The following is a 54199-nucleotide window of genomic DNA, read 5'->3' as shown; positions in this document are numbered from 1 at the left end:
TTAAAGATTTTAAAATACTTTATTTAGAATAATAAACTTTTCAATATCAAGGATTAAATTTTAAAATTAACTTGAGCTGATTATTTAAAATGTAAGGATTGACAATGAAAAAAATCTTACTTAATCTTCCAAAGTCCTTATAATCAAACTTTTGGGCAAATTAAAGTGTTCTATAAGCTCTTTTTCTTTTTCTCTCATTTCTCCATTATCTACCTCATGATCAAATCCAAGCAAATGAAGCATGGCATGGATAAAAAGCAAGCTTACTTCCTCTTCAAAACTATGTCCTAACTCTTTAGCTTTCTGTTTTGCCAAATCTATATTAATCACAACAGAACCCAAAGGCAAGCTCTCATCGATATTTTCGAGCGGAAAAGAAAGCACATCGGTGATTTTATCTTGCTTTCTTTGCTCTAAATTAATCTCTTGCATTTCCTTACTATCCACAAAGACAAGCTCCACATCTTTAGGACTTAAAAAACTTGCTATAGATTCTAAAAAATCACATTTTTCATCACTTAATATCATAAACCTTCCTTAATCAAATGATATAAATTTTCTATTTCTTCATCATCAAAAATCGCACAATTTTTACTTTCATAAAAATTTTTTAATTTCCGCTTTTCAAATACATAACCCAAAGCACAGGTATGATGCGAAGGTAAAAAAGCACGGATTAAAGTGATGGGATTTTCTATGCTTTCATCACAAGCAAAACATCTAAATTCTTGATGGAGTCTTCCCTCAAATTCTAAAATCTTAAGATAAGCATCCACAATCACGCGTTTGGGATTTTGCTTTTCAAAACGCTTTACACACTCATCTAAAAGTTCAAAATAAAAACTTTCAAGCACTTGAGCATCTTTTAAATGATGATACAAAAGACGGATAAATTCCTGCCAAATCAGCATTTTTTCACGATCCATAATCCATACAAAACCCAAATGCAAAACATCCTTAAGTCTTGGCAAAAAGCTGGGATTTTCATCTAAAGCAAAATCAATTTTATAACCATTTAAAATACTAGAATGTCTAAGCCCATAAAAACGATACGCCTTAACAAGCTCTTTAGGACTTAAAATATAAACGATCAAATCCTCATCTTTAACTTTTTGTGTATGAAGTATAAAGCCTTGCATTAAAGTATTTCAATGCCATAAGCCCTAAGTATATCAAAAGCGGATTTTTCTAAATTTTCATCAAAACTTGCACTTAAATTTTGGTGTAAAATTATCCTTGCATTAGGCTTAGCACCAAAACCTAAAATGATATTACAAAACACACAAATATGAGAAACAAGCCCTGCAAAATGAAGTTCTTCATAATCGCTTTTTTGTATGAAATTAGCTAATTCTAAGCTACCAAAAGTATTTTTATAAAAAATTTTATGAGCTTTTTGTAAAAAAGGTTCAAATTCCTTTGGCATTTGCCAACCTAAACTCTCTTTAATGCAATGTTTTACAGGTAAATTTAAACCTTCTTTGCTTTGTAGATAATGTTCATCGTGTGTATCATAGGTTAAAAGCAAATGCGTGTTATTAAAATCGATTTGATTTAAGGCTTTAAGAATATTTTCTTTGATCTTTAAAGCCTTATCAAAACCTAAACTTCCATCAATAAAATCATTTTGATAATCCACTAAAACAAAAGCTTTTTTCATATTTTTGTCCTTTCTAGCCAAAAACTTTCTGTGTGTAAATTTGCAAAAGCAGTTTTTAAGCTTGTAAAAAGCTTAGGATGATCTTTTTCTAAATTTGCTAAAAGCTGTTTAGCTTCTTCTCTAGCGTGTGGAAATTTTACATTTTTTTCACTGAGTTTCATACCAGGACAAAATTCATTTCCTATCACGCTAAGTTCATTTTGCGTAGCATTATCCCTAAGCTGTCTTTCACGCACAAAAATCAAAGGGCGTATCACAGTTATACCGCGTTTGCTTTGATAAATAGGCGCTAAGGTTCTTAAAGCTCCATTATGAATAAAATTCATAAAAAAGCTTTCTGCTGCATCATCTAAATGATGGGCTATAGCAAGCTTGTTAAAACCTTTTTCAAGAGCGTAAGTATATAAAGCTCCACGACGCATTCTCGAAAAATAACTACAAAAACTTGAATTTTCTCTTATAGTATCGCCTGAAACTTCATAAATATTTGAATCAAGCACGCTATGTTTAATGCCGTGTTCTTCACAATGTGCATGAAGATGAGAATAATCCTCGCCCATGCCATAACTCAAAGTTACCGCTTCAAATTCAAATTTAAAAGGAGCGTGAGCTTGCATACGATTTAAAAGATGGGCTAAAGCCAAAGAATCTTTCCCGCCGCTAAGCCCTAAAAGAACCCTATCTCCATCTTTAATAAGTCCAAATTTAGCATTAGCTTGTGCAACTTGGCGTATGAGTTTTTTGCTAAGATTTATCATAATTTCTCACACATTTTAAGCACAAAATTGGCTGAAATTTTAGCTGAATTGATCACAAATTCATCAAAATCAAATTCAGCCTTTTCCCCTGCTTTATCACTCATAGCTCTTAAGATAAAACAAGGCACCTTTAAGGCATCACAAACCAAAGCCACACTTGCGCCTTCCATTTCACAAGCATCAGCATTGAAAATTTCTCTGATTTTTGCTTTTTTTGCTTCATCGCAAATAAACTCATCACCCGTTGCAATAATGCCTGCACGCAGTTTGATATTTAATTCCTTAGCAACTTCTAAAGCAAGATTGTTTAATTTCTCATCGGTTTTGATAAAAATTTCATTACCTGGAACAAAACCCAAAGGATGCCCAAAAGCGGTAATATCAAGATCGTATTGAGCTAATTTTGTTGCATAAAGCAAATCACCAATTTCAAGTTCAGGATTAAAAGCACCTGCAACTCCTGTAAAAAGCAAAGCTTGTGCACCAAATTTTTCTATCATCACACTAGCACTAAGAGTAGAATTTACCTTGCCGATTTTAGAATACGCTAAAACAAGTTCATGATTTTTATACTTTGCAAAATAATAAGTATTATTAGCGTGTTCTATTTTTGTATAATCTTTAAGTGTTTCAAGCAAAGGAGTGATTTCTTCACTCATGGCTCCTAAAATTGCTATTTTCATCATATAACCTTTAAAAATTCATCAATATCATTCATATTTGTTAAAGCATAAGTTTCTTTTGAAGTGATTTTTTTATTCAAACCCTTAAGCACGCTTGCACCAAATTCTATGAAATAATCTACTTCATTTTCACATGCCTTAATGCTTTGTTTATAAAGCACAGGTGAGATAAGTTGTGCTTTTAAAAGCTCAATGGCTTCTTCTTTGCTTGTATAAATTTTGGCATTTGCATTAGAAATTACGGCTTTAAAATTTGGTTTTAACACCTTTTCAAGCTCCACACAAAGCTTAGCTGAAGCATTTTCCAAAAGAGGACAATGACTTGCCACGTTCATATTTAAAAGCATAGCTCTTTTAGCTCCTGCTTCTTTAAATACACTTTCATAACTTGCTAAATCAGGTTTTAAACCTGCCACAACGATTTGTCCATCGCAGTTATAATTAGCTGCAAAAATTTTTTTATCCTCATCTCTAGCTTTTTGACAAAGCTCTTCCACTTTTTTATCATCAAGCCCTAAAATTACCATCATACCCGCTTCAACTTTTGCACAATCTTCTTGCATAAAAAGTCCTCTTTTATGCACAAGCATAGTTGCTTCTAAAAAGCTAAAAGCACCATTGATCGCCAAAGCTGAAAATTCACCTAAAGAATGACCCAAAGCAAATTTAGCCTTAATATCAGGTTTTAATTCACTCAAAGCACTATAAGCCATTAAAGAATTTAAGAGTATAGCAGGTTGTGTAAATTCACTTTTGTTTAAATCATCATTTTCGTTAAACAATAAATTTTTAAAATCAATTTTACAAAAATCGCTGGCATTTTCTAGAAGTTCTTTTGCGGTTTTGGAGTTTTCATAAAAATCTTTACCCATGCCAAGACTTTGAGAGCCTTGACCTGGAAAAATAAATACAGCATTCATCTTAGTGGCAACCACATCCGCCGCCACCGCCACCGCAGCATCCGCCACCGCCATGTCCGTGATGATCATGTCCATGCCCATGTCCGCTTCCACAACCACAACTATGGCTTCCTGCTATAATGCCTGTAAGAAGCTCATCTTCACTTGCTGCTCTGGCATCTACTATATTTAAAGAAAAAAGCAAATCACGACCTGCATAAGGATGATTGTAATCAATAGTTACATCATTATCACTGATTTTTTTAACAGTTACGCGAACGGTTTCTCCGTTTTCACCCTCGCCAAAAAGCTCCATACCTATTTTTAAATCAATGCCTGCAAATTGCTCTTTTGGTAAAACTTGCACCGCATTTTCATCGTATTCGCCTAAACCTTTTTCTTTCTTAACTACGACATCAGCATTACTAGGGCAATCAAGCTTCATCACTTCTTCTTCTAAAGCTTCTAAAATTTGCCCTTTGCCTAAGATAAAAGAAATCGGTTGAGCATATAAATTTGATTCTAAAACTTCATTTGTATTTGCATCTTTTAGTTCATAAAACATTGAAACTACGCTATTTTTTTCTATAGCCATTTTTTCTCCTTGATATTATTTTCTATCGGGGGAAGCTTTTGCTTCCGGTGAATTAGGATAATTTGTCTTTAAAACCTTATAAAACCCATTAGCTGTTTTTGGATCTCCTATCTTATCAAGAGAAATCGCCGTGTGATATAAAAGCTTTGGAAAATAATCCCCTTTGGTGCTCAAAGCAGAGCTTTTTTTATAATAAGCAATAGCATTATTGTATTTCTTTTGCTTATACTCGATTTCTCCTAACCAAAAATTTGCCCTTGCAGGTTTGTATTGTTTTGATATGAGATAGTTTAACTTAATTTTGCTATTCTCATAAGAATTATTATTTAAATCTTTGATAGCCAAGTCTAAAATTTCGTTATTTTTTTTCTTTTTCCAAGAATCATCTATTTGTTTAACTTCTTTTTCTTGCACTGGAGCAACACTGGCATTGTTTTCATCGCTAGAAGTTATGTTTTTATCATCGATCGATAGAGGTACAACAACTGTATTTTTGATACTTAAATTCGTACTATTTAAGTCATCTTTAGACACATAATTTGCGTTAATAGAATCAACCAAAGAACTTAATTCGGTTAAAATTTTCTTAATTTGCTTATTGTTAGCATCTTGAATTTTTCTACTTTCTTCAACATAAGCTTTTAAATTTTGAAGTTCTGTGCTTAAATTATTTTCCATAGCTTCAAAACGGGTTTCAAGTTGCGTTAATCTAGAATTGGATTTGGCATACTGCGAATTTATACCCTCTAAAGTACTTTGCAATCCTTCAACTCTTTGTTCAATCTCATTAATTCTAGAATTTGCTTGAACATTATTATTGCTTAAAGTATCTAATTTTTCCTTGAGTAATTTTTCACTTGATGTTAAACCATAGGGGGAATTACTGGTTAAATCTCCTGCACCAAAAGCAGAGCTTTCTGCATAAAGTAAAGTAGCTCCGATAAGAGCTACTGAAAATATTTTTTTCATCAATTATCTTGATAGTTTAAATTCTGCACGACGATTTTGAGCATCGCAAGCTTTTGTTTTTTCTGTGCATACTGGATTTGTTTCACCATAGCTTTTAACAGCAATTCTGTCAGAATTTACACCTTGAGCAATTAAAGCTTCTTTAACTGCTTTTGCTCTTTTTAAACCTAAAGCTTGATTATACTCATCTGTTCCCCACTCATCGCAATTACCTTCAACAGTAATGCTTACGCCGCTTACTTCATTGTTGAAGATATTAGCATTTGTATTAACAACATTTTGCATATCTGGGCGGATATTAAATTTATCAAAATCAAAATATACTTTTCCTAAAGTATTATTAAGTTGAGAAATTTTTGAATCAATATCCCAACCATCACTACCACCTGTTCCGCGATTAGAATCTACACTTGTATCACCGCTTACGCTAGTGCTTTTTGTGCTACAACCACTGATAACCAATGCAAATGCTGCAATAGAACTAAAAAGAATTTTTTTCATTTATGACCTTTCAAAGTTAATAAATTGTTAGCATTATATCTAAAATTAATTAAATTTAACCAAAAATTACAAATTTTTACCAATCAATAGACTGAATTTTCCCAACTTTTAATGGAAAATAAAAAGTCTTGTTTGCATTAACACGAATAACACCTAAAGCACTCTGTGCTCCGAGATATTTGATAAAAACTATACTACCGCCATCACTTGAAAATCTAGGAAATAAATTCTTTCCATTTGCGGTAAATTGACGAATACCTGTGCTATTGATTGACATTAAATAAATATTAAAAACACCTACTTGATTTGGCTCACGACTAGAATATACTAAAAAATCTTTATAGGTTGAAACTGCAGAATTATTTTTACCATGAAAAACTGCTTGTTCGGCAGATCCATTATTGAGATTTTGTATAAAAATATTAGGATAACCCAAGCGATCGCTAACAAAAACAAATTTACTATCATCTACGCCTATAAAGTTTCCATTTACATCTATGCCTGAATAATTCGTAAGCTGAGTTAAATTTTTAGAATTTAAATCATACAAATAAACATCAGGTTGATCTTTTGGAGCCATAGTCACAAGTAACTTACTACCATCTAAACTTACATCGCTTGCTACAACCATACCTCCACTTGCTAAAATTTTACTTGCTTTATTAGTTCTTAAGTCATAGCGATAAAGCGTTGGTCTATCATGATCGTATGCGGTATAGTAAAAAATACTTTGCTCTTTATTTCCCCATTTAGGAAATAAATTCAATCCTCCATCAATGATTACTTTTTGATATGTTAAAGTATAATCAGCCATGATAATTTGACTTTTTTTAGAGCTTGAATTTCTGGCAATTAAAATTTTATGATCCATCCATTCAACAGGAGCAAGTCCTAATGCATTTACCGAAGCTTTTACGCTTTTGTGGGCCAAAAAAGGATACTGCTCTACACCATTTAAAGCATAGGTTTGACTTGATTTTTCCAAGCCTCCTGCTTTGATCTTAACATGCAAATTTAAAGCATTGCCATTTTTACTCAAATCGTATTCAAAAGTGTAATTTGCAGCTTCTGAACTTGCATCACTTACAACTTCAAAATTTGAACTTACTTTCAAGTCATTTACAATGATATTATAAAAACTACGCTTTAAATTAATATCACTTAAATTCGAATTGTCTTTAACAATGATTTTTGGTAAGACTACACCAGAATTTACGACATCAATCACAGGATCTTCTGCCCAAAGTATTCCTAAAAAAATTAAAAATACTGTTACAATTTTTTTCATTTTTACTCCTCAATTATTTTTGAATTTGCGCCTCATCTTTTAAATTCATAGTAATACTTATGCTTTTATTTTGAGGTGGATAGGCTATAAATTTACCTTTTTGGTTTTCTAAAAATTCGGCTACTTTTGCGTCGTATAAAGAATTTCCGCTTTTTTCGACTGAAGTATAACCAAAATTTCCATTTTCATCAATAAAAATTTTTACCTTAACTGAAATATTTTCACTATTAGGATGATATTGTCTCCATCTTTGGGTGATGGTGCGCACCACCTTTCCCAAAAACTCATCATAAATCCCTGTCTTTTGATTTTTAATACTTTCGCCTTGATTGATACTTTCTTCTTCAAGCAAACTATCGTTTAATTGCTTTACAAGCTCTGAAGCTTGAGTTTTTGAACTGCTTGTTGTTTCTGATTTAGCGCTTGATTGTATTTTAGTAGTTTTTTCTTCTTGTATCTCTTTGATACTACCAAAAAGCTCATTAAAATTGCTGGCTTTTTGATCCACATCTTCAGTTTTTACTGCTTTGTTTGTAGTTTGTGCAAAAAGTTTTTCAATATCAAGCTCTTGGGCAGGTTTTTGAATATCTTTAGGGGCGCTTTGCTCATTTACGACTTTTTTTGAGGGTTCCATAAGCTCTATGTCGATAAAACTATCTTGGATATCCGTATATTGGATTGCAGGTTGTATGTGGGTTACGAGTCTAAAAAAAATAAGAATTATAATAAAAACATAAACCGCAACAGCAAGCAAAAATGAATTTATCTTGCCTAGACCATATTCTTTCATAGCTTATTCTGTTTGCAAGGCGACTTTATTAAAGCCCAAATTTTTAATACTTTTTAAAACAAAAATAACATCATCGTATTTTAAACTCTTATCAGCCCTAATAAATACCGGTTCGTCGGTATTAAATTGTGCTTTTTTTTGCGCAAGATTATCTGCAAAGCTTACAAAACTATATTTTTCTTGATTTAAAAATATCTCTTTTTTAGCATTAATACTAACAATTAAGCTTTTAACACTAGGAGCACTTGTGGATTTTTGACTTCCTTGAGGAAGATTGATTTTTTCTTCATAAGTAATGCTTGGAGCTGTTACCATTAAAATAGCCAATAAAACAAGCATGATATCAACCAAAGGAGTTATATTAAGCTCTGGCTTCTCATCGTCAAATGGCATATCTTAAATCCTATTTGTTAGAACTAATAACTTTAATCTCACTATCAATTATACTTAAGAGCTCAAAAGCCTTTCTTTTAATAATAAGATGAAAAGTATAAGCAGGAATAGCAACCAAAATACCACAACCCGTAGCAACTAAAGCTTCACTGATCTTAGGTGCAATAATGCTTAAAGAATTTTGCGTCCCTAAACCACCAAAAGTCTCAAGTATAGAAATAACAGTCCCAAAAAGTCCTATAAATGGAGAGGTTGAAGCTACTATACTAAGCCAAGTAAGCCCATTGGATGCGCGACGACTTGCTAAATTTTTGTAAATCTCAAGATGTGATAAACTAGTATCTGTGCACTTTCTTAAAATAGAACGCGTTCTACTCAAATCTTTTTCTCCCAAGAGTAGAGCTTCTAAACTTTCTTTTTCTTTATTTTTCCAAGCTGCCAAATAAGTCATTCTTGAAAAAAGTATAAAAAAAGAAAGTATAAAATATAAGGAAAGCCAAGCTAAGACTATATAAGTAATTATGCTTGAACTTCCAAAAAACTGAAATATCGCTTCAAAATTCATCTACCTAACCTTTGCATTGTCAAGCTTTGAAAAGGTAGCAGCTAAAGCTGTATTGTCTGAACTCATAGATTTGATTAATTCTTTAGCGCTTTCAAGATTTTTTTCGATTTCGCTTTCGCTAGAACCTGAAATCCAAACCGCGCCCTTAGCCAAAACACTGATCTTATCTTCATCTACCTTAGCATGACCTGCATCAATTGCGATTAATTCATGATTTAAATCAGCTTTTTCTATATCAATTACACCAGATTTTAAAGATGAAACTAAAGCAGCATGTCCTTTAAGTACTCCAAATTCTCCTTCACTTCCTGGCAAGGTAACTGATTTTACCTCCCCTTGATAAATCACACCCATAGGTGTAACTATTTCAAAACTGATTAAATTGTCCATAAATTAACCTTTCAGTTTATCTGCTTTTGCAATAGCTTCGTCAATATTACCCACCATATAGAAAGCATTTTCTGGCAAGTGATCGTATTTACCTTCTAAAATTCCCTTAAAGCCTGCAATGGTTTCCTCAAGAGAAATATATTTTCCAGGGCTACCCGTAAATACTTCTGCAACGAAGAATGGTTGTGATAAGAATTTTTCAATTTTTCTTGCTCTTTCAACGATCAATTTATCTTCTTCGCTTAATTCATCCATACCCAAAATTGCAATGATATCTTGCAAATCTTTATATTTTTGAAGTACAGATTGAACACCACGCGCAACTTTATAGTGCTCTTCGCCAATAATTTGAGGATCAAGCATTCTTGAAGTTGAGTCAAGTGGATCAACCGCAGGATAAATACCTTTTTCAGCAATAGATCTATTTAAAACAGTTGTAGCATCTAAGTGAGCAAAAACAGTCGCAGGTGCAGGGTCTGTTAAGTCATCTGCTGGAACATAAACTGCTTGAACTGAAGTAATTGATCCCTTTTTAGTTGAAGTGATTCTTTCTTGGAATTTACCCATTTCACTTGCTAGAGTTGGTTGATAACCCACAGCTGAAGGAATTCTTCCTAAAAGCGCAGACATTTCAGAGCCTGATTGTGAAAATCTAAAGATATTATCAATAAACATCAAAACATCAAGACCCATTTCGTCTCTAAAATACTCAGCCATAGTAAGACCTGTTAAAGCAATACGGTTTCTTGCCCCTGGTGGTTCATTCATTTGTCCATAACATAAGGCAACTTTATCCAAAACATTACTTTCTTTCATCTCATTATAAAGGTCATTTCCTTCACGAGTTCTCTCGCCAACACCCGCAAATACTGAATAACCGCTATGCTTAAATGCAACATTGTGAATAAGCTCCATAATAATAACTGTTTTACCAACGCCAGCACCACCAAAAAGCCCTACTTTACCACCTTTTGCATAAGGAGCAAGCAAATCCACAACTTTAATCCCTGTTTCAAAAATTTCACTTTTTGTACTTTGATCTTCAAATGCAGGAGGATCTCTATGAATTGCCCATTTTTTATCAAAAGCAACTTCTTCACCCTCGTCGATCAAATCTCCCGTAACATTAAAAATTCTTCCTAAAACTTTTTCACCCACAGGAACACTAATAGGAGCACCCAAAGCTTCTGCTTTAAGTCCTCTTACCAAGCCATCTGTCATATCCATAGCAATAGTTCTAACTCTATTATCGCCCAAGTGTGCTGCTACTTCTAAAACAAGTTTTTGTTTTTTGCCTTCACTTTCAAAATTTACAACAATGGCTTCATTAATTTGAGGCAAATAGTCGTTAAAATCTACATCAACAACTGGACCTAATACTTGTGAAATAAATCCTTGCATTATTTATACTCTCCTTAAAAATTTTACTATTTCATTGACTCAACACCACTGATAATTTCAATAAGTTCAGTAGTGATAGATTCTTGTCTTGCTTTATTGTAAGCTAAATTAAGCTGTTTAACCCTAGCTTTTGCATTATTGGTGGCATTATCCATAGCCTGCATTCTCGCACTATGTTCTGCAGCCAAAGAATCAATTAATGCATAATACATATTGTATTCAAAATATGTTTTCATCAAATCTCCCAAGAGATCTGTATCTTCAGGTTCAAGTTCTAAAAGCGAATTCGAGTTTCCTTCGATTTGCTTTGGCTCTACTGGGATTAGATGAGAAATTTTTAATTCTTGTGTGATCATATTTTTATATCCATTATGCACTAGAACAACTTCATCTGTTATTCCATTTAAATAATCATCTACAGCAGCTTGAATAACAGAGCAAGCTTTATCATAATCAGGACTTGAGCTCAAGCCAAGATATTTTTCTAAAAGCTCTATTTTTTGAAAATTAAAATACTCAATTCCTGTTTTTCCAATAGCTCTTAAGCGAACATTGATATTTTTTTCTTCATATTCTTTTAAAAGTTCACTTACAGCCTTTAGGGTTTTGATATTAAAACCGCCACAAAGTCCTTTATCTGCTGTTATAAAGATCAGATCTACATTTTTGATTTGATTTTTCTTATGAAATAAAACAAATCTTGAATCCTCTTCATTGTGAACAATCTTATTGACTTGAAAAGAAATTTCACTTAAAATCTCATCGATTTTTTGCGCATAAACTCTAGATCTTTTTGCTGCTTCTTCTGCCTTTTTTAATTTGGCAGTAGAAACAAGCTTCATCGCATTGGTTGTTTTTTGCGTATTATGGACGCTTTTTATTTTTCTTTTAATTTCTTTTAAATTAGACATAAAAGAACCTTATAAATGGTTTGCTTTAAACTCGTTTATTGCTTTAGCTAATTTCTCTTCTAACTCTGCATCTAAAGCTTTTTTCGAACGAATTTGCTCAAAAAGATCTGGATGTTTTGCTTCTATAAATAGATAAATTCCATCTTCAAATTCTCTGATTTTTGAAACAGCTACATCATCCAAATAACCTTTTGTTCCCGCAAAAATTAAAACCACTTGTTTTTCAACACTAAGTGGAGAATAAGGAGGTTGTTTTAACAATTCAACCATTCTTTGTCCGCGCTCTAGTTGTTTTCTACTTGCCTCATCCAAATCACTTGCAAATTGAGCAAAAGCTTGGAGTTCTCTATATTGCGCAAGATCAAGTCTTAGAGTTCCTGAAACTTGTTTAGTTGCTTTAATTTGAGCCGCACCACCCACACGAGAAACCGATAGACCCACATTGATAGCTGGACGAATTCCTGAGTTAAATAAATCAGTTTCTAAGAAAATTTGTCCATCAGTGATCGAAATAACATTGGTTGGAATATAAGCTGAAACATCGCCCGCTTGAGTTTCGATGATTGGTAAAGCTGTTAAAGAACCCGCACCTAACTCATCATTTAATTTACTAGCTCTTTCTAAAAGTCTTGAGTGAAGATAGAAAACATCGCCAGGATAAGCCTCGCGACCTGGAGGACGGCGTAAAATCAAAGACATTTCACGATAAGCCACAGCATGCTTACTCAAATCATCATAAACAATTAAAGCGTGTTTTGCATTATCTCTAAAAAACTCACCCATAGTTACGCCTGTGTAAGGTGCTAGGTATTGAAGTGCTGCTGGATCTGAAGCACCCGCATTTACAACTATAGTATAATCCATAGCTCCATGCTCTTCAAGTCTTTTTACAACTTGAGCCACTGTACTTTGCTTTTGTCCTATAGCTACATAAATACAAACTACTCCTTGTCCTTTTTGAGAAATGATAGTATCTACAGCTACAGTAGTTTTACCTGTTTGTCTATCGCCTATGATGAGCTCTCTTTGGCCACGACCAATTGGCACCAATGCATCTATAGCTTTAATCCCTGTATGTAAAGGTTCATGTACACTTTTTCTAGCCATGATACCTTTAGCTTTTTCTTCTACAAATCTAAATTCATTACTATTGATAACACCTTTAGCGTCAATTGGTTCACCAAGTGCATTCACCACACGACCAATAAGAGCTTCCCCTACTGGAACTTTAAGAAGTTTTTTAAGGCGTTTTACAGAAGTGCCTTCTTTTAAGCCTTCTCCTTTTCCAAGTATAACTATACCCACGCTACTTTCTTCAAGGTTTAATGCCATACCTTTATCGCCATTGTCAAATTCTACCATTTCACCGGCCATAATATTTTTAAGACCATAAACCTTAGCCACACCATCAGCTACTGAAATAATTTTTCCTGTTTCTTCAATCTCTAAATTTAAATCAAAATTTTCGATTCTTTCTTTTATGATAGAACTGATTTCATCAGCTTTAAATTTCATTACACATTCTCCTTAAATAATTTTGAGTATATATTCGCTCATCTTGTTTTGAAGAGCTTTCATTGAAAAAGAAATTTCATAACCTAATTCTTCTAGTGAAATTTTCACACCTTCATTTAAACCTGCTTTATTTTGTAGTTTAATTTTAACACCAAACTTAGCACTAAGTCTATTTTCAAGCTCTTTGATATTATCTTCGCTTAATACTTCTTTAGAGTAAACAGTCCCTAAAAAAATATTTTCTTTAAAAGATTTTTGTCTTTCAAGCTCTTTAGCAATTTGAGGAATGCAAGAAAGTCTTGAATTTTCTGCTAATAGTTTTAAAAAGTTGTTAAAACTAGGACTAGCTTTTTCTATTAAAGAAATAACAAATTCTAATTTTTTTTCTTTTTGAATTTGATTTGATTCTATAATATTTTTAAATTTAGGTAGGGCAAAAGCTGAGCTTAAAATAGACAAATTATCATAAAATTCTGAAATATCTGCTCTTAAAGTTATAGCTTTTGCGTATCTTTTGGCTATTAAATCATTCATTAAGACACCTTCTTCATCATAATATCAATGATTTCATTCTGTTTTAAAGCAATATTTGAATCTTCAAAAATCTCTTTAAGAGTTAAAGACACAACTTCTTTTTCCATTTTTCTAAATTCATAGCTTTTTTGTTCTTCAAAATGTTTTTCAAGTAAAGCGAGCTCATTTTGAGTTTCTTCTTTAATTTTTTGAGCAAGCACCTCTGCTTCTTTTTTTGCTACAACTAAAGCTGCTGCTGCATTTGCTTTAGCTTCTTCAAGCTTTTTCATTGTGTCAAGTTTTTTTGCTTTACTTTCCAAAAGCTTCTTTTGAATTTCATCTAATTTTAAAGAAATTCTTAAAATTCGATTTTTATAAAAAGCTTTAAAAGGATTTGCTATAAAATAATACAATATGGCTATAAAAATTAAGAAATTTATTGTTCTTGGAACAATATCATACTCTCCACTACCATTAGATGCACCAAAGGCACATAAAGGCAGTAAAAAAATAAAGTAAAATAGCTTTTTCATCTTTCTCCTTATTAGTGCTGTTTAATATTATTTTGCAAAGCTTGTTTAAGGTCAGGCAAATGTGCTGACAAATGGTCTTGAAGTTCTTTTTTTTGAGATATTAATTCGGTATAGAAGTTAGCCATTTTACGCTCTAGTTCTTCCTTTTTAGCTTTTATAGCTTGTTGAGCTTCCTCTTTAGCTGCATTGATGGCATTTTGTTTGATTTTATGGATTTCTTCTCTTGTGCTCACATGAATTGCTTCAACCTCATCGTTGGCTCCTAGCATTTCTTGTGAATTTTCTTTGACTTTATTTTCGTCATTTTTTATAGAATCATTTCTTTCATCCATAAATTTCAAAAGGGGCTTATATAGCATAGTGTTTAAAATCACTATCATAGCTAAAAAAATAGCCATAGTAGCAAGCATTATGGAAGGATGCATATCTTCAAACATAGATCTCCTTTGGGATATTATAAGTCTTTTATTGTAACAAATAAAAACTAAGACTTTGTTAAATTTTGTTAAGAATTTCAGTCAGTTTTTTAATTTTATCAATATTATCTAAACGAATAATGAGTTCTTTTTTATTATTTTTACACATAAAACCGATTTTATTTAAAATTTGTTTTAAATTTTGCATCGAGCTTTCAAATTCTTCATCTTCTATATTTTCTTTGTTTTTAACTTTTTGAACAAGTCTTTCTGTATCTCTTACGCTAAGTTTTTGTCCCAAAATGCTATCTACAAGCACTTTTTCATCTTCTTTATCTAAACCTACTAAAACCTTAGCATGACCTTGTGAAATCTTACCACTTGCTATGAGTTCTTGAGTTTTAGAATCCAAATTTAAAAGCCTTAAAGTATTTGTGATTTGCGTTCTGCTTTTATGAATGAGTTCGGCTAAATTTTCTTGAGTAATATTATAAACTTCTATTAAATCCTTATAAGAATTTGCAAGTTCGATAGGATTTAAATTTTCCCTTTGGATATTTTCTATGAGTGCTAATTCTCTAAGCTTGCTCTCATCACTATCCGATACAAAGGCTAGTATATTTTCCTCTCCTAAAATTTGAGTAGCTCTAAGCCTTCTTTCGCCAGCTACCAAAATAAAACTATCGTTTTTTTTAAGTACAATTATGGGTTGTATTAATCCATGCTCTTTTATAGAATTTGCAAGTTCATTTAAAGCCACTTCGTCAAAAGTTTTTCTTGGTTGAAAAGGATTTGGAGTGATTTTTGAAATTTCAATAAGACTTACTTGATTTTTATCAAGACCTAATTCTCTACTATAAACCTCTCCTACATCTCCCATTAAGGTGCTTAAGCCTCTATTTTTATTAAGACCCATTGTTTTATCCTAAAATCGAATATGCTAAATTTTGATAAGCCAAAGAACCAGGAGATTTTATATCATAAAGTATGATAGGCTTTCCAAAGCTTGGGCTTTCAGCTAATTTTACATTGCGAGGTATAACGATAAAATCATCTTCATTGCCATTAATAGTAAAAAGCTGCTTTTTAAAATTCTGCTTTAAATCCTCCACAACATCTTTAGAAAGATTATTTTGTGAGCTATACATAGTCGGCAAAAATCCTCGCACTTTTAATTTAGGATTGATAGTTTTTTTAATAATTTTAATCGTATTTAAAACCATCGCCACACCTTCAAGCGCATAAAACTCACATTGTATAGGTATGATAACACTATCACTAGCAACAAAAGCATTGATAGTGATACTTCCAAGTGCAGGCGGAGAATCGATGATGATAAAATCATACTCATCAAGCACTTCTTGAATTTGGTTTTTAAGTATCATTTTTTTTTCGTTGTTTTCACCCTTGGCAAGTTCTTGTTCGATACCTACAAGACCTATATTTGAAGGAGCTAAATGAAGTTGAGGCAATTCTGTTTTTAAAATAATATCGGAAAGTTTTTTTCTACCTATAAAAACATGGTAAATATTGTATTCATAATTGTTACGATTAAAACCCAAACCTGTTGTAGCATTTGCTTGTGGATCCACATCAATTAAAAGAACTTTTTTTTCGGCCACTGCTAAAGATGCTGCCAAATTCACAGCTGTTGTGGTTTTACCTACTCCACCTTTTTGATTTGCTATAGTAATAATCTCACTCATCTTAAACTATACACCCTTTTATCGCCTAGTAAAATTGATCCATCCTCATATAAAAAAGCATTTTCAAGTGAAAATACCTTACCTTCATAATGGACACTAAATTGTCTTGATTTTTCAAATTCTAACATATACTTGCTAAAAATATGCTTCCATAAAAATTTTTTCTCTAGTCTTTGCAAAAACTTCTCTATCAAATCTTCAAGTGAAATTTCAACATCACACAAAGCAGCATCATGAGGAGCAAATTTTAAATTTAAACCCATACCACCTACTATAAAATCTGAAATTTTTGTGCTTATTATCCCTCCTACTTTTTTATCATCTAAGTATAAATCATTGGGCCATTTAAGCCAAATTCTAGAACCTTTTTCTTGTAAAATTTCCTTTAACAAATAAGCAAAATAAATACTCACAGAAGCCAAAGGCAAATCGCTGGGTAAATCGCTTTCTTTGATGCAAAAAGAAAGATGTAAATTTCCACTAGAGCTTTGCCATAAATTTTCTCTACTACCTACGCCTTTTGTTTGATTTAAGGCATAAAGGGCAAAATTTTCATTGATTTTACCACTTCGAATTTGTTCGCATAAAAAAAGATGGGTAGAATCAATACTTTCAACACAAGCTATCTGCACTTTTAAGCCTTTTTCCATTTAAATAAGTCCTACCATCAAGAGCCTTTTTTCCGCTTTCTTGAAGCTTTTTAATGCGTAAAATTCCTTGTTTGCAAGCAAGCAAAAAGCTTTCTTTTTCGAGTTCTAAAATTTCACCCATTTTAGCATTTTGCTTCAACTCATCCACAAGCTCAAGTTCTATAAATTTCAAACCATTTTCTAAAAAAACCCCGGGCCAAGGTGTAAAAGCTAGATATTTTTGATAAATTTCTCTTGCATTATCTAAACTCACAAGCCCATCTTCTTTTTTGATCTTTTTACAATGTGTAGCTAAGCTTTCATCTTGTTTTTTTGGAAGGAGTTTTTCGTAATTTAAAAGAGTAGAAAGGATAAGCTTTGCTGCTAAATTTGCTAAAATTTCAAAAACTTCATTTACATTTTTATCTCTTATATCGCATTCTACGCTCTCAAGCACAGCTCCTGTATCTAGTCCTTCTTCCATAAGCATCGTGCAAACCCCGCTTTTTTCATCAGCATTTAAAATCGCGCTTTGTATTGGACTAGCGCCTCGGTATTTAGGCAAAAGCGAAGCGTGTAGATTGATACAAGGAGCTATATCTAAAATAGCCTTAGGTAAAATTTTTCCATAAGCAGCAACTACTATAAAATCAGGCTTCAAAGCACAAATTTGCTCTATAACGCTCTCATCCTTTAAAGAATTTGGGATAAAAATAGGAATTTGTGGAGCTTTTTGAAGCAAAAATGCTTTAGTATCACTTGGTGTTAAAATCTGCTTTCTACCCACAGCTTTATCAGGCTGAGTAAAAAGCGCTAAAAGCTCAAAATTTTCATCTTCTAAAAGAGCTTTTAAAATACAAGTTGCATAGCTTGGTGTGCCCATAAAAATAATTTTTTTCATCATTTCGCTTTATATAAAATTCAAGGTTTTGATTATAACAAATTTGGTTTTAAAGCTAACTCAATCCAGTCAAAACGGGGTGCATCTTTATAAAAATTTTGTAAGGTTAAATGCGGAAATTGCCGAATTTTTTAAGGGAATTTAGGCCTTAAGATCTGTTTTAAAGAAATTTTGTGTAAATTCTTTTTGCAAATCTTGTTTTTGATGATCTTGGTAATTGTGTGTGATTCTTTGCTGATTTTTAAGTTTTAAAAGTTTTTCTTTTGTAATATTGGGATTGTTTTGTATCAAAGCTCTAAATTCAGGAAATTCATTAAGCAATTGCTCTTTTTCATTTTCTAAATCATTACTTGGTAAAATTCTTGGTTCTTCAATCACTATATTTAAAAAACCAGAAGCAGAAGTTCCACTCGTCGCTCTAAAAGGATTATCATAGCAAGCCTTAACCTCATTTAATGTTTTGCCTGCATACGAATGCCAAATTTCACTTGTAGGATCGACAACTAAATGAATTTTCTTGGCTTTATCGCTATCATCTAAAATATCATTTAAAGCATCTATAGCCTAATTCGTATAGCCTTGCACATCCGTACCGCCTTTAGCAGAATACTCAAGCCTCGTAATAATCCCATCAAAATTTCTATCACTTTTTATACTTTCATCCATAAGTGCTTCTATACTTAAGCTTTTATCGCTAATTGTATTTTCAACATAGCCTGTTGTACTTTGAGCCATTCTTAAAACAACTGCCCCAAAATTCTTACTTAAATCTTGATTTTTTGCGACATCTTCTACTGAATTTTTTAAAGATAAATGCTCGTTATTTTCTATTCTGCCGTTTTTATCCCTATCAGCATTTAAAAAATTTCTATTTATCATAATATCTTTATACCAGCCTTCTACAAAGGCGGCTGCTTTTCCGCTTAAGCCTATATTTCCATTAGAAAGTTTTAAAAAATCATTTGCGCTAAAATGATTTGTCAAAAGTTCCATGCTTTCATTGCTTAAATTCAAAGAAATTTCTTTATCATCACTAAAAAATACACGGAATTTTTTGTATTATTATCGGTATTAAAATCCGCGACATTTCTTTTTATATTTTCACTTTTAGAAGCTGAAAATACAGCTTCATTTTTAGTAGAATAAAAAGTATCTACAGCATTTACTAAAATAGACATTAATAATACTCCACACAAACAGGTTCACCATTTACTCTAACATTAGGTAAAGCCTGGCAAGCATACTCACCATTAGGCACTAAATTAGGATTGCAGCTATCTGGATTAATTAAATTTTGCAAAGAGCAAGCATAAGGATCGTATGCAAAAGTAGCCAACTGAAAGAAGTATTTTTACTGACTTTTTCATCATTTCTCCTTAATATTATGAATTATGCGCATAATTTATTTTACTCTTCAAAACTTAAGGAAAAATAAAAATTTATAATCACTCAAATAAAGTTCCACCTATTTGTTTATCTTCTAGCAAAAATGCCTTTGCAACACTTAAATCAAAACCACTTGCTAAAAACATTTTTTTATCATTTTCCAATAAAAATTTAGCTGCTTTTAGCTTAGTAACTATACCGCCTGTTCCGTGTTCGCTTCCTGTTTTAACACTTACATTAAGCCATTCTTCTTTGATAAACTTAACCCTTTCCAAACGCTTTGCATCGCTAAATTCACTAGGATTTTTATCATAAAAACCATCAATATCACTCAAAATCACAAGCAAATCAGCTTCAAAAAAATGCGTCGCATAAGCACTTAAGCTATCATTATCACCAAAAACAATCTCCTCAATAGCTGTAGCATCATTTTCATTGATAATAGGCAAAATTCCTAAATCAATCATCGCATCAATAGCATTTTTAGCATGCTTAGTCGCCTTTCTTGAATCAAAATCTTTTCCTGTAAGCAAAATTTGCCCACCCATTTTGCCAAATTTGGCTAAAAATTCATTATAAACACTGATTAAAAAAGGTTGTCCTATCGCAGCTAAAACTTGTTTGTTGATTAAATTTTTTCTATCTATATGAAGCTTGGTACATCCAGCTGAAATAGCAGCTGAAGTAACTAAAATAACTTCATATTTTTGCATTAATTTGGCCAAAAAAGCCACCAAATTCTCAAAGCGCTTTAAATTTAAAAGATTCTCATCGCTGATCACATGAGAGCCTACTTTTACAACTATTCTTTGCATACTTTTCTCTTTAATTTTATATGATATTGAAATTTTAAATTAAAAATTCATTTTATAAACTTAAAAAATTTTATCAAATTTTTTAATAAAAATGATTAATTTTCTAAAAATCGAAATAAAATTTAAAATAAAATGAAATTTTTATTTTGTAAAGAAAAAGACGATTGCACTAATTTAAGGGAGATATAATTTTAAATTGTGGTGCGGATGAAAGGACTTGAACCTTCACGCATTGCTGCACCAGATCCTAAGTCTGGCGTGTCTGCCAATTTCACCACATCCGCTAGTATGGTACGCTCAAGAGGATTCGAACCTCTGACCTACGGCTTAGAAGGCCGTTGCTCTATCCAGCTGAGCTATGAACGCATATAAAAATTTGGTGGTGCGCCCGATAGGAATTGAACCCATAACCTACAGATCCGAAGTCTGTTGCTCTATCCAGTTGAGCTACGAACGCTTAGTGGGGTGAGTGATGGGAATTGAACCCACGACCCTCAGGACCACAATCTGATGCTCTAACCGACTGAGCTACACTCACCATTTTGTATAAATTTATAAAAAATGGTCGGGGTGAAAGGATTCGAACCTTCGGCCCCTTGGTCCCAAACCAAGTGCGCTAACCAGACTGCGCTACACCCCGAATAAATAAAAGGAAATATTTTATCACAAAATAATTTTAAAGTCAAGGATTTTCATCTCTTAGTCTTAAAAAAACTGGAAAACGCGGTAAGGAATTTTTAGTCAACCCATTAAATTTATAAGTAACAATAGAGCCTATTTTAGGTGGATTTTCCCTATCTTTATCTTTTAAACCACTGCCTATTCTAATCACCCTATCATTTGGCATTTGACAGAGTAAAGCGCCGATTTTACCTTGGAATTTACCCTTACCTTCAGTATAACCTATGACTTTACATTCAGCATCTTCATAAGGTTTTAATTTAAAAGCGTTTTTACTTCTGCCTTTTTCATAAGGAGCAAGATTCTTGCGTATAACTACACCTTCGCCTTTATTTAAGACAATATCTTTATAAAATTCTTTTAAATGCTCTTGATCTTTTATAGGAATTTGCTTTATGATTTTTATATAAGGATTGGGATTTTTTTGCAAATACTGCTCTAAAACCTTAAGACGATTGCTTAAAGTGCAAGAAGTAAGTTTAAATTCTTCACAAGCATTGGGCACATCAAAAACATTGTATGTGACACTTCTCCAAAGACTTGAGTCTAAGTTATCGCTACGAATTAAAGCTGACACCTCATCAAATTTAGCCCTAGCTATCCAAAGCTCCCCATCAAGCTTAAAGCTAGGAAAATTATAAGTAAAATAAGAAGGAGTATAAATTGGATTATCTTGGCGGGTTTTAAATTTTCCCGCTTCCCAAATTCCTCTGACTCCATCAAGCTTTTCACTCATTAAATAGCCATTAAAATTCTTATTTTGAATTTCTTGTTCACTTATCTTGCTTAAAAGTAAAATATCGCTAGCAAAAGCAAAACTAACACACCATAAAAAAACAAAAATTCTCATCACAATAGATTGATCATATATCCTGTAGCATCTTTTTGGATATTGTAATTATAATTTCCATCCAAATATATCACAAGTCTATAATACCCCTTATGAGAGCCAAAATCTATACGCTTAAAAAGAGAATTACTAATGCGTATGTTTTTAGTAGGATTTACTAGATCTGATTTAAAATCCACTACAATTTTACTAGGATTACCTATGGAAAAATCACTAATAAGCTCATCACTAGTATTGAGTTTGATTTTATTTTTATACACTGCATAAGATATAAAATCATAAATTTTATCAACTTGTAGCGGTATTTCTATATTTGCTGTACCATTGGATTCTTTTTTAGAATCATTACGTTCAGGTATGGTTACTGAAACATCAAAAACTTTTGAAGGATCTGGGCTCTTAGAACGCACAAGAGTATAAGTATCGTGCCAATCTATGCTTTTATTAATATCAACATTTAATACTTCTTCACTTCCATCAAGATTAATATAATTAAAACTTACGCTTTTTAAAACTCTTGCATTAGAATTAAATTTAATATCCTCTTTTTGAAAATCAGGTGGCATAATCATACTCATGTTTTGCTCTGATTTGAAAGGATTTTCCTCAGCATTTAATAAAGAAATAAAAATTAAAAATATTCCTAAAATTTTAGTTTTCATTGGGGTATAATCCTTGTAATTCAAAATAATCTTTTTGTGCTTTGGCGTTTTGCTCTTTGAGAAAAGATATTTTTTTATTCAATCCTTCTTTGGTTGCTTCAAGTGAAAGCAAGGTATCTAAAGAATACTGCCCAAAAAACATATTGCCAAAATAAATCGCTCCAATTACAACAAGAAAAGCCCAAAAAATCATTTTTATAACATGGGTATAAAAACTTTTTTTTCTTGTGCTTTCGTCGTATTCTTTAAGTAAATCGCTCAGAGTTTTTCTCCTAAATATTCATCACTTTCAAGCTCAATTTCAAGCAAGCGATTGTATTTTGCAGTTCTTTCGCCCCTTGCTAAAGCCCCTGTTTTGATTTGTCCTGTATTTAAAGCCACAGCAAAATCCGCTATAAAAGCATCTTCACTCTCGCCACTTCTATGGCTCATCACACACTTATAATTGTTTCTTTGTGCTAAACGAACAGTTCTCATAGTTTGAGTAATAGTTCCGATTTGATTTGGTTTGATAAGCACAGCATTTGCCATTTTTTTGATAATGCCTTCTCTTAAGATATCTTCATTTGTTACAAATAAATCATCACCCACAAGCTGAATTTTATTGCCTAATTTTTCAGTCAGCTTGATCCAGCCTTCAAAGTCATTTTCAGCTAAGCCATCTTCGATACTGCAAATTGGATATTTTGCACAAAGTTCTACATAGCGTTCGATCAAAGCCTCGCTTGAAAAAGCCTTGCCTTCCATGTGGTATTTACCATCTTTGAAAAATTCTGTACTTGCCACATCAAGAGCAATTTTTACACGATTTTCATAACCTGCTTTTTTGATACAAGTCATTAAAAGATCGATAGGTTCTGTGTTGTTAGCTAAATTTGGAGCAAAACCACCTTCATCACCTAAAGCCGTAGAATGTCCAGAATTTGCGAGTTCTTTTTTTAATATCGCATAAATTTCACAAACTGAACGCAAAGCTTCTTTAAAGCTGGTAAAACCGAAAGGCATGATCATAAATTCTTGAAAATCTACATTGTTGTTTGCATGAGCACCGCCATTTATGATATTACACATTGGCACTGGTAAAATGCTCGCATTTGCACCCCCTAAGTAGCGATACAAAGGCATTCCCAAAGCAGTTGCAGCCGCATGAGCTGTTGCCATAGATACACCTAAAGTTGCATTTGCACCTAAATTTGAGTAATTATTTGTTCCATCAAGCTCACGCAAAGTATCATCAAGTTGAGTTTGATTAAAAGCATCTAGTCCTAAAATTTCATCTGCAATGGTTTCATTAACATTTGCAACAGCTTTTAAAACACCTTTTCCGCCAAATCTTTCATCATTATCACGCAATTCTAAGGCTTCTTTTGAACCTGTACTTGCACCACTTGGAACTATGGCCGCACCTACACTTCCATCGCTTAGCGTAACTTCGGCTTTTACGGTTGGATTTCCTCTACTATCAAGCACTTCATAGGCTCTAACATCTTCAATTACTAACATTATTCTTCTCCTTCTTCATCTTCGCTACCGCTAATCATGCCTTCTATGCCCATAGAATTTTGAATTTCTTTGGTAATTTCATCAGCTATTTCTGGATTTTCTTTTAAGAAAGCTTTTGAATTTTCTCTACCTTGACCCAATTTTTTATCTTTATAAGAAAACCAAGCACCACTTTTATCTACTATATCAAGTTTTACACCATAATCGATCAATTCACCCTCACGGCTTAAACCTTCTCCGAACATTACATCAAATTCAGCTTGTCTAAATGGAGGTGCTACTTTATTTTTTACTACTTTAACTTTAACACGGTTACCAATAGGCTCTTCATTTTGTTTTAAAGTCGCTACTTTTCTAACATCTAAACGCACTGAAGCATAAAATTTGAGCGCATTTCCTCCTGTTGTTGTTTCAGGAGTCCCATAACCCATAGCGCCAATTTTCATACGAATTTGGTTGATAAAAATCACGGTTGTATTCATTTTATGGACAATTCCTGTAAGCTTTCTTAATGCTTGAGACATAAGTCTTGCTTGAAGCCCTACATGTTGATCTCCCATATCGCCTTCAATTTCAGCCTTTGGAGTAAGCGCTGCAACGCTATCTACAACTATTAAATCTATAGCCCCACTTCGCGCTATAGTTTCAACGATCTCTAAAGCCTGCTCACCAAAATCCGGTTGAGAAATATAAAGATTATCTGTATCTACGCCCAAATTTTTAGCATATTTTACATCCAAAGCATGCTCAGCATCGATAAAGGCACAAACCCCACCCGCTTTTTGACACTCTGCTATAATATGCAAAGTTAAAGTTGTTTTACCTGAACTTTCAGGCCCATAAATTTCAATAATTCTTCCTTTTGGAATTCCACCTATACCAAGCGCAAGATCAAGTCCTACAGAACCTGTTCCTATGCTATCAATCTGCTCTACTTCCTTATCTCCAAGCCTTAAAATAGTGCCCTTGCCAAAAGCTTTATCGAGCGATTTTAAGGCGGCATCAAGCGATTTTTTCTTATTATCGTCCATTATTTTCCTTAAAAATTGCAAATTTTTAGCTAGAATTTTAACAAAATAAAATTAAATAATAGTTTATTTTGATAGAATAAAAATTATTTCATTAAAAATTAGGAAAGCTATGAAAAAAACAATTACAATTGCACATTCACCCGATGCGGATGATATTTTTATGTATATGGCAATTAAACTAGGATGGATAGGAAATGATTTTGACTATAAAAATACAGCTTTAGATATACAAACTTTAAATGATTTGGCTTTAAAAAATGAATTTGATGCTACGGCAATCTCGTTTGGACTTTATCCTTTAATCGCTAAAGAATACGCTCTTTTACGCACTGCAGTAAGTTTTGGTGAGGGCTATGGACCAAAACTTATCAAAAAACAAAATACACATCTAAAAAGAAATTTTAAAGTTGCATTAAGTGGTGCAAACACTACTAATGCTCTAATTTTTCGTATGAAATATCCAGAAGCTAGAATCATTTATAAAAATTTCTTAGAGATTGAAAATGCGGTTTTAAGTGGCGAAGTAGATGCGGGGGTTTTAATCCATGAAAGCATTTTAGAATTTGATAGTAGTCTTTGTGTAGAAGCTGAAATTTGGGATATATGGCTAGAACTTGCGCAAGAAAATTTACCCTTACCTTTGGGCGGAATGGCTTTGCGTCGTTCTTTACCGCTTAGTGATGCTATCAAGATAGAAAGAGATCTTACAAATGCTGTAAAAATAGCAAATTCTAATCGCCACATTTTAGCACCCATGCTAATGGAAAGAAATTTAATCCGCGTTAATGAGGAAAAACTTGATACTTATTTGAATTTATATGCCAATAAAAATTCCATTTGCATGAATGAAATGCAATTTAAAGCAGTGGATGTGCTTTTTAAGCTTGGATATGATTATAAATTTTATGATAAAATCATACATGCTAAGGATTATCTTATCCCGAGCGAGTATGAAGAATTTAGAAATTCTTAAAAAGGATTAAAATGGATGAAAGCACCTTGGTTGCTCTTGGAGTGCAAACCTTTAAAATCACACTTTTGCTTTCTTTGCCCATGCTTTTAGCGGGGCTTATCGCGGGGCTTATTATCAGTATCTTTCAGGCTACAACACAGATTAATGAAATGACGCTTTCTTTTGTGCCTAAAATCATCTTAGTAGTAATAGTCATCATCTTTTTAATGCCTTGGATGACTACGACAATGATTGATTTTACCGAAAATATTTTAAATCAAATTCCAACTTTTATCAAATGATTATCGATTTTAAGAAATATTCATCTGTAAAGATTGGAGGCGAATTTGAGGTCGAAGTTTTAGAACAAATTCGCGAATTTGATGGCTTTTTAATAGGCGGTGCGAACAATCTCCTTATAAGCCCTAAGCCTAAAAATATAGGAATTTTAAGCGATAATTTTAATTTTATTGAAATTTTAGAGCAAAATAAAGACTTTTTACATCTTCGCATAGGTTGTAAGACAAAAGCAAGTCAAATGTATCGTTTTTCCAAAGAAAATAATCTTTATGGTTTTGAATATCTTAGCAAAATTCCTGGTACGCTTGGTGGACTTTTAAAAATGAATGCGGGGCTTAAAGATGAGTGCATCAGTCAGAATTTAGTCAAAATTGCCACTTCAAAAGGTGAAATTTTACGCGAAAATATTGATTTTAGTTACCGCTTTTGCCCTTTAAATATGCCTTTTTTTTGGGCTGAATTTAAACTCGGTTTTGGTTTTGATAAGATAAAAGATGAGAATTTAAAAAATGCAAGAAACAATCAACCTAGCGGAGCAAGCTTTGGCTCTATCTTTAAAAATCCAAAAGGAGATTTTGCAGGAAGACTCATTGAGGCTGTAGGACTTAAAGGCTTTAGCAAAGGAGATGCGATGTTAAGCGACAAGCATGCAAATTTTTTGATCAATAAAAAAAATGCAAGTTTTGATGATGCTATTTTTCTTATCGAACTTGCTAAAAAAAAGGTTTTTGAGGAATTTGGCATAAAATTAGAAGAAGAAGTGATTATCATTTAAATTAAATTTCTACTTCTTTCTTTAATATATGTTTTTAAAAAGATAGCATTTTTTAATCAAATTCACGCTACAATCAAACAATTTTTTCTTACGATAAAAGGATAATTCATGCAAATAAATATCAACCTAGAAGAAATGACTAAATGGCAAATCACTTACGAGCTTAAAAGAATTTTATCAAGTCTTGATCCTATAACTGCGCATGAAATCGCAAAGGAATTAAGACAAGAATTTTTAAGCATAGAAGAGCTACAAGATCGCATTAGGCAAATCAACGATTAAATTTTTATTGCACTGTTAAATTTAATTTTTCTAACTCTTTGTTTACAACTTCAGCAAGCATATTTGGCATTTGATTTACAAGTTCTTGATAATTTACCCTAGGATCTTCTGCATGAAGGGCAAAATTTAATCTTACATTTTTTGATGTGAGTATTTTACCATTACTTGTAGAAACAACTTTAAAGTTAATATTAGCTACTGCATTTTTGGTTATTGCAACAAAATAATTTGTGATATTTACATAAAAATCATCTAAATTTACCACCACAAGATAGTCTGTAAATTTGGCATAAATTTGACTTTTATCCTTTTCTTTTTTTAAAAAAGGAGATACATTAAGCAATTTAGAGTCTTTAGGACTAAAACGAGCTAAAGTTCTTAAATCTTGATAAACACCATTTGCAGCTGAATTTACAAAATTTAATCTTAAATTATCCACTAAATTTTTAGCAAAAAGAGTAGAAAATTCTTTAGCACTTATGTTAAAACCATCCAAAGCATAGCCAAAATTTTGCCTAAAACTCATAGCTATAGCAAAATCAACATCATTATCTTTACGAATGCTTTCTTTCTTACTCATCAAACTAGAGCTATCAAAAATCCCTTTTTGCTGATCTAAGTTTTGTTTTTCAACATTTTGTTGAAGATCTATGATTTCAAAACTTTCTTGCTGTTCTAGTTTAATGATTTTTTTTTGCGAAAAATTATTTGCAAAAAGACTAGAATTTAACAAAATACTCATAAACAAAATAAGAAAAATTTTCATTTTTATCCTTTAAGGTTTTAAAATTATATGCTGTTTTATGTATATATATTTAAAAAACTTTTTTTAGAAACACAAATAAAAGGCTCGCACTTATAATTTAAAGGGGAATATAAAATCATTTCCTTAGAAAAGGTTCCCATAAAACCACCCTTTTGATTGACTAAAAAATCTCCAGCTGCAATATCCCAACTATTTAACTTCTCAAAACGCTTATAAACCCCTGCTCTACCTTCCAAAATAGCACAAAATTTAAGCCCTGATCCTATGTTAATAGGTGTCAAATTGTGTTTTTTAGCAAAATTTTCATCCTCTTTACTAAGATGATTAACACTTAAAAGAGCTTTGGATTGATTGTCTATAAAATCTTGTTCGCTTATATCTAAAATTTTATCGTTTTTATAAACTCTAGTATTTTGGTGAGCGTAAAAAATATCGCCTTTTGAAGGATTTTTTATAAGAGCTAAAATAGGTCTATCTTCATGAATCAAGCTGATCATAATGCAAAATTCATCACTACCTTTTAAAAACCCACTTGTTCCATCAAGAGGATCGATAAGCCAAAAAGTTTTTAATTCTTCACACTCTTCTTTGCTGAGTAATTTTTCTTCTGATAGAATTTTAATATCCGTAGAACCCAAAATATCATTTAGAATTTTATTAGAAGCAAGATCTGCTGATGTAAGCGGGCTTTTATCTTCTTTTTCCCAAGTTTTGAAATTTTTTCTCTCTTCTAAAATAGCTTTAGAAGCTTGATTGCTAGCATTTATAGCAATTTCTAAAAATTTATCAAGATTAAGCATGATTATAAACTTTCTATAAGATTTTTTAAAATTATACAAGAAGATTTTGTGGAATTTTTAATTTCCACAAACATTTTAATTATATTTTACTAGTTTCACCCAAATAAAGTTGTCTTGGACGAACAATTTTTAGTGTTTCTTGCTCTTTTTGCTCTATCCATTGTGCTATCCAACCCGGTGTACGTCCGATCACGAAAAGCGTTGCAAACATTTCATTTGGAATTCCTAGAGCTTTTAAAATCAAGCCGCTATGAAAATCCACATTTGGATAAAGATTTCTTTGTACAAAATAATCATCTTGCAGGGCAATCTCTTCTATACGAGTTGCCACCTTAATCAAATTCGTATCAATACCTAACTCATCGATTAATTGATCACGAAGCTTTTTAAGTACTTTTGCACGCGGATCAAAATTTTTATAAACCCTATGCCCAAAGCCCATCAAGCGGAATGGGTCATTTTTATCTTTTGCTCTTTTTATAAATTCATCCACCCTATCAACAGTAGCTATTTCCTCAAGCATTCTAATAACGCCTTCATTTGCACCTCCATGAGCATGACCCCAAAGCGCTCCAATACCTGCTGAAATACATGCATAAGGATGCGCATGAGTAGAACCTACGGCACGAACAGTAGAAGTAGAAGCATTTTGTTCATGATCTGCATGAAGCATAAATACAGTATCGAGTGCTTTTACTTCTATAGGTTTAAGCTCAACATGATCATAAGGATAGGTTCTTAACATATATAAAAAGTTCTCAGTAAATCCACGATCTAAATTAGGATAAGCCATAGGAAAACCATTTTTATAACGATAAGCAGCGGCTACTATAGTAGGAATTTTTGCTACAACTCTAGCAGCCATTTCCATGTACTCTTCTCTAACATTCATATTTAAATGATCAGGATAAAAAGCACTAAGAGATGAAACAGCGCCTTGTAAAACGGCCATAGGGTGAGCATTATCAGGGAAAGAATCAAAAAGACGATGCATACCCTCATGTATATAAGAGCGTTTTTTAAGCTCATATCTAAATGCTTCAAGTCTTTCATTGCTTGGAAGTTCTTTATAGAGTAAAAGATGCACTACATCTAAAAAAAGTTTATTTTCAGCAAGCCATTCTATAGGATAGCCACGGTGCATTAAAACACCCTCTTCACCATCAATATAAGTAATTTTTGATTTACAAGTAGCTGTAGAAGTTAAACCTTCATCATAAGCAAACATTCCTGTTTGTTTATAAAAACTCCCCATATCCACAACACTTGGACCAGTAGTACCATCATATATAGGGAATTCGTAGCTTTTACCATTTCTATTGTCAGTTACAGTAACAGAATTTGACATTTTTGCTCCTTTATTTAATCTTTACTTTTAGTAATTCTAGCTAAAAAAGGCGATTTTCAACTTTTTCATTGTCAATAATTTTAAAATTCATTAACCTTTTTGAGTAAAAAAGTAACCTGTGTTATTTAGATTACTTTTTAATATTTGAAATAAATTTAATCGCACTCATCACAACAATAGCTTCAAATAAAGCTGTTAAAATTAGTGCCGAATAAAGTTCTTCGCTGATAACTTTTCCTGAATATCCTAGCGTAGCAGTAGCGATAAGAAGAGTCAAAGGCATAGAGTGACTCAGTCCAAATAAAACCATATTTTGAAAGCCAATTTTTTTCCAAAAAATGCTAGCACACAAAATTCTTAAACCCACCATAACAAACATAAGTAAAAATGCTTGTAAAACGATTTTATAATATAAAATCATTTTAAGATCAAAGGTTGAACCTATATGGATAAAAAAAATCGGAATTAAAAAACCATGCCCAAAACTAGAAAGTTTATGCTCTAAATCCTTTTTATGGTCAAAAAAAGTTGCGATAAAAGAACCTGCGATAAAAGAACCAAGAACGATTTCAAGTTTTGTAATAACCATAGCAACAATGATCAGTATAAAAATGGCCATACAAAATCTTATATCTTTTTCATTTTTATCTTCCCATGGCATAAGCACCACTTTAAGCTGAGGATACCACCAAAAAAGCACACCAAGCATTTTAAATCCAAGCAAACAAAGCCCCAAAAAGATATTAAGATATAAAATACTTTGCGCTACATCAATAATACCTGTTCCTTCGCGCAAAAAAGCTCCCGCTATAGTCAAAAGCACAATAGAAATCACCTCAGCTAAAGTAGCTACTATCATAGCAATATTTAGCCAATAACACTCTTTTCCAAAATCCTTAAAAAGTAAAGATAAAAGCCCTACACTCATCACAGGTATAATGATAACAAATACTAAAGAAAGTCCAAAAATCCATACTATAAAAGAAGATAAAGTATAAAGTAAAAAAATATAAAAAAAGCTTTTTTTGGCAATTTCTTTATCCATATTAAAAAAAGCGCGTAAATTGACTTCCATACCCGCTATAAACATAAGATAATAAAAACCTACATTGGCTAAAAGTGCAAAATTTTCACTCTTACCTATAAAACCAAAATACGCCATAAGTGCGCCCAAAATGATTTCAGTAGCTGAAATCGGTAAGCGCAAAATTTTAGCTATATGTGGAGAAAATAGCAAACATAAAGCTATAACAATAAGAATTTGTAAATCAATTAAACCCTGTGAATCAATGACACTCGGATGCAAAAGTAAATCCCATTTCTTTAAGTTTTACTATATCACGACTTGGCTCTTCGCCTTTTGTAGTTAAATAATCCCCTATAACAATAGCACCTGCACCTGCTTTAAAAATTTCATATTGTCTTTCTTGCAATACCACCTCACGACCTCCTGCTACCATAACCACAGTATTAGGTAAAGCTTCTTTAGTATCTCTTATAATTTTTAAAGCCTCATCAGCACTTAATTTTGGAACTTGCAATTTTAAATTTTCATTTGCTATAAAAAAATTAATAGGCGTTGAAAAAGGTTGTAATTCTTGCAAAGATTTTCTAAAACTTAGCCTATCTTCTTCGCTCTCACCCATACCATAAATTCCACCACAACAAAGCATAAGCCCTGCTTCTTTAGCGTTTAAATTGGTTTGAAATCTACTTTCCCAAGTATGAGTGGTGCAAATTTGTGGAAAAAATTCTTTTGAAGCTTCAAGATTGTGATTATAAGAAAAAATTCCTGCTTTTTTAAGTTCTTTAAGTTGTTCCACGCTTGCCATACCATTACAGGCAATTAAAAGTAAATTAGGCACTTCTTTTTGCACGGCCTTAGCAGCTTCGCAAACATACTCAAGCTTTTCATCATCAAGTCCAAGGCCTGCTGTAACCAAACAAAAACCCAAAGCTTCATTTTTCTTAGCTATCTTGGCCTCTAAAACAATTTGTGAAATTTCTTTTTGACGGTATTTTTGTATATTTGTTTTTACATAAGCACTTTGGGTGCAGTATTTGCAATCTTCAGAACAATTTCCACTGGCTATATTTGAAATAGCACAAAGCATGATTTGCATGATTAATCCTTTATTTCTTTTTTAATTTTGCATTTTAAACATTCTAAGAATGTGCCTTTTTTTAGCTCTTTTATCACTAAATTTTCTCCACATTCCTCACATTTTTCATCGCTTGGTTTGTATTTACTTATAAAATTACATTTTGGATAAGCGCTACAACCATAAAATTTACCGCGTTTTGAAAGGCGCTCTACTATCTCACCCTCTTTGCAACTTGGACAAACAATACCTATGCCCTTTGCCTTGGCCCTGCTAGCACTTACTTCAGCTTCATTCTTGCTTTTATTTTTTAAATTTCTTGAGTATTTGCATTTTGGAAAATTTAAACAAGCTACAAATTCTCCAAAACGCCCTTTTCTAATCGCAAGTTCACCACCACAATCAGGGCAATTTTCACCCAATTTAGTCACCGTTTTTTGGCTTGCAATTTTTGTTTTTCCTTCTTCAACCTTCCTCATAAAGGGATAATAAAATTCTTTCAAAGTTTCTTGCCAATTAGCTTTATCTTCTGCAATCTCATCTAAAGTATTTTCAAGATTTGAAGTAAATTTGCTATCTACTATATCGCTAAAATTTTTTTCAAGCACTTCAGTTACACTAAAAGCGACTTCACTAGGAATGAGTTGTTTTTTATCGATTTTTACATAATCACGGCTTGTGAGTATAGAAATAGTCGGTGCATAGGTTGAAGGACGGCCTATGCCTAAGCTTTCAAGTTTTTTCACAAGTCCAGCTTCAGAGTATCTTGAAGGAGGTTCTGTAAAATGTGAATTCATTTCTAAATTTTGCACTTTTAAATTTTCACCGATTTTAAGATTGGGTAAAATTTTATCCTTATCCATATCGCCATAAACTTTATAATACCCATCAAAAAGAATTTTCCTACCGCTTATCTTAAACACTGCTCTGTCATTTTTTACAAAAACATTTTGAGTTTGAGAGATAGCAGGATTCATCTGACAAGCTAAAAAGCGGTTATAAATAAGCGTATAGAGCTTTAACTCGTCTTTATCTAAAAATTTAGCTGCAATTTCTGGAGTAAAATTTAAATTAGTAGGGCGTATAGCTTCGTGAGCTTCTTGTGCGCCTTTAGCTTTTGTAGTATAAACATTTGCTTTGCTTGGAAGATAGTCTTTGCCAAAATTTACCTGTATGAATTTTCTTGCATTTTCAACTGCTTCTTTGGCTAAATTCAAACTATCTGTTCTCATGTAGGTAATAACCCCCATCACGCCTTCATGGGTATTTACTCCTTCATAGAGCTTTTGAGCTATCATCATGGTTTTTTTAGGGTTAAAACCAAGGCGATTGCTGGCACTTTGTTGTAAAGTTGAAGTCATAAAAGGAGGCGGCGGAGCGATTTTTCTTTCTTTGCTTTCAATGTCACTTATACTATAAACTTCATTTTTACAAGCTTCTAGTATAAGTTTAGCACGATCTTTGTTGATAATGGTAAGTTTTTCTATCTTGGCTTTATCAAACTCAACTAGTTCTGCATCTAAATCTTTTTGAAAAATCATATCAATACTAAAGTATTCTAGGGGTACAAAGGCACGAATTTCTTTTTCACGATCGACTATGATCTTTAAAGCCGCACTTTGAACACGCCCAGCACTAAGTCCTCTTTGAATTTTTTGTCCTAATAAAGGGCTGAGCTTATACCCTACAATGCGATCTAAAAGGCGTCTGGTTTGCTGAGCATTTACAGAGTGCATGTTTAATTTTCTTGGATTTTTTAAAGCATTTTCGATAGCATTTTTGGTAATCTCATGAAAAACGATACGCGGTAAGACATTTTCATCTTTGCCTATAGCTTTTGCAATATGATAAGCTATAGCCTCACCCTCTCTATCCTCATCGGTTGCTAAATAAATCTCTTTTGCTCCCTTTGCTTTTTCCTTAAGTTCTTTAACTAAGGCGCTATGATCACTTGTGATTCTATACTCAGGGATAAATTCATCATCTTCTATTTTAATCCCAAAGCTTGATTTAGGCAAATCTCTAATATGTCCTTTAGAAGCGATAACTTCATAATCTTTTCCCAAAAAATTTCCTATGGTTTTAGCTTTTGCAGGAGATTCTACTATGATTAAATTTTTCTTCATTTTGCACCCTTGTTAAATAAAAAGCTGAATTTAGCTAAAAATATTTAAAATTCTACTTATAAAATATATTTTAATCAAGCTAAAATATTTTAAAAACAAAACTATCATAACAAAATAAATAAAATATAATTTTAAGTAATTTAAATACAAACCATAATTTTTGGAGTATAATAAAATAAAAAAGGTAAAAATTATGAATGACAAAACTTATAAATTTCATCCAAATGACACAAAAATGGATAAAAAAATAATTCAAATTACTGAAAAGTCCGGATTTAAAGCAGCTGTGTTTTCTATGGCTGCTATGACTATGCTAGGAAGTGTGGTCATTTCATCTGCTCTGCCTGCTATCAACAGACATTTTGAAGAACTTTTAACCCAAAGTGGCGCTACTCTTGCTTCAAGTTTCACATTAGCTCATCTTGATATACTTGTTCGCTTAGTTTTAACCATCCCTGCTATTTTTGTTGTCATTTTATCTCCATTTGCTGGTATTTTAATGGATAAATTTGGCAAATTAAAATTCATTCTTCCAGCTATGGTGGTTTGGACTATTTCTGGGATAAGTGGCTTTTTCTTAAATGATATTTATGCTATACTGACTTCAAGAGCTATTTTTGGTATGGCAACTGCTTTTATAATGACAGGCGCTTCGGCTTTGCTTGGGGATTATTATAGTCGTGGTGGCTTTAATCGCAGAGAAAATGCTTTAAGTCTTCAAGGATTTTTTTGTGCAGTAGGGGGTGCTGTTTTTATTTCTATTGCGGGATTTGTTTCAAGTTATTCTTGGCGTTATCCTTTTTTGGTATATGGACTTGGAATTTTAATTACCTTAATGGCTATCATTTATCTTTTTGAACCTAGAAAATTTAAATTCTATAATCATACAAAAATAGAAACAAAAACAAATTATTGGCAATTTTTCCCTATCTATTTTATAGGTTTTTTTATCATGGTGGTTTATTATATATCCCCTACACAACTTCCTTATTATATAGAAGAGCATCTAGGCTTAGATCCTAAATATATAGGTATTTCGATGTCTGTATCTGCACTATGTTATGGTTTTTTCTCTCTAAGCTATAGATATATTATAAAATTCTTAAGTATTAAAACTATCTATGTTTTAACTCTTTTTATCGTATCTTGTTCTTTTTTACTACTTTTTTTAGTAGATAGCTTTTTCACAGTTTTAATCGCCTTAGCTTTGCTTGGAATGGGTGGAGGTATTATGCTTGTAAATAATACGGCTTATCTTTTTTCAATCTGTCCTGAAAATGCTCGCTCTAGGGCTTATGGAATTTTAGCAAGTTGTATATTTTTAGGACAATTTTTAAGTCCTATTATTTCTCAACCTATCGTTAGACAAATGGGTCTTGTAGATGCTTTTTTAATATGGTCAATAGTAATTTTTATAGTGTGCATTGTGTTTTTATTTTTAAAGCAAAAACCTAGGATAAATTAGCAAGAAAAATCTTGCTAATTTTATTTACTACAAACCTACCGCACTTAAAGTTTGGTATTTACTCATATAAATTTGAGCTTCAATTTTTCTCATCGTATCAAGTGCTACTTGAACTACAATAAGTACAGAAGTGCCGCCAAAATGAAAAGGCACACCCATAAATTTCACCAAAACCCAAGGCAAGGTTGCAACAAGCCCTAAATAAATAGAACCTGATAAAGTTAAACGAGAAGCTACTTCGTTAAGATAACTTGAAGTTCCTTCGCCTGGACGAATTCCAGGGATAAAACCCCCTTGTTTTTTAAGATTTTCCGCTATATCCTTCGCATTAAATACTATAGAAGCATAAAAATACGCAAAGAAAATCACAAACAAGAAAGTCAAAACATGAAATAAATAACCATTTGGATTCAAAAAATCATTGATAGCTTGCAAATACGGATTTGTACTTGTTTGCAAAATAGTCGTAGGAAACATTAAAATTGCACTGGCAAAAATCGGCGGAATAACCCCACTTAAATTGATTTTAATTGGAATATAATTCATAATACGCTTATTTTGATTTTGCATTACTACTTTACGCGAGTAAGAAATAGGAATTCTTCTTTCTCCAAGCTCTACATATATAATCACGCCAATAGTGATTAAAATCAAAGCAAGGATAACAAAAGCGGTTAAGAAATTCATTTCGCCTGAATTTATCTGTCCTACTGTACCCGAAATAGCTCTTGGAATTCCTGAAACAATACCTGCAAAAATAATCAAAGAAATACCATTTCCTATACCTCTTTGTGTGATTTGTTCACCTATCCACATCAAAAGCATAGTTCCTGCGAGCATAGAAATTGCACAAAGCGCAATAAACATATTTAAATTTTCTATCATTATAGCGCCTGCTCCACCTCTTCCATGTAAACTTTGAAGCCCTATAGCCACACCGATACTTTGAACTAAAGTGATTACTATAGTTGCATAACGGATAATTTGCATATATTTTTGCATACCATCGCGTTCTTTTTTCATTTTACCGATATTTGGGAAAGTAGCTGCTAAAAGCTCCATGATAATCGAAGCAGTAATATAAGGCATAATGCCTAAAGAGATGATAGAAAAGCGTTCTGCTGCCCCACCACTAAAAACATTAAATAAACCCAAAGCATTGTTTTGATTATTGTTAAAAAATTCCGCAATCACATCAGCATTGACGCCAGGAACTGGCACATAAGCCAGAACCCTATAAGCAAACAAGAAAGCTAAGGTGATTAAAATCTTATTCGTCAATGCCTTATTCATTATTTTGATCCGGTGACGCTGATATTCTCGTCTTTAATTTTTGATGCTAAGTCTTTTGCACTTGCACCGATTAATTTAATTTTAGTAACAGACTTTGAAATTTTATGAACGCTTTTGATGCTTTCAATTGTAATTTCATTAAGCTCTTTTACAGCTGTGATTTTTTCAACATTAATCACATAAGGTTTTGCGATTTTAGAAGTAAAACCAACTTTTGGTAATCTTCTTTGAAGAGGTTGCTGACCTCCTTCAAAACCTCTTTTTTCATTATAACCCTTTCTAGCGGTTTGACCTTTGCCCCCTTTAGTGGCGGTTTTACCCATTCCACTTCCTTGGCCACGGCCTATTCTTTTGGTTTTATGCGTTGATCCCGCTGCTTTTGTCAAATTCATCTTCTTATCCTTTTAGCATTGTTAAAGCTTTGATTGTAGCACGAACCACGTTAGCTGAGTTATTTGAACCTAAAGACTTAGTTAAGATATCTTTAATACCCGCAAGCTCTACGATAGGACGAGTAGAACCACCCGCGATAACTCCCGTACCTTCGCTAGCTGGTTTAAGTAAAATTCTACTTGCGTTGTATTTTACTTCAACATCGTGAGCAATAGTTGATCCTTTAGTTTTCACTTCAACGATATTTTTAAATGCATCATCAACTGCTTTGCGAATAGCATCAGGAACTTCTTTAGCCTTGCCATAACCAACACCTACTAAACCTTTGCGATTTCCAACAATAACTAAAGCAGTAAATCTGAATCTTCTACCACCCTTAACAACCTTAGTAACTCTGCCGATATCGACGATTACTTCTTCAAATTCTTCTCTATTATATTTTTCCATCGATTTACCCCTTATAGCCTAATACCATTTTCTCTTAAAGATTCAGCTAATGCTGCAATTACTCCGTGATATACATAACCATTTCTATCAAACACAGCTTGTTCTATTTGCTTAGCTTTTAAAACTTTAGCAAATTCAGTAGCGATTTTTTTAGCACCTTCTTTGTTTGCTTTAACGCCAAGTTTGCGTCCATCTACTGCTGCTAAAGTCACAGCTTTAACATCATCAATCGCTTGGATATAAAGAGTTCTATTTGATTTAAAAACAGAAATTCTTGGGAAGTTTTCACATCCTGAAATTTTTGCTCTAATTCTTTTTTTTCTTTTAATTCTTAAAGTTAGTTTTCTTTTTAGTACATTTGCTCTCATTGCCTATCCTTACTTTTTAGATGTCTTACCAGCTTTGCGGATAATGCGTTCATCAGAATACTTAACGCCTTTTCCTTTATATGGCTCAGGTGGTCTAAATTCACGAATTTGAGCAGCAACTTGTCCTACTACTTGTTTATCACTTCCTTTAATGATAACATTGTTTTTATCCACAGTGATTTCAATTCCTTCTGGAATATCATAGTTGATAGGATGTGAAAAACCAAGGCTTAATTCTAAAACTTTACCTTTTAAAGCAGCTTTATAACCCACTCCGTTGATTTCAAGAGTTTTTGAAAAACCTTGAGTTAAGCCTACAACAATATTGTAAGCTAAAGCTCTATAAGTTCCCCAATATGCTCTACTTTGTCTATCTTCACCTTTAGGAGAGAAAAGAATGTTATTATCTTTAATCTCAACATTTACATTTGCTTTTGTATCAAGCTCTTTTGCTAAATTTCCTTTTTTAAATTTAAGCAAATTTCCTTCTAGTTTAACCTCTACTCCACTAGGGATAGCGATTGGTTGTTTACCTATACGAGACATATTTTTCCTTTTTATTTGTCTAGGATATTTCTACTTTTTTAAAAGAATGGATACCCAATGCCATAAAAAGCAGATTTTTACCAAATGGTACATAAAATTTCGCCGCCAACACCTGCTTTATAAGCTTCATCATTTGCTAAAACGCCACGACTTGTGCTAACTACGATAGTACCATAACCGTTTTTAAATCTTTTAATTTCTTCTTTACCCTTATAAACACGACGACCTGGTTTAGAAACTCTTTTAAGTTCGTTAATAACGCTTTTACCTTTTTCATCGTATTTTAAAACTACATTGATAAATTTCTTTTTATCTTCTTCGATAACATTAAAACTTTCAATATACCCTTTAGCTTGGAAAATTCCAACTAAAGCTTCAACAACTTTAGAATGCAAAAGCTTGGTTGTTTCAAGCTTTCTCATTCCGGCATTGCGAATTCTTGTTAGTGAATCTGAAATTATATCATTTATCATTTTATTTCCTTACCAGCTTGCTTTTTTAAGACCTGGAATCAAGCCTTCATTGCCCATTTTTCTTAGGCAAACTCTACAAATTCCAAAATCTCTATAAACCGAATGCGGACGCCCACAAATTTGGCATCTTGTATAGCCTCTTACTTTGAATTTAGGTTTGCGTGCCGCTTTTGCAATCATTGATTTTTTAGCCATCTTACTTTCCTTTTGTAAATGGCACACCGATAAGTTCTAACAACTTTTGTGCCTCTTTATCGTTTTGTGCTGTTGTAACTATAGAAATGTTCATACCATGAGTTCTTAAAATTTTATCATACTCAACTTCTGGGAACATCAACTGCTCATCAAGACCGAAATTGTAATTTCCTCTTCCATCAAAACCATCTCTACTTAAACCTCTAAAGTCTTTCACTCTTGGTAAAGCAATAGAAATTAATTTATCAAGAAAAGCAAACATATTTTCTTTTCTTAAAGTTACCATTACACCTACAGGAAAACCTTCACGCACTTTAAATCCTGCAACTGATTTTCTAGCTTTGGTGATCACAGCTTTTTGTCCTGCTATCAAAGAAATAGTATCTGCAACATTTTGCAATACTTTTTGATCTTTAGCAAGCTCACCCGCACCTACGCTAATAACGATTTTTTCTATCGCAGGGATAAGCATAGGATTTTTAATATCAAATTCTTTTACCAAAGCAGGTTTGATGCTTTGATCGTATTTTTCTTTCAATCTCATCATCGCTTACTCCTGAACTTTTGCCACATTAGAAATATCCATTGGCATTTCTTTATTCATAAAACCACCATTTGGGTTTTTCTCGCTAGGTTTTATAGCTTTTTTAGCAATCTTACATCCCTCAACAACTACTTTAAGTGTTTTTGGATATACTGCTAACACTTTACCTGTCTTACCTTTGTCATCACCTGTGATAACTTTAACGCTATCACCTTTTTTAATCTTTAATTTAACCGCCATTATAATACCTCCGGTGCTAGTGAAACAATTTTCATAAAGCCACCATATCTAACTTCTCTACCCACTGGCCCAAAGATACGAGTTCCGATAGGCTCTCTTTTGTTATCAAGAATAACTGCAGCATTTTCATCAAAACGAATCAAAGAACCATTGTCTCTATGAATTTCTTTTTTAGTTCTAACGATAACCGCTTTTACCACTTGACCTTTTTTAACTTTTCCATTTGGTAAAGCTTTTTTAACAGATGCAACGATTACATCGCCTACAGTAGCATATCTTCTTTTACTACCACCTAAAACTTTAATACACATTAATTCTTTTGCACCGCTATTATCAGCAACTGCAAGTCTTGTAAAACTTTGAATCATTACTCAACTCCTGTAGCTAATACAGATTTTAAGCGAAATGATTTTCTTTTAGAAAGTGGTCTGCATTCAACCGCTACAACGGTATCTCCCACTTTAACTTCATTTCTCTCATCATGAATTAGATATTTTTTAAAGCGTTTAACAATTTTTCTATATCTTGGATGAACCACTTTTCTTTCAACCAAAATACTCACTGTTTTCTCACCTGCGATTTTCACAACAACGCCTTGTATTTCTCTTTTAAATGCCATTTTTTATCCTTATTTTAAAGCGTTAATTGCTGTATTGATTCTAGCAATGTCTTTTCTAACTTCGCTAATCTCTTTTGGATTAGTAAGTTGCATTGTTTTTAGCTTTTGTTTTAAAGTGAATAAAAGCACCTTTTTTTCTTTTAGCATTGTTGCAAGCTCAGCTGCTGTTTTATCTTTAATCTCAGTATATTTCATTTTGGCTCTCTCTTGTAACAAACTTAGTTTTAAATGGAAGTTTATGCATAGCTAAAGTCAATGCTTCTCTTGCCATTTCTTCGCTTACTCCTGCCATTTCATAAATGATACGACCTGGCTTGATATTCATTACCCATTCCTCAACTGCACCTTTACCTTTACCCATACGAGTTTCTAAAGGTTTTTTAGTTAAAGGTTTATCTGGAAAAACTCTAATCCAAGTTTTACCTTGTCTTTTAACAAAACGAGTTAATGCGATACGAGCTGCTTCAATTTGGCGTGAATTAATGCGTCCTGCTTCAGTTGCTTTTAATGCAAATTCACCAAAAGTAAATTCAGTTCCACGATTAGCATAACCTCTGTTACGCCCTTTCATCATTTTGCGATATTTAGTTCTTTTTGGCATTAACATGATTATTTACTCCTTCTTGTGCGTCTTTGCTTTTTAGCTGGAGCACTTTCTTCTGTTTTTTCAGTTTGTAAGCCTTTTTGCAATACTTCACCTTTAAAGATCCAAACTTTAACACCTATGTTTCCATAAGTAGTTCTAGCTTCTGCAAAACCGTAATCGATTTTTGCTCTTAAAGTATGAAGTGGCACACGACCTTCAAGATACCATTCAGTTCTTGCCATTTCAGCACCACCTAAACGACCAGAAACTGAAACTTTAATCCCTTTAGCACCTGCTTTTTGTGCACCTTGAATTACTTTTTTCATTGCTCTTCTAAAAGCGATTCTTTTTTCAAGTTGAGTTGCAACACTTTCAGCAGCAAGTTGAGCTGAAGCTCCTGCTTTTCTTTCTTCTTTGATGTTGATATTTACATCTTTACCGATTAAATCTTGCAATTCTTTTCTTAAATTATCAACATCACTACCTTTTTTACCAATGATAATACCTGGTCTTGCAGCTACAACAGTTACGCGAAGCTTTTTAGCAGTTCTTTCTACTAAAATTTGGCTGATTCCCGCATAATAAAGTTTTCTTTTTAAGAAAGCTCTGATTTTGTAATCTTCACCGATATTTTCCACTAAATTTGCTTTAGTTGGAAACCATCTTGATTCCCAGTTTCTATTAATTCCTAGTCTTAGACCGATTGGATTTACTTTTTGTCCCATTAGCTTTCCTTTTCTGCCGTTACTTTTTTAGTGCTTGTTTTTTTAACAGGAGTTTTTTTAGCTACTGCTTTTTTTGCTTCAGTTTTAACTTCCGCTTTCGCTACTTCTACTAAGATATGTGAAGTAGGTTTTCTAATACGGCTTGCACTTCCTCTAGCGCGTGGTCTAAATCTTTTTAATACAGCACCAGCATCTACACGACAACTTTTTACCACTACTTCGTTCGCTTCAAAACCGCCGTTTGCTACTGCACTTGAAATTGCATTAGCTATATATTTAGCACCCTTGTTTGGCATAAATTTTAAACTAGCCATAGCTAATTCTGCATTCATCCCCTGAACTTCTCTAGCAATCAATCTTGCTTTAGTTGGAGATAATCTTATGAATTTAATTAATGCTTTACTCATATCTTATCCCTTACTTACCAATTTTCTTTTGCACAGAACCTTTATGGCCTTTAAATGTGCGTGTTGGAGCAAATTCGCCAAGTTTATAACCGATATGATTTTCAGTGATATAAACGGGAATAAAACTTTTGCCATTATGAACATTGAAAGTTAAACCTATCATGTCAGGAATGATAGTACTTCTTCTAGACCAAGTTTTAATAGGTTTATTATCATTAGCCTTTTTAGCAGCGATGACTTTTTTCATTACATGATCATCAACAAAAGGACCTTTTTTTAGTGATCTAGCCATCTTACTTTCCTTTTCTTCTTGAAATTATTAGCTTATCGCTAGCTTTTTTACGACGAGTTTTCGCACCTTTGGTTGGTTTACCCCATGGAGTTACTGGATGACGGCCTGAATTTTTCTTACCTTCACCCCCACCGTGCGGGTGATCTACTGGGTTCATTGCAGAACCACGAGTTTGCGGGCGGATACCTCTATGGCGATTTCTACCTGCTTTACCGATAGTTACATTAGCCCATTCTTCATTTCCAACTTCGCCGATACTTGCCATACATTCAGCTAAAACTTGTCTCATTTCGCCACTTGCAAGTCTTAAAATAACATATTTTTCTTCTTTACCCATAAGTTGTGCATAAGCACCCGCAGAACGAATCATTTGACCGCCTTTACCTGGTTTTAACTCAACATTATGAACAATAGTACCCACAGGAATGTTTTTAAGTTTCATTGCATTACCTGGTTTAATATCAAGTCCGCTTTCAGCAGCTGCAACGATATCACCAACGCTTAATCCACGTGGTTGAAGAATATATCTTTTTTCCCCATCTTTATAAGCAATCAAAGCAATTCTACAATTTCTGTATGGATCATACTCGATTGCTTCTACTTTGCCTTCTATACCGAATTTACGACGTTTAAAATCAATAATTCTGTAAAGTTTTTTAGCACCCGCTTCTTTATGACGACTTGTAATTCTTCCATAGCTGTTACGACCCGCGTGTGCTGGAAGTTTAACAAGTAGTGAGCGTACACTTGGTTTAGCTGTAATATCTTCAGAACTTAAACCTGTGATATATCTTCTACTTGGAGTATATGGTTTATAAGTTTTAATTGCCATCTTAAGCCTCCGTATTTTCTAAGCTAACACCTTCAGGTAGCTTAACATAGAATTTTTTGTAATCGTTTCTTTGGCCTAAACGACCTCTAAAACGCTTAACTTTTCCATCCATTCTTAAAGAATTGATGCTTTTTGGAGTTACACCAAAATACTCTTTTAAAACCGCTTTTAAGCCTGTTTTAGTCATCTTTGGTGAAGTTTGAATAACTACGACACCTTGCTCTTGCAAATTCAAACTTTTTTCTGTGTAAAGTATAGTCTTTATATCAGTAATATCTGCCATAATTATCCCTCTTTTGTAATAGATTCTAACGCTGATTTTTCCATAATAACAGCATTAAATACAGATACTAAATAAGCATTTACTTCGCTTACATCAACTACATAGCAATTTGCTAAATTTCTGTAAGCTAAAAGTGTTTTTTCATCTAGTAAATCTTTAACGATTAAAGCATCTTTGACGCCAAGTTTTTTAATCACAGCGTTTGCATCTTTTGTTTTACCACTTTCAATAGCCAAAGAATCAGCAGTAAATAACGCACCCTTAGCTGCTTTATCTGCTAAAGCTCTTTCAAGCGCCAATCTTTTTTGTTTTTTATTTACTTTTTGGAAGTAGTTTCTTTCATTTGTTGGACCAAAAGCAACCGCACCGCCTACCCAAACATTCGTTCTTGTTGAACCCGCTCTAGCACCGCCACGACCTTTTTGTCTCCAAGGTTTTTTACCACCACCACTTACATCACTTCTACCTTTAGTATGAGCTGTATTTGCTCTTAAACTTGCAAGGTAAGATTTTACATACAAGTAAAGATTGTGTGGATTTACTTCCGCATATTTTGAAGGTAAATCAAGTTCACCTGCTTTTTCTAATTTATCATTTAAAACAACTACTTTACTCATTTTGCAATCCTTATTTTACCCATAGCACCATTATAACCTGGTACTGCACCTTTAACTACTAAAATTTTATTTTCAGCATCATAAGATACAACTTCGTTTTTAACGGTCACTTTAGTATTTCCATAGTGTCCTGCCATTTTCATACCTGGTTGAACACGACCTGGCCATTCTCTATTACCAATAGATCCATGGCGTCTGTGAAATCTAGAACCGTGACTTGCTGGACCCCCTGCGAAGTTATGTCTCTTCATAACACCGCTATAACCTCTACCTTTAGTGTTAAAGCTTACTTTTAAAATTTTTGCTTCATTTAATGGAGTTTCATCTAAATCTCCTGCTTCAGTATTTGCTACTTCTAAAGTCGCAAATCTATTGTATTCTGCAGAAAGATTGTATTTTTTTTGTTGTCCTGCGACACATTTATTACTTGCTTTACCTTTTGGATATGCTACTAAAGCCTTTCCGCCTTCAACTTCACATACTTTTGCATTCACAACTCTTAGTAAAGTTACAGCGATACTTGGATTAGTAATTGTTCTGCTCATTCCAATTTTTTCTACAATATATTCCATATCTTATCCTTACTTACCCATAGCTCTTACTTCAACGCTTACTTCTGGCGCTAAATCAAGCTTAGTTAAAGAATCAACTGTATCTGGAGTCGCTGCTACTATATCTAGCATACGCGCGTGAATTCTTATCTCAAACTGCTCACGAGAATCTTTGTTAATGTGTGGAGATTTTAAAACTGTATAGCGTTTGATTTTAGTAGGCATTGGTATCGGACCTCTAATATCCGCACCTGTTCTTTTAACAGCTTCTACGATTGCTGCAACTGTTCTGTCTAGTACTCGATGGTCATAAGCTTTTAGCTTAAGCCTAATTCTTTCCATAATATTTCCTTTAAAAAGAACTCGTTAGTTTAAAACTAACCAAAAATAGAAATGAGAGTATAGTAAATTCGGCTTTTAAATGTCAAGGAAATTTAAAAAAAATATAATTATTTTCCTTTTTAAAAGGATGATAATTATATTTTGATTGCGAAATGGAAGCTAAATTTAAAACTATTAGCTGGTATTTATATTTGAATTTCAACCCTATAGTTTTTAATAATGTGTTTAAATAAAATCATAATTAATAATATATATTATTGACTTTTAAAAAATCTCTTAATTTTTCATATTCGCCATTTTCAAGATAGCGATGTTTTCCTGCTTTTAGCATTCCAAGATCTAAGGCGCCAAAAGCAACGCGTTTAAGATCCATTACTTCTAAGTCAAAATGTCCAAAAAAACGTCTAAGCTCTCTATTTTTACCCTCATTTATAATCACTCTTAGCTTTGTATATCCGCCACTTGTTCCAAAAATTTCAAAATCCAAAAAAGGAGCAAAACTCATAGAAGTAATCTTTGTTTTTGCGTGTGCGCCTTTTTTTTCATTTTTAATTTCTAGTCCATTTTGCATCGCTTCTATAACTTGCTTATTGATCACACCTTTGAGTTTAAGATAATATTCTCTTTCTAAATCACTATTTATCAAAGCATGGGCGATCACAGGAGAATCTGTAAGCAAAAGCAAACCTTCACTAGCAAAGTCAAGCCTTCCTACACTTAGCCAAGTATTAAACTGCTTTGGTAGGGTATCATAGATAGTTCTTCTTCCGCGATCATCTCTTTTGCTAACAATTTCACCCTTTTGCTTGTGATAAATAATCACGCTAAATTGCGTTTTTTTACGCAAAGCTTTACCCTTAACAAAGACTTTATCATGTGTCTTTACTTCATCGCTTAAAAGGGCTATTTTGTTGTTTATTTTTACCAAACCTTGCTTGATAAGCTCATCAGCTTCGCGGCGTGAATAAGGGCTATTGTGTGATATGAATTTATTGATTCTCATTTGATTTCCTGTGAAAATTTAAGGGCGAAAAACGCCCTATTTTACATTACAAAAATAGTCGGAACTATGGTTGGATATTTTTTAATCTTTCTAAAAATATGTTTTCTCAATACTTGGCGAATTTGATTTTCCAAAAATCTTGGATCATTAAGTACTTCATCTTTAACATTGACAAAAAATTGTCCTAAAACCTCTGCCATTTCTTTAGAAAAAGCATGATCTTGTTTATCTGCTACAAGTCCATAGCTAAATACTCTTGGTTTATTAATCAATGTTTTACTTGCTTTATCAAGCTGTGCGATGATAACAACTATACCGCTATCTGCAAGTTTTTGACGATCAATTACCACATCATCGGCGATTTGTTTATTGATTTGATTATCCACAAAAACCTTGCCTGTTTTAACGGTTTTCACGCGTTTGATATATTTTTGACAAAGCTCTACTTGATCGCCATCACTCATAAGATAAATATTTTTTTCAGGAATTCCACATTTTATAGCTGTTTCTTTGTGTTTATTGATATGATTGTATTCTCCATGTACTGGCAAGAAAAACTTAGGCTTAACTAGAGTAAGCATTAATTTTTGCTCTTCTATACTTGCATGCCCGCTTACATGAATTTCGCTAAATTCCTGATACGCTACTTTAGCACCCGCTTTTAGAAGATAATCAAGCACCGCTGAAACACTCGCTTCATTGCCTGGGATAGCTTTAGCTGAAATGATAATTTGATCGCTTGGTTTTATTTTTATAAATTTATGCTCATCCGTTGCCATTCTATAAAGTGCACTCATGGTTTCACCTTGACTTCCTGTGGTTACGATAAGCACTTCATTGTCTTTATACTTACTAACCTCATCTGCATCAATGAAAATTTTTCTATCGAGTTTAATATAACCTAATTCCATAGTGGTATAAAGATTTCTCTCCATAGAACGACCGATAACACAAACTTTTCTACCATACTTTAAACCATAAGTGATGGCCTGATAAACGCGGTGGATGTTTGAGCTAAAAGTGCTCATGATCACCCTACCCTTAGTGCGTGCAAAAATTTGATCAAAAGTTGGCCCTACAGAACTTTCACTTTTAGTATAGCCTTCTTTGTATGAATTGGTACTATCGCTTAAAAGACACAAAACTCCTTCTTCACCATAATACGCCAAACGCCCCAAGTCTGTTGGATAACCATCGATTGGAGTTTGATCGATCTTAAAATCTCCTGTATGGATGATAGTTCCTGCTTTGGTTTTGATAGCTAAAGCAGAAGCATCAATGATAGAGTGTGTGATGTGTATCCACTCTATATCAAATTCACCGATCTCATAAACTTTGCGTTTTTCTACAGGACGAAACCACTTTCGTTCAGCTTTTAAGCCATGCTCTTCAAATTTATTTGAGATCATTCCCAAAGCTAAAGGCGTAGCATAAATAGGGAATTGAAATTCTTTAAAGAAGTAAGGCACCGCACCGATATGATCTTCATGCGCATGAGTGATAACTATACCACGAATCTTATCTTTAATCTTTCTTACATAATCAAAATCAGGGATGATGATATCTACCCCATGCATAGTTCCATCTGGAAAACTCATACCAATATCGATGATAATTGCATCATTATTGGTTTCAAAAACACTGATATTTCCACCAATTTCTCCTAAACCGCCTAGTGGAGTGATGCGAATTTTATGCTCGTTAGAATTATTGTATTTTAAAGGATGTAAGCGATTTTCATGTGAAACACGATTTGCCTCTATACACTCAGCAAGCGCGATTTGCCAATCTTCATTTCCGGTAAGCTTAGAAGGGAGATTGCGATTTCTTTTTTTCTTTTTCTCACTTGGTTTTTCTACATTTTCACTCTCTAAAGGTTGAGCATTTGTAGAATTTTTCTTAGGGTTTATTTTTTCGTTGTTAGAAAATTCATGAGTTGAATTTTGAGAATTTTCACTAACAGAATCGGCTAATTTTTTTCTACGATTTCTGTATTTATAGCGCTTGTTGTTTTTTGAATTTGAGTTAGGATTGTTTGTATTTTCACTGTTTCCTTTGTTGTTTTCGTTCATATTCTTCCTTTACTTTTTCGTAAATTTTAAGGTATGAATCGACGCAAAGTTCATGTGGGCGTAAATTTAAATTCAGTTTTAACTCTTGAAAAACCTCTGCTAACTTGGCTTTATGATTTTTTAAATTTCCTAACAATTGCTTTCTTGGCGCTTTAAAACAATCTTTTAAAAAAGCTTTAAAAGCATGAATTTCACAGAGATCCTGATAAGCTCTGAATTTAACCATTTTCATCACTGCTGATACTACTTTTGGCGGTGGATTAAAACATTCAGGCTCTACATCAAATAGTATTTCCCGCTCGCAAATCATAGCGCTTAAAACTCCTAGAGCTGAAAAATCACTTTCTCCGCTATGAGCACAGAATTTCAATGCCATCTCTTTTTGAACCATTACTATCAAACCTAAGCAATTTTTGTCTTCTAAAGCTTGCAAAATCAAATGACTTGCAACATAGTAAGGTAAATTAGCGACCAAAAAATACTTCTTTTCATCAAAACATACAAGTTTGCTTGCATCTTGATGAAGCAAATTTAATTTTCCACATTCAAGTTCTTTTTGAAATTTCTTCCGCAAAATAGGTATAAGATCATCATCTATCTCATAAGCCTTTACATGAGAAACTTTTAAAAGCTCTTGCGTCAAATCACCTAAGCCAGGCCCAATCTCTACTATATTTTCAGTATCTTTGGGTATGGCTTGGATGATTTTTGATAAAATACTTTTATCGTTTAAAAAATTTTGTCCGTAATGTTTTTTTGCTTTCATCATAATAGTTTTTTATTTTAGCTAAAAATTCTTAATTTTAAGCCTTTTTAGCTAAAATTCCTGCTAAATTATTTTTAGGATATGTGAATGATAGTTTGTGCGGGTGGAAATGAAAATTTTTCTTTTGCCAAAACCATAGGTATAGGTTTGGTAGAATCAGCTTTTCATTTAACACAACTTTGCTTAAAAGAAAAACCTTCAAAACTTATATTTATAGGAACATGTGGACTTTACGATAAAGGAGAAATTCTAGGAATTTATAAAAGTTCTCATGCTTGCAATATTGAATTTTCTTATATTTCTGATCAATTCTATACTCCTGCAAATACTGAAATCAAACTCAATAAGCAAAATGTTTCTCGTGAAACAATCAAAATCAATTCTTCTAATTATATTTGCCAAAATTCAAAAGCGGCAAAAGAATTTGCAAAACTGGGTTTTTTTGCTGAAAATATGGAAGCTTTTTCGGTTTTAAGTGTGACTAAAAATTTAGATATAGATGCAGAATGTATTTTATGTGCGACTAATTTTTGCAATGAAAATGCTCATGAAGATTTTATAAAAAATCATCAAAAGGCAAAAGAAAAACTAGAAGAATATTTAAAAATTAATCATTATATTTAGCAATCAAAGGAAAGTAATCTTGAAAGAACTTATTAATATCTTAGACTTTTTACCTGAAGAATTGGAAGAAAAAATCAAGCCTATGTTTCGCGTGAAACAAATTTATCAATGGATATATCAAAAATATGCGAATAATTTTTCCGATATGTCAAGTCTATCAAAAGATTTGCGTTTAGAACTTGCGCAAACTTACCATTTCACTCCTCTTAAATGCGTTAAAAATGAACAAAGCAAAGATGGAAGTATCAAATATCTTTTTGAACTTATCGATGGCTTAAGGATAGAAAGTGTACTTTTGCCTATGAAAGAAGAACAATTTGACGATGAAGGTAAAAGAATTTCACATACAAGATATACCATTTGCGTTTCCTCTCAAGTAGGCTGTAAAAGTGGCTGTAGTTTTTGTCTTACCGCCAAAGGAGGCTTAAAAAGAAATTTGAGCGCGGGAGAGATAGTGGGACAAATTTTATGGATCAAAAAACAAAACAATATCCCCTATGAGCGTCGTGTCAATATAGTCTATATGGGCATGGGAGAACCTCTTGACAATCTTAAAAATGTTTCCAAGGCAGTTAAAATTCTCTCTCAAAATGATGGACTTGCTATCAGCCCTCGCAGACAAACTATAAGTACTAGCGGCTTAGCAAAGCAAATCAAAGAACTGGGTGAAATGAAATTGGGCGTTTTACTTGCTATCTCTCTTCATGCAGTCAATGACGAACTCCGAACCGAACTCATGCCTATAAATAAAGCTTATAATATAGCTGCAATTATGGATGCTGTGCGTGCTTTTCCTATAGATCAAAGAAAAAGAGTAATGTTTGAATATTTACTCATCGATGGTATTAACGACAAACTTGAACATGCAAAAGAACTTGTCAAGCTTTTAAATGGTATAAAAGCCAAAGTGAATTTGATACTTTTCAATCCTCACGAGGGTAGTATTTATCATCGTCCTAAACTTGAAAATGCAATCAAATTTCAAGATTTATTAAGCGCTAAAGGAGTAACTTGCACCATAAGAGAAAGCAAGGGACTTGATATTTCAGCAGCTTGTGGACAACTCAAAGAAAGGGCGAAAGAATTATGACAGCTTTGGATATTTTTCAAATCATTTTTATATTTGTCGTTGTTTTGATAGGTTTTGCGGGTATGATTTGGGTGATTTCTAAAGATAAAAGCAATCGCTAATTGAATAAATCTTTTATTGAAATTTTAAGATATTTAAATTTATAAATAAAACGATGTGCGCTTTGATAAATTTAAATATCAATCAAATTATAATTTTATGATACTATACTCTTATCAAAAGTCTATTTTAAGTTAATTTTATAATAACAAATTCCCCTTGTGTCTTTAAATTTGATTCTTTCTTTGATTGTTTCGAGATAAATTTTTAAACACTAATCTTTAAAATACAATAATCAAATTCCTATCTTTTATAAAATATACCTTATCTCAAAAACCATCTCTTCAAACAAATTTTATTTCAATCCATATAAAAGATGGTACAAATTTAAATGCCAAAAATTTAAAATAGAACTTAAATTCTAAGATAAAAACAAATTTATAATTTAAAACTATTAAGATAAAATTTGTAATTAAAATAATTTAAGGGTGATTTTTTAAAAGAAGTTTTAAAAATGGTGTCAAGGGGGAGACTTGAACTCCCGACCTCCGGCTTATGAGACCAGCGCTCTAACCAGCTGAGCTACCCTGACATAATAAATCATAAAGATCATTTTACAAAATGAAAATGTAATTATACTCTTTTTTACTAAAATTTTATTTAAAGCTTTTTTAGATATAATTTAATCTTTAATTAGACAGGTGTCCGAGTGGTTGAAGGAGCACGCCTGGAACGCGTGTAAAGTGCAAGCTTTCGAGGGTTCGAATCCCTTCCTGTCTGCCACTATTAACTTTTTAACATTAAAATATTATTGTTTTATTAAAAATTACTTTACTACTTAATAATATTTTTGTAAAATATTATAATTTTTTTATATGGACTTCACAATGCTACAATCGAGATTATTTATGAATTTAAAAGGCATCGGAATATCTTTTATACCAAGATATTTTTTCAAACAAAATTGCATAAAATTTTCAATGAAATTTTAAAATATAATGCTAAAGAGCTAGAAGAAATACGAACTCGGGTTAAGTATTACAATCAAATAAACGATTTTTTTACATTAACAGAAAGAGAAAAAATAGGAAAATTTCCTTTTAAAAATACTTCTTATGCTTTTGATGCTTATGAAATTAGTAAATACTTTAATGATGATTTTTTATGGAAAAAAGAATTTGGTGATGTAAAATATACTTTTAAAGAGCCGGCCATTTGTAAATCAAGACCTTTAGAAAATAATACAAACAACATTTTATTAAAACTTGATAAGAATAGACATTTTTGTTTTCTAAAAGACAATATAAAATATGAAAATAAAAAAGATATAGCAATTTTTAGAGGTGCTGTATATCAAAAACATAGAAAAGAATTTTTTCATTCTTATTTTGGTAAATCATTTTGTGATATAGGAGATACTTCAAAGCAATTGAGTCAATGGAAAAAAAACTTTTTAAGCAAAAAAGAACAAATGAGATATAAATTTATAATTTCTTTAGAAGGTAATGATGTAGCAAGTAATTTAAAATGGGCAATGAATTCCAATTCTTTAGTCTTAGCCCCAAAAATAACTTGTGAAACTTGGTTCATGGAAGGAACTTTAAAACCAAATTATCATTTTGCTTTAATTGATAATGATAACTTAGCTACAGTAATCAAACATTTTATCAATCATCCAAAAGATGCGCTAGAAATCATTAATAATGCTCATCAGTATGTTAAGAAATTCTTAGATAAGAAAAAAGAATTTTATATAGGAATTTTGGTTTTAACTAAATATTTCTATTATTCTAGACAACTTAACCTCAACAAAGATGAATGTGAAAGAGAAATTTTAGAATTAATCAAATAATTTAAAATTCTTTTATATTTTATTCTTATAACTTATAACTTTTAATAAGAATTTTAAATTTAGTTTTCAGCCAAAAAAAAGTAATATTGCGCTAAAATTTTTAAAAAAATTCTAAGGGGCATTAGCTCAGCTGGGAGAGCACAACGCTGGCAGCGTTGGGGTCAGCGGTTCGAACCCGCTATGCTCCACCATATGGTTCCGTAGCTCAGCTGGTAGAGCACTACCTTGACATGGTAGTGGTCGTTGGTTCAAGTCCAATCGGAGCCACCATCACCCTTCCTTATACAAAGGATTATCATGCAAAACACTATCATACAAAAAGCCGTCAATAAAGATTTAAATTCTATACTTGAAATCACAAAAGATGCTTTAAATGCTATGAAAACTATGAATTTTCACCAATGGGATGAGAATTATCCCAATGAAATAGTTTTTCAAGAAGATATACAAGCACAAGAACTTTATGTGTTTAAAGAAAATGATGAAATTTTAGGCTTTATCTGTATCAATGAAAAATTTGAACCTGAATTTTACAAACAAGTTATTTTTAACAAAAATTACGATGATAAAGCCTTTTATCTACACCGTTTAGCTGTCAAACAAAATGCAAAAGGCAAAGGCGTGGCACAAAAACTTTTAAATTTTTGCGAAAATTTTGCCTTGGAAAATCACAAGGCTAGTTTAAGAGCAGATACTCATAGTAAAAATTTTCCTATGAATTCGCTTTTTAAAAAGCTTGATTTTAATTTTTGTGGAAACTTTGACATACCTAATTACCAAGATCCTTTTTTAGCTTATGAAAAAATCCTAAACCAAAAAGCTTTTTGAGTTTTTCTCATAAGCCTTGATTTGTTCTTCATATTTTAAAGTTAAAGCTATATTATCAAGCCCTTCTAGTAAACAGGTTCTACGAAATTCATCCAAATCAAAAGAAAAAACTTGATCTTTAAAAAATACCTTTTTCTCAAATAAAGAAATTTCTATATTTTTATCTTCAGATTCTTTCAGTTGCTTTATAATGCTTACAACCTCATCTTTAGCAAGTTCTATAGTGAGCAAACCGTTTCCTAAGGCATTGTTTTTAAAAATATCTGCAAAAGAAGGTGCAATAATAGCTCTTATACCATAATCCACCAAAGC

Annotated in this window: 72 protein-coding genes, 9 tRNA genes and 1 pseudogene (1 of these 82 running past the window's edge); 12 read left to right on the top strand and 70 right to left on the bottom strand. The window is 32.5% G+C overall.

The features are described 5' to 3' along the window. Positions 1 to 120: 120 nt before the first annotated feature. The 38 genes and pseudogenes from ybeY to recA all read right to left on the bottom strand — a co-directional run bounded on the left by ybeY (position 121) and on the right by recA (position 24944). Positions 121 to 528, bottom strand: a complete 408-nt coding sequence (gene ybeY / locus BGS43_RS05725) for an rRNA maturation RNase YbeY (protein ID WP_002825004.1) — start codon at positions 526 to 528, stop codon at positions 121 to 123. Further along, on the bottom strand, positions 525 to 1139 hold the full coding sequence (gene recO, locus BGS43_RS05720) for a recombination protein RecO (protein WP_002825006.1): 615 nt from the start codon (positions 1137 to 1139) through the stop codon (positions 525 to 527). Before recO ends, ybeY begins: the two co-directional genes overlap by 4 nt. Next, positions 1139 to 1660, bottom strand: a complete 522-nt coding sequence (locus tag BGS43_RS05715; protein WP_002825008.1) for an isochorismatase family cysteine hydrolase — start codon at positions 1658 to 1660, stop codon at positions 1139 to 1141. Before BGS43_RS05715 ends, recO begins: the two co-directional genes overlap by 1 nt. Next, a complete protein-coding gene (locus BGS43_RS05710) occupies positions 1657 to 2418 on the bottom strand; it encodes an ATP-binding protein (protein WP_025399327.1) in 762 nt (253 codons plus the stop codon). The genes BGS43_RS05715 and BGS43_RS05710 overlap by 4 nt, the downstream gene beginning before the upstream one ends. Then, positions 2415 to 3104 carry an aminodeoxyfutalosine nucleosidase gene (pfs, locus tag BGS43_RS05705; RefSeq protein ID WP_002859787.1) on the bottom strand — a complete coding sequence of 230 codons (690 nt, stop codon included), beginning with the start codon at positions 3102 to 3104 and terminating at the stop codon, positions 2415 to 2417. Before pfs ends, BGS43_RS05710 begins: the two co-directional genes overlap by 4 nt. Continuing rightward, positions 3101 to 4021: an ACP S-malonyltransferase gene (fabD, locus tag BGS43_RS05700; RefSeq protein WP_002825011.1), complete on the bottom strand. Its 921-nt coding sequence runs from the start codon at positions 4019 to 4021 to the stop codon at positions 3101 to 3103. The genes pfs and fabD overlap by 4 nt, the downstream gene beginning before the upstream one ends. Before the next feature lies 1 nt (position 4022). After that, positions 4023 to 4595 carry an FKBP-type peptidyl-prolyl cis-trans isomerase gene (locus BGS43_RS05695; protein ID WP_002825013.1) on the bottom strand — a complete coding sequence of 191 codons (573 nt, stop codon included), beginning with the start codon at positions 4593 to 4595 and terminating at the stop codon, positions 4023 to 4025. 15 nt (positions 4596 to 4610) lie between these two features. Beyond that, positions 4611 to 5564, bottom strand: coding sequence for a tetratricopeptide repeat protein (locus BGS43_RS05690; RefSeq protein WP_025399328.1), 954 nt, complete (start codon positions 5562 to 5564; stop codon positions 4611 to 4613). 3 nt (positions 5565 to 5567) lie between these two features. Further along, complete coding sequence (gene pal, locus BGS43_RS05685; RefSeq protein WP_002825017.1) at positions 5568 to 6065, bottom strand: peptidoglycan-associated lipoprotein Pal; 498 nt, start codon at positions 6063 to 6065, stop codon at positions 5568 to 5570. Between the two features lie 76 nt (positions 6066 to 6141). Continuing rightward, positions 6142 to 7353 (bottom strand): Tol-Pal system protein TolB, encoded by a 1212-nt coding sequence (tolB, locus tag BGS43_RS05680; RefSeq protein WP_002782359.1) that lies wholly within the window; start codon positions 7351 to 7353, stop codon positions 6142 to 6144. A gap of 13 nt (positions 7354 to 7366) precedes the next feature. Continuing rightward, positions 7367 to 8143 carry a TonB C-terminal domain-containing protein gene (locus BGS43_RS05675; protein WP_002786249.1) on the bottom strand — a complete coding sequence of 259 codons (777 nt, stop codon included), beginning with the start codon at positions 8141 to 8143 and terminating at the stop codon, positions 7367 to 7369. 3 nt (positions 8144 to 8146) lie between these two features. Next, positions 8147 to 8536: an ExbD/TolR family protein gene (locus BGS43_RS05670; RefSeq protein WP_002782354.1), complete on the bottom strand. Its 390-nt coding sequence runs from the start codon at positions 8534 to 8536 to the stop codon at positions 8147 to 8149. Between the two features lie 10 nt (positions 8537 to 8546). After that, positions 8547 to 9101, bottom strand: a complete 555-nt coding sequence (locus tag BGS43_RS05665) for a MotA/TolQ/ExbB proton channel family protein (RefSeq protein WP_002785044.1) — start codon at positions 9099 to 9101, stop codon at positions 8547 to 8549. Continuing rightward, on the bottom strand, positions 9102 to 9491 hold the full coding sequence (atpC, locus tag BGS43_RS05660; RefSeq protein ID WP_002779395.1) for an ATP synthase F1 subunit epsilon: 390 nt from the start codon (positions 9489 to 9491) through the stop codon (positions 9102 to 9104). 3 nt (positions 9492 to 9494) lie between these two features. Continuing rightward, entirely contained in the window at positions 9495 to 10892 is a 1398-nt protein-coding gene (atpD, locus tag BGS43_RS05655) for a F0F1 ATP synthase subunit beta (protein WP_002785043.1), read from the bottom strand. A gap of 26 nt (positions 10893 to 10918) precedes the next feature. Next, the gene (atpG, locus tag BGS43_RS05650; RefSeq protein ID WP_002779397.1) at positions 10919 to 11803 is read right to left on the bottom strand and encodes an ATP synthase F1 subunit gamma; all 885 of its coding nucleotides are present in this window, start codon (positions 11801 to 11803) and stop codon (positions 10919 to 10921) included. A gap of 9 nt (positions 11804 to 11812) precedes the next feature. Further along, positions 11813 to 13318 (bottom strand): F0F1 ATP synthase subunit alpha, encoded by a 1506-nt coding sequence (gene atpA / locus BGS43_RS05645; protein ID WP_002825020.1) that lies wholly within the window; start codon positions 13316 to 13318, stop codon positions 11813 to 11815. A gap of 12 nt (positions 13319 to 13330) precedes the next feature. After that, a complete protein-coding gene (locus BGS43_RS05640) occupies positions 13331 to 13852 on the bottom strand; it encodes a F0F1 ATP synthase subunit delta (protein ID WP_002825021.1) in 522 nt (173 codons plus the stop codon). Then, complete coding sequence (locus BGS43_RS05635) at positions 13852 to 14364, bottom strand: F0F1 ATP synthase subunit B (RefSeq protein ID WP_025399330.1); 513 nt, start codon at positions 14362 to 14364, stop codon at positions 13852 to 13854. The genes BGS43_RS05640 and BGS43_RS05635 overlap by 1 nt, the downstream gene beginning before the upstream one ends. 11 nt (positions 14365 to 14375) lie before the next feature. Further along, positions 14376 to 14801 (bottom strand): FoF1 ATP synthase subunit B', encoded by a 426-nt coding sequence (locus tag BGS43_RS05630; RefSeq protein WP_002825023.1) that lies wholly within the window; start codon positions 14799 to 14801, stop codon positions 14376 to 14378. Between the two features lie 58 nt (positions 14802 to 14859). After that, on the bottom strand, positions 14860 to 15696 hold the full coding sequence (locus BGS43_RS05625; RefSeq protein ID WP_002825024.1) for a ParB/RepB/Spo0J family partition protein: 837 nt from the start codon (positions 15694 to 15696) through the stop codon (positions 14860 to 14862). Positions 15697 to 15700: 4 nt separating this feature from the next. Then, positions 15701 to 16486 carry a ParA family protein gene (locus BGS43_RS05620; RefSeq protein WP_002779403.1) on the bottom strand — a complete coding sequence of 262 codons (786 nt, stop codon included), beginning with the start codon at positions 16484 to 16486 and terminating at the stop codon, positions 15701 to 15703. Beyond that, positions 16483 to 17136 carry a biotin--[acetyl-CoA-carboxylase] ligase gene (locus tag BGS43_RS05615; protein WP_038837297.1) on the bottom strand — a complete coding sequence of 218 codons (654 nt, stop codon included), beginning with the start codon at positions 17134 to 17136 and terminating at the stop codon, positions 16483 to 16485. The genes BGS43_RS05620 and BGS43_RS05615 overlap by 4 nt, the downstream gene beginning before the upstream one ends. Next, complete coding sequence (gene fmt, locus BGS43_RS05610; RefSeq protein ID WP_096569150.1) at positions 17099 to 18016, bottom strand: methionyl-tRNA formyltransferase; 918 nt, start codon at positions 18014 to 18016, stop codon at positions 17099 to 17101. Before fmt ends, BGS43_RS05615 begins: the two co-directional genes overlap by 38 nt. Before the next feature lie 141 nt (positions 18017 to 18157). Beyond that, the gene (locus tag BGS43_RS05605) at positions 18158 to 18394 is read right to left on the bottom strand and encodes a hypothetical protein (protein WP_002812164.1); all 237 of its coding nucleotides are present in this window, start codon (positions 18392 to 18394) and stop codon (positions 18158 to 18160) included. A gap of 106 nt (positions 18395 to 18500) precedes the next feature. Beyond that, positions 18501 to 19194: pseudogene (locus BGS43_RS05600) on the bottom strand (hypothetical protein). Beyond that, positions 19194 to 19352: a hypothetical protein gene (locus BGS43_RS05595; protein WP_228775955.1), complete on the bottom strand. Its 159-nt coding sequence runs from the start codon at positions 19350 to 19352 to the stop codon at positions 19194 to 19196. The pseudogene BGS43_RS05600 and the gene BGS43_RS05595 overlap by 1 nt, the downstream one beginning before the upstream one ends. A gap of 109 nt (positions 19353 to 19461) precedes the next feature. Beyond that, positions 19462 to 20217, bottom strand: a complete 756-nt coding sequence (gene proB, locus BGS43_RS05590) for a glutamate 5-kinase (RefSeq protein WP_096569147.1) — start codon at positions 20215 to 20217, stop codon at positions 19462 to 19464. A 199-nt stretch (positions 20218 to 20416) separates the two neighbouring features. Continuing rightward, a tRNA-Leu gene (locus BGS43_RS05585) sits at positions 20417 to 20501 on the bottom strand. 5 nt (positions 20502 to 20506) lie between these two features. Continuing rightward, positions 20507 to 20583: transfer RNA gene (locus tag BGS43_RS05580), tRNA-Arg, on the bottom strand. A gap of 14 nt (positions 20584 to 20597) precedes the next feature. Then, positions 20598 to 20674 (bottom strand) — tRNA-Arg (locus tag BGS43_RS05575). Between the two features lie 4 nt (positions 20675 to 20678). Continuing rightward, positions 20679 to 20755, bottom strand: a tRNA-His gene (locus tag BGS43_RS05570). Between the two features lie 24 nt (positions 20756 to 20779). After that, positions 20780 to 20857 (bottom strand) — tRNA-Pro (locus tag BGS43_RS05565). A gap of 42 nt (positions 20858 to 20899) precedes the next feature. Beyond that, positions 20900 to 21748, bottom strand: a complete 849-nt coding sequence (locus BGS43_RS05560) for a DNA ligase (RefSeq protein ID WP_002787459.1) — start codon at positions 21746 to 21748, stop codon at positions 20900 to 20902. Next, a complete protein-coding gene (gene cgpA / locus BGS43_RS05555; protein ID WP_002797086.1) occupies positions 21748 to 22410 on the bottom strand; it encodes an AMIN domain-containing protein in 663 nt (220 codons plus the stop codon). The genes BGS43_RS05560 and cgpA overlap by 1 nt, the downstream gene beginning before the upstream one ends. Further along, complete coding sequence (locus BGS43_RS05550) at positions 22400 to 22603, bottom strand: hypothetical protein (RefSeq protein WP_002825518.1); 204 nt, start codon at positions 22601 to 22603, stop codon at positions 22400 to 22402. Before BGS43_RS05550 ends, cgpA begins: the two co-directional genes overlap by 11 nt. A gap of 65 nt (positions 22604 to 22668) precedes the next feature. Next, positions 22669 to 23913: a phosphopyruvate hydratase gene (gene eno / locus BGS43_RS05545; protein WP_096569144.1), complete on the bottom strand. Its 1245-nt coding sequence runs from the start codon at positions 23911 to 23913 to the stop codon at positions 22669 to 22671. Further along, the gene (gene recA / locus BGS43_RS05540) at positions 23913 to 24944 is read right to left on the bottom strand and encodes a recombinase RecA (RefSeq protein WP_002825515.1); all 1032 of its coding nucleotides are present in this window, start codon (positions 24942 to 24944) and stop codon (positions 23913 to 23915) included. The genes eno and recA overlap by 1 nt, the downstream gene beginning before the upstream one ends. Before the next feature lie 109 nt (positions 24945 to 25053). Between recA and BGS43_RS05535 the strand changes: the two genes are divergently transcribed. The 4 genes from BGS43_RS05535 to BGS43_RS09865 all read left to right on the top strand — a co-directional run bounded on the left by BGS43_RS05535 (position 25054) and on the right by BGS43_RS09865 (position 27253). Next, positions 25054 to 25917, top strand: coding sequence for a menaquinone biosynthesis family protein (locus tag BGS43_RS05535; protein ID WP_057981021.1), 864 nt, complete (start codon positions 25054 to 25056; stop codon positions 25915 to 25917). 11 nt (positions 25918 to 25928) lie between these two features. Next, positions 25929 to 26198 carry a flagellar biosynthesis protein FliQ gene (gene fliQ, locus BGS43_RS05530; RefSeq protein ID WP_002779416.1) on the top strand — a complete coding sequence of 90 codons (270 nt, stop codon included), beginning with the start codon at positions 25929 to 25931 and terminating at the stop codon, positions 26196 to 26198. After that, on the top strand, positions 26195 to 26971 hold the full coding sequence (locus BGS43_RS05525; RefSeq protein WP_002779417.1) for a UDP-N-acetylmuramate dehydrogenase: 777 nt from the start codon (positions 26195 to 26197) through the stop codon (positions 26969 to 26971). The genes fliQ and BGS43_RS05525 overlap by 4 nt, the downstream gene beginning before the upstream one ends. A gap of 108 nt (positions 26972 to 27079) precedes the next feature. Further along, positions 27080 to 27253 (top strand): hypothetical protein, encoded by a 174-nt coding sequence (locus BGS43_RS09865; RefSeq protein WP_002779418.1) that lies wholly within the window; start codon positions 27080 to 27082, stop codon positions 27251 to 27253. Positions 27254 to 27257: 4 nt separating this feature from the next. Here BGS43_RS09865 and BGS43_RS05520 read toward each other — a convergent pair whose 3' ends face one another. The 6 genes from BGS43_RS05520 to topA form a co-directional block, all read right to left on the bottom strand. Next, positions 27258 to 28019: a hypothetical protein gene (locus BGS43_RS05520; RefSeq protein WP_057044935.1), complete on the bottom strand. Its 762-nt coding sequence runs from the start codon at positions 28017 to 28019 to the stop codon at positions 27258 to 27260. Between the two features lie 35 nt (positions 28020 to 28054). Next, positions 28055 to 28819: a 3'(2'),5'-bisphosphate nucleotidase CysQ gene (locus BGS43_RS05515; protein ID WP_096569141.1), complete on the bottom strand. Its 765-nt coding sequence runs from the start codon at positions 28817 to 28819 to the stop codon at positions 28055 to 28057. Between the two features lie 79 nt (positions 28820 to 28898). Next, positions 28899 to 30167: a citrate synthase gene (locus BGS43_RS05510; RefSeq protein WP_002779421.1), complete on the bottom strand. Its 1269-nt coding sequence runs from the start codon at positions 30165 to 30167 to the stop codon at positions 28899 to 28901. A 130-nt stretch (positions 30168 to 30297) separates the two neighbouring features. Beyond that, positions 30298 to 31473 (bottom strand): cation:proton antiporter, encoded by a 1176-nt coding sequence (locus BGS43_RS05505; RefSeq protein ID WP_002825510.1) that lies wholly within the window; start codon positions 31471 to 31473, stop codon positions 30298 to 30300. Then, positions 31454 to 32290, bottom strand: a complete 837-nt coding sequence (locus BGS43_RS05500; RefSeq protein WP_002825509.1) for a biotin synthase — start codon at positions 32288 to 32290, stop codon at positions 31454 to 31456. The genes BGS43_RS05505 and BGS43_RS05500 overlap by 20 nt, the downstream gene beginning before the upstream one ends. A gap of 2 nt (positions 32291 to 32292) precedes the next feature. Then, positions 32293 to 34395 (bottom strand): type I DNA topoisomerase, encoded by a 2103-nt coding sequence (gene topA, locus BGS43_RS05495; protein ID WP_042963560.1) that lies wholly within the window; start codon positions 34393 to 34395, stop codon positions 32293 to 32295. A gap of 193 nt (positions 34396 to 34588) precedes the next feature. Between topA and BGS43_RS05490 the strand changes: the two genes are divergently transcribed. Further along, on the top strand, positions 34589 to 35860 hold the full coding sequence (locus BGS43_RS05490) for an MFS transporter (RefSeq protein ID WP_002873254.1): 1272 nt from the start codon (positions 34589 to 34591) through the stop codon (positions 35858 to 35860). Between the two features lie 27 nt (positions 35861 to 35887). On the opposite strand, the gene secY is transcribed toward BGS43_RS05490, so the two are convergent. From secY to rsmA, 24 genes are all read right to left on the bottom strand, one after another. After that, positions 35888 to 37153 (bottom strand): preprotein translocase subunit SecY, encoded by a 1266-nt coding sequence (secY, locus tag BGS43_RS05485; protein WP_002825506.1) that lies wholly within the window; start codon positions 37151 to 37153, stop codon positions 35888 to 35890. Then, positions 37153 to 37545, bottom strand: coding sequence for a 50S ribosomal protein L15 (rplO, locus tag BGS43_RS05480; RefSeq protein WP_002783551.1), 393 nt, complete (start codon positions 37543 to 37545; stop codon positions 37153 to 37155). The genes secY and rplO overlap by 1 nt, the downstream gene beginning before the upstream one ends. 4 nt (positions 37546 to 37549) lie before the next feature. Beyond that, on the bottom strand, positions 37550 to 37993 hold the full coding sequence (gene rpsE / locus BGS43_RS05475; RefSeq protein WP_002779428.1) for a 30S ribosomal protein S5: 444 nt from the start codon (positions 37991 to 37993) through the stop codon (positions 37550 to 37552). Positions 37994 to 38004: 11 nt separating this feature from the next. Next, positions 38005 to 38361 carry a 50S ribosomal protein L18 gene (rplR, locus tag BGS43_RS05470; RefSeq protein ID WP_002779429.1) on the bottom strand — a complete coding sequence of 119 codons (357 nt, stop codon included), beginning with the start codon at positions 38359 to 38361 and terminating at the stop codon, positions 38005 to 38007. 9 nt (positions 38362 to 38370) lie between these two features. After that, positions 38371 to 38907, bottom strand: a complete 537-nt coding sequence (gene rplF / locus BGS43_RS05465) for a 50S ribosomal protein L6 (RefSeq protein WP_002779430.1) — start codon at positions 38905 to 38907, stop codon at positions 38371 to 38373. A 77-nt stretch (positions 38908 to 38984) separates the two neighbouring features. Then, positions 38985 to 39380: a 30S ribosomal protein S8 gene (rpsH, locus tag BGS43_RS05460; RefSeq protein WP_002779432.1), complete on the bottom strand. Its 396-nt coding sequence runs from the start codon at positions 39378 to 39380 to the stop codon at positions 38985 to 38987. A gap of 9 nt (positions 39381 to 39389) precedes the next feature. Next, a complete protein-coding gene (locus tag BGS43_RS05455) occupies positions 39390 to 39575 on the bottom strand; it encodes a type Z 30S ribosomal protein S14 (protein ID WP_002779433.1) in 186 nt (61 codons plus the stop codon). A gap of 1 nt (position 39576) precedes the next feature. After that, positions 39577 to 40122, bottom strand: a complete 546-nt coding sequence (gene rplE, locus BGS43_RS05450) for a 50S ribosomal protein L5 (RefSeq protein WP_002825505.1) — start codon at positions 40120 to 40122, stop codon at positions 39577 to 39579. Positions 40123 to 40125: 3 nt separating this feature from the next. Then, positions 40126 to 40359, bottom strand: coding sequence for a 50S ribosomal protein L24 (rplX, locus tag BGS43_RS05445; RefSeq protein WP_002825504.1), 234 nt, complete (start codon positions 40357 to 40359; stop codon positions 40126 to 40128). Continuing rightward, positions 40359 to 40727, bottom strand: coding sequence for a 50S ribosomal protein L14 (rplN, locus tag BGS43_RS05440; RefSeq protein WP_002779438.1), 369 nt, complete (start codon positions 40725 to 40727; stop codon positions 40359 to 40361). Before rplN ends, rplX begins: the two co-directional genes overlap by 1 nt. Further along, positions 40727 to 40978 (bottom strand): 30S ribosomal protein S17, encoded by a 252-nt coding sequence (gene rpsQ, locus BGS43_RS05435; protein WP_002787456.1) that lies wholly within the window; start codon positions 40976 to 40978, stop codon positions 40727 to 40729. The genes rplN and rpsQ overlap by 1 nt, the downstream gene beginning before the upstream one ends. A gap of 9 nt (positions 40979 to 40987) precedes the next feature. Continuing rightward, entirely contained in the window at positions 40988 to 41173 is a 186-nt protein-coding gene (gene rpmC, locus BGS43_RS05430) for a 50S ribosomal protein L29 (protein ID WP_002779440.1), read from the bottom strand. Then, entirely contained in the window at positions 41160 to 41585 is a 426-nt protein-coding gene (gene rplP / locus BGS43_RS05425) for a 50S ribosomal protein L16 (RefSeq protein ID WP_002779441.1), read from the bottom strand. The genes rpmC and rplP overlap by 14 nt, the downstream gene beginning before the upstream one ends. 2 nt (positions 41586 to 41587) lie before the next feature. Beyond that, positions 41588 to 42289: a 30S ribosomal protein S3 gene (gene rpsC, locus BGS43_RS05420; RefSeq protein ID WP_002779442.1), complete on the bottom strand. Its 702-nt coding sequence runs from the start codon at positions 42287 to 42289 to the stop codon at positions 41588 to 41590. Further along, the gene (gene rplV / locus BGS43_RS05415) at positions 42289 to 42696 is read right to left on the bottom strand and encodes a 50S ribosomal protein L22 (RefSeq protein WP_002779996.1); all 408 of its coding nucleotides are present in this window, start codon (positions 42694 to 42696) and stop codon (positions 42289 to 42291) included. The genes rpsC and rplV overlap by 1 nt, the downstream gene beginning before the upstream one ends. 10 nt (positions 42697 to 42706) lie before the next feature. Next, positions 42707 to 42988 carry a 30S ribosomal protein S19 gene (gene rpsS / locus BGS43_RS05410; protein ID WP_002779444.1) on the bottom strand — a complete coding sequence of 94 codons (282 nt, stop codon included), beginning with the start codon at positions 42986 to 42988 and terminating at the stop codon, positions 42707 to 42709. A 1-nt stretch (position 42989) separates the two neighbouring features. After that, positions 42990 to 43820: a 50S ribosomal protein L2 gene (rplB, locus tag BGS43_RS05405; protein WP_002825501.1), complete on the bottom strand. Its 831-nt coding sequence runs from the start codon at positions 43818 to 43820 to the stop codon at positions 42990 to 42992. Position 43821: 1 nt separating this feature from the next. Continuing rightward, entirely contained in the window at positions 43822 to 44103 is a 282-nt protein-coding gene (locus BGS43_RS05400; RefSeq protein WP_002856384.1) for a 50S ribosomal protein L23, read from the bottom strand. Between the two features lie 2 nt (positions 44104 to 44105). Continuing rightward, positions 44106 to 44720 carry a 50S ribosomal protein L4 gene (rplD, locus tag BGS43_RS05395; RefSeq protein WP_002825499.1) on the bottom strand — a complete coding sequence of 205 codons (615 nt, stop codon included), beginning with the start codon at positions 44718 to 44720 and terminating at the stop codon, positions 44106 to 44108. Further along, the gene (gene rplC / locus BGS43_RS05390) at positions 44717 to 45292 is read right to left on the bottom strand and encodes a 50S ribosomal protein L3 (protein ID WP_002779987.1); all 576 of its coding nucleotides are present in this window, start codon (positions 45290 to 45292) and stop codon (positions 44717 to 44719) included. The genes rplD and rplC overlap by 4 nt, the downstream gene beginning before the upstream one ends. A gap of 9 nt (positions 45293 to 45301) precedes the next feature. Beyond that, the gene (gene rpsJ / locus BGS43_RS05385; protein WP_002779353.1) at positions 45302 to 45613 is read right to left on the bottom strand and encodes a 30S ribosomal protein S10; all 312 of its coding nucleotides are present in this window, start codon (positions 45611 to 45613) and stop codon (positions 45302 to 45304) included. Positions 45614 to 45854: 241 nt separating this feature from the next. Beyond that, positions 45855 to 46616: a pseudouridine synthase gene (locus tag BGS43_RS05380; RefSeq protein WP_002825498.1), complete on the bottom strand. Its 762-nt coding sequence runs from the start codon at positions 46614 to 46616 to the stop codon at positions 45855 to 45857. Between the two features lie 41 nt (positions 46617 to 46657). Then, positions 46658 to 48688: a ribonuclease J gene (locus BGS43_RS05375; RefSeq protein WP_025399336.1), complete on the bottom strand. Its 2031-nt coding sequence runs from the start codon at positions 48686 to 48688 to the stop codon at positions 46658 to 46660. Then, the gene (rsmA, locus tag BGS43_RS05370; RefSeq protein ID WP_096569137.1) at positions 48660 to 49457 is read right to left on the bottom strand and encodes a 16S rRNA (adenine(1518)-N(6)/adenine(1519)-N(6))-dimethyltransferase RsmA; all 798 of its coding nucleotides are present in this window, start codon (positions 49455 to 49457) and stop codon (positions 48660 to 48662) included. The genes BGS43_RS05375 and rsmA overlap by 29 nt, the downstream gene beginning before the upstream one ends. Before the next feature lie 84 nt (positions 49458 to 49541). Here rsmA and BGS43_RS05365 point away from each other — a divergent pair, with 84 nt between their 5' ends. Both BGS43_RS05365 and rlmN read left to right on the top strand, forming a co-directional pair. Beyond that, positions 49542 to 50078, top strand: coding sequence for a purine-nucleoside phosphorylase (locus BGS43_RS05365; protein WP_096569133.1), 537 nt, complete (start codon positions 49542 to 49544; stop codon positions 50076 to 50078). A gap of 19 nt (positions 50079 to 50097) precedes the next feature. Next, positions 50098 to 51168 (top strand): 23S rRNA (adenine(2503)-C(2))-methyltransferase RlmN, encoded by a 1071-nt coding sequence (gene rlmN / locus BGS43_RS05360; RefSeq protein WP_096569130.1) that lies wholly within the window; start codon positions 50098 to 50100, stop codon positions 51166 to 51168. Between the two features lie 554 nt (positions 51169 to 51722). Here rlmN and BGS43_RS05350 read toward each other — a convergent pair. Then, positions 51723 to 51799, bottom strand: a tRNA-Met gene (locus BGS43_RS05350). Positions 51800 to 51902: 103 nt separating this feature from the next. On the opposite strand from BGS43_RS05350, the gene BGS43_RS05345 reads away from it, so the two are divergent. The 5 genes from BGS43_RS05345 (at position 51903) to BGS43_RS05325 (ending at position 53887) form a co-directional block, all read left to right on the top strand. Then, positions 51903 to 51990 (top strand) — tRNA-Ser (locus tag BGS43_RS05345). Positions 51991 to 52171: 181 nt separating this feature from the next. After that, positions 52172 to 53059 carry a glycosyl transferase family 90 gene (locus tag BGS43_RS05340; RefSeq protein ID WP_257841437.1) on the top strand — a complete coding sequence of 296 codons (888 nt, stop codon included), beginning with the start codon at positions 52172 to 52174 and terminating at the stop codon, positions 53057 to 53059. A gap of 115 nt (positions 53060 to 53174) precedes the next feature. After that, positions 53175 to 53250 (top strand) — tRNA-Ala (locus tag BGS43_RS05335). A gap of 3 nt (positions 53251 to 53253) precedes the next feature. Continuing rightward, positions 53254 to 53329: transfer RNA gene (locus tag BGS43_RS05330), tRNA-Val, on the top strand. Between the two features lie 27 nt (positions 53330 to 53356). After that, positions 53357 to 53887 (top strand): GNAT family N-acetyltransferase, encoded by a 531-nt coding sequence (locus tag BGS43_RS05325; RefSeq protein ID WP_002783539.1) that lies wholly within the window; start codon positions 53357 to 53359, stop codon positions 53885 to 53887. Here BGS43_RS05325 and leuD read toward each other — a convergent pair. Beyond that, positions 53867 to 54199: the 3' portion of a 3-isopropylmalate dehydratase small subunit gene (leuD, locus tag BGS43_RS05320; protein ID WP_060786265.1), read on the bottom strand. 270 nt of this gene lie beyond the right edge of the window; 333 of the gene's 603 nt are visible here — the last part of the coding sequence; the start codon falls outside the window, past its right edge; the stop codon is at positions 53867 to 53869. The two genes, BGS43_RS05325 and leuD, sit on opposite strands and share 21 nt — an antisense overlap.

It is taken from the genome of Campylobacter sp. 110 (genome assembly GCF_002383965.1).
GTDB lineage: Bacteria > Campylobacterota > Campylobacteria > Campylobacterales > Campylobacteraceae > Campylobacter_D > Campylobacter_D coli.
This window is presented reverse-complemented; position numbering and strand designations above follow the sequence as displayed.

Coding starts and splice junctions, on each gene's coding strand:
- ybeY (WP_002825004.1), bottom strand. CDS start 528: ATGATATTAAGTGATGAAAAATGTGATTTTTTAGAATCTATAGCAAGT.
- recO (WP_002825006.1), bottom strand. CDS start 1,139: ATGCAAGGCTTTATACTTCATACACAAAAAGTTAAAGATGAGGATTTG.
- BGS43_RS05715 (WP_002825008.1), bottom strand. CDS start 1,660: ATGAAAAAAGCTTTTGTTTTAGTGGATTATCAAAATGATTTTATTGAT.
- BGS43_RS05710 (WP_025399327.1), bottom strand. CDS start 2,418: ATGATAAATCTTAGCAAAAAACTCATACGCCAAGTTGCACAAGCTAAT.
- pfs (WP_002859787.1), bottom strand. CDS start 3,104: ATGATGAAAATAGCAATTTTAGGAGCCATGAGTGAAGAAATCACTCCT.
- fabD (WP_002825011.1), bottom strand. CDS start 4,021: ATGAATGCTGTATTTATTTTTCCAGGTCAAGGCTCTCAAAGTCTTGGC.
- BGS43_RS05695 (WP_002825013.1), bottom strand. CDS start 4,595: ATGGCTATAGAAAAAAATAGCGTAGTTTCAATGTTTTATGAACTAAAA.
- BGS43_RS05690 (WP_025399328.1), bottom strand. CDS start 5,564: ATGAAAAAAATATTTTCAGTAGCTCTTATCGGAGCTACTTTACTTTAT.
- pal (WP_002825017.1), bottom strand. CDS start 6,065: ATGAAAAAAATTCTTTTTAGTTCTATTGCAGCATTTGCATTGGTTATC.
- tolB (WP_002782359.1), bottom strand. CDS start 7,353: ATGAAAAAAATTGTAACAGTATTTTTAATTTTTTTAGGAATACTTTGG.
- BGS43_RS05675 (WP_002786249.1), bottom strand. CDS start 8,143: ATGAAAGAATATGGTCTAGGCAAGATAAATTCATTTTTGCTTGCTGTT.
- BGS43_RS05670 (WP_002782354.1), bottom strand. CDS start 8,536: ATGCCATTTGACGATGAGAAGCCAGAGCTTAATATAACTCCTTTGGTT.
- BGS43_RS05665 (WP_002785044.1), bottom strand. CDS start 9,101: ATGAATTTTGAAGCGATATTTCAGTTTTTTGGAAGTTCAAGCATAATT.
- atpC (WP_002779395.1), bottom strand. CDS start 9,491: ATGGACAATTTAATCAGTTTTGAAATAGTTACACCTATGGGTGTGATT.
- atpD (WP_002785043.1), bottom strand. CDS start 10,892: ATGCAAGGATTTATTTCACAAGTATTAGGTCCAGTTGTTGATGTAGAT.
- atpG (WP_002779397.1), bottom strand. CDS start 11,803: ATGTCTAATTTAAAAGAAATTAAAAGAAAAATAAAAAGCGTCCATAAT.
- atpA (WP_002825020.1), bottom strand. CDS start 13,318: ATGAAATTTAAAGCTGATGAAATCAGTTCTATCATAAAAGAAAGAATC.
- BGS43_RS05640 (WP_002825021.1), bottom strand. CDS start 13,852: ATGAATGATTTAATAGCCAAAAGATACGCAAAAGCTATAACTTTAAGA.
- BGS43_RS05635 (WP_025399330.1), bottom strand. CDS start 14,364: ATGAAAAAGCTATTTTACTTTATTTTTTTACTGCCTTTATGTGCCTTT.
- BGS43_RS05630 (WP_002825023.1), bottom strand. CDS start 14,801: ATGTTTGAAGATATGCATCCTTCCATAATGCTTGCTACTATGGCTATT.
- BGS43_RS05625 (WP_002825024.1), bottom strand. CDS start 15,696: ATGGGTCTTAATAAAAATAGAGGCTTAAGCACCTTAATGGGAGATGTA.
- BGS43_RS05620 (WP_002779403.1), bottom strand. CDS start 16,486: ATGAGTGAGATTATTACTATAGCAAATCAAAAAGGTGGAGTAGGTAAA.
- BGS43_RS05615 (WP_038837297.1), bottom strand. CDS start 17,136: ATGGAAAAAGGCTTAAAAGTGCAGATAGCTTGTGTTGAAAGTATTGAT.
- fmt (WP_096569150.1), bottom strand. CDS start 18,016: ATGAAAAAAATTATTTTTATGGGCACACCAAGCTATGCAACTTGTATT.
- proB (WP_096569147.1), bottom strand. CDS start 20,217: ATGCAAAGAATAGTTGTAAAAGTAGGCTCTCATGTGATCAGCGATGAG.
- BGS43_RS05560 (WP_002787459.1), bottom strand. CDS start 21,748: ATGAGAATTTTTGTTTTTTTATGGTGTGTTAGTTTTGCTTTTGCTAGC.
- cgpA (WP_002797086.1), bottom strand. CDS start 22,410: ATGAAAACTAAAATTTTAGGAATATTTTTAATTTTTATTTCTTTATTA.
- BGS43_RS05550 (WP_002825518.1), bottom strand. CDS start 22,603: ATGATTTTTTGGGCTTTTCTTGTTGTAATTGGAGCGATTTATTTTGGC.
- eno (WP_096569144.1), bottom strand. CDS start 23,913: ATGTTAGTAATTGAAGATGTTAGAGCCTATGAAGTGCTTGATAGTAGA.
- recA (WP_002825515.1), bottom strand. CDS start 24,944: ATGGACGATAATAAGAAAAAATCGCTTGATGCCGCCTTAAAATCGCTC.
- BGS43_RS05535 (WP_057981021.1), top strand. CDS start 25,054: ATGAAAAAAACAATTACAATTGCACATTCACCCGATGCGGATGATATT.
- fliQ (WP_002779416.1), top strand. CDS start 25,929: ATGGATGAAAGCACCTTGGTTGCTCTTGGAGTGCAAACCTTTAAAATC.
- BGS43_RS05525 (WP_002779417.1), top strand. CDS start 26,195: ATGATTATCGATTTTAAGAAATATTCATCTGTAAAGATTGGAGGCGAA.
- BGS43_RS09865 (WP_002779418.1), top strand. CDS start 27,080: ATGCAAATAAATATCAACCTAGAAGAAATGACTAAATGGCAAATCACT.
- BGS43_RS05520 (WP_057044935.1), bottom strand. CDS start 28,019: ATGAAAATTTTTCTTATTTTGTTTATGAGTATTTTGTTAAATTCTAGT.
- BGS43_RS05515 (WP_096569141.1), bottom strand. CDS start 28,819: ATGCTTAATCTTGATAAATTTTTAGAAATTGCTATAAATGCTAGCAAT.
- BGS43_RS05510 (WP_002779421.1), bottom strand. CDS start 30,167: ATGTCAAATTCTGTTACTGTAACTGACAATAGAAATGGTAAAAGCTAC.
- BGS43_RS05500 (WP_002825509.1), bottom strand. CDS start 32,290: ATGCAAATCATGCTTTGTGCTATTTCAAATATAGCCAGTGGAAATTGT.
- topA (WP_042963560.1), bottom strand. CDS start 34,395: ATGAAGAAAAATTTAATCATAGTAGAATCTCCTGCAAAAGCTAAAACC.
- BGS43_RS05490 (WP_002873254.1), top strand. CDS start 34,589: ATGAATGACAAAACTTATAAATTTCATCCAAATGACACAAAAATGGAT.
- secY (WP_002825506.1), bottom strand. CDS start 37,153: ATGAATAAGGCATTGACGAATAAGATTTTAATCACCTTAGCTTTCTTG.
- rplO (WP_002783551.1), bottom strand. CDS start 37,545: ATGAATTTGACAAAAGCAGCGGGATCAACGCATAAAACCAAAAGAATA.
- rpsE (WP_002779428.1), bottom strand. CDS start 37,993: ATGGAAAAATATAATAGAGAAGAATTTGAAGAAGTAATCGTCGATATC.
- rplR (WP_002779429.1), bottom strand. CDS start 38,361: ATGAGAGCAAATGTACTAAAAAGAAAACTAACTTTAAGAATTAAAAGA.
- rplF (WP_002779430.1), bottom strand. CDS start 38,907: ATGTCTCGTATAGGTAAACAACCAATCGCTATCCCTAGTGGAGTAGAG.
- rpsH (WP_002779432.1), bottom strand. CDS start 39,380: ATGATAAATGATATAATTTCAGATTCACTAACAAGAATTCGCAATGCC.
- BGS43_RS05455 (WP_002779433.1), bottom strand. CDS start 39,575: ATGGCTAAAAAATCAATGATTGCAAAAGCGGCACGCAAACCTAAATTC.
- rplE (WP_002825505.1), bottom strand. CDS start 40,122: ATGATGAGATTGAAAGAAAAATACGATCAAAGCATCAAACCTGCTTTG.
- rplX (WP_002825504.1), bottom strand. CDS start 40,359: ATGGCGGTTAAATTAAAGATTAAAAAAGGTGATAGCGTTAAAGTTATC.
- rplN (WP_002779438.1), bottom strand. CDS start 40,727: ATGATTCAAAGTTTTACAAGACTTGCAGTTGCTGATAATAGCGGTGCA.
- rpsQ (WP_002787456.1), bottom strand. CDS start 40,978: ATGGCATTTAAAAGAGAAATACAAGGCGTTGTTGTGAAAATCGCAGGT.
- rpmC (WP_002779440.1), bottom strand. CDS start 41,173: ATGAAATATACTGAGATTAAAGATAAAACAGCAGCTGAGCTTGCAACA.
- rplP (WP_002779441.1), bottom strand. CDS start 41,585: ATGTTAATGCCAAAAAGAACTAAATATCGCAAAATGATGAAAGGGCGT.
- rpsC (WP_002779442.1), bottom strand. CDS start 42,289: ATGGGACAAAAAGTAAATCCAATCGGTCTAAGACTAGGAATTAATAGA.
- rplV (WP_002779996.1), bottom strand. CDS start 42,696: ATGAGTAAAGCATTAATTAAATTCATAAGATTATCTCCAACTAAAGCA.
- rpsS (WP_002779444.1), bottom strand. CDS start 42,988: ATGGCTAGATCACTAAAAAAAGGTCCTTTTGTTGATGATCATGTAATG.
- rplB (WP_002825501.1), bottom strand. CDS start 43,820: ATGGCAATTAAAACTTATAAACCATATACTCCAAGTAGAAGATATATC.
- BGS43_RS05400 (WP_002856384.1), bottom strand. CDS start 44,103: ATGGCAGATATTACTGATATAAAGACTATACTTTACACAGAAAAAAGT.
- rplD (WP_002825499.1), bottom strand. CDS start 44,720: ATGAGTAAAGTAGTTGTTTTAAATGATAAATTAGAAAAAGCAGGTGAA.
- rplC (WP_002779987.1), bottom strand. CDS start 45,292: ATGGAATATATTGTAGAAAAAATTGGAATGAGCAGAACAATTACTAAT.
- rpsJ (WP_002779353.1), bottom strand. CDS start 45,613: ATGGAAAGAATTAGGCTTAAGCTAAAAGCTTATGACCATCGAGTACTA.
- BGS43_RS05380 (WP_002825498.1), bottom strand. CDS start 46,616: ATGAGAATCAATAAATTCATATCACACAATAGCCCTTATTCACGCCGC.
- BGS43_RS05375 (WP_025399336.1), bottom strand. CDS start 48,688: ATGAACGAAAACAACAAAGGAAACAGTGAAAATACAAACAATCCTAAC.
- rsmA (WP_096569137.1), bottom strand. CDS start 49,457: ATGATGAAAGCAAAAAAACATTACGGACAAAATTTTTTAAACGATAAA.
- BGS43_RS05365 (WP_096569133.1), top strand. CDS start 49,542: ATGATAGTTTGTGCGGGTGGAAATGAAAATTTTTCTTTTGCCAAAACC.
- BGS43_RS05325 (WP_002783539.1), top strand. CDS start 53,357: ATGCAAAACACTATCATACAAAAAGCCGTCAATAAAGATTTAAATTCT.